Below are 57,671 nucleotides of genomic sequence, written 5' to 3' on the forward strand. Positions count from 1 at the left end.
GAGGAAAATTCAATAAATCCTAAAAATTTACCTAAAGTAATGCTTATAATTGGTGTTAATGGAGTTGGGAAAACTACTTCTATTGGAAAAATAGCGGCAGCACTAAAAGCTGAAAAATACAAAGTTCTAATTGCTGCAGCAGATACATTTAGAGCAGCTGCAATTGATCAGTTAGAGGTCTGGAGTAGTAGAGCCTCCGTGGAACTTATAAAACATCAAGAGGGCTCGGATCCTGCTGCTGTAGTTTTTGATGCTGTTCAAGCAGCAAAAGCAAGAAAAGTTGATGTGCTGATTTGTGATACTGCAGGTAGACTTCATAATAAAAAAAATCTTATGGATGAACTGGCTAAAATAAATAGGGTGATTCAAAGGGAATATAGCGAGGCTAATATGGAAACTTTACTAGTGCTTGATGCCACAACCGGTCAAAATGGTGTAGAACAAGCTAAACAATTTATGGAAATATGTCCTATAGATGGAATAATACTAACTAAATTGGACGGCACTGCTAAAGGTGGTGTTGTAATATCAATAAAAAAACAACTTAATATACCTGTAAAATATATAGGCGTTGGTGAAGGCATAGATGATTTACAAGAGTTTAATTCAAGAGATTTTGTAGAGGCGCTGTTTTAAAATAAATACTTTTTAGGTTAATTTATAAAAAAAATAAACTGTTAAGTAAAACTACTTGACAGGGTATTTAAATTCTGATATTATATGACTTGTGAGCAGGGTGATTAAATGGAAAAAAGATTTGAAATTTCCCTATTATTTGATTTTTATGGTGAATTGCTTACTGAAAAGCAAAGAGATATAATGGATTTGTATTTTAATAATGATTTATCTCTATCAGAAATAGCAGAGATAAACAATACTAGCAGGCAGGCTACTCATGATACAATTAAAACATGTGAAAAGGTGCTTTTAGTATATGAAGAAAAATTAAAATTATTAAATAAAGACCATAAACTAAAAGAAACTTTAAAAAACATTATATCAGAATTAGATAATTTACAAACTGATCTAAAAGATGAAAAAATGAAACAGCTTATATATGATATAAAAACTCAGATTAGTGAAAACATTTAGGAGGTTTATTATGGCTTTTGAAGGGTTATCTTCTAAGTTACAAGATACCATAAAAAAATTAAAAGGTAAGGGTAAGCTTTCCGAAAAAGATATTAAAGAAGCTATGAGAGAAGTAAAATTAGCATTGCTTGAGGCAGATGTTAATTATAAAGTAGTTAAAGATTTTGTGAAAAATGTTAGCGAAAAGTGTTTAGGCAATGGAGTGTTAGAAAGCTTAACACCTGGGCAACAGGTTATCAAAATTGTTAATGATGAGTTAACTAATTTAATGGGTAATTCAGAAAGCAAATTAGAGTTTTCTGTAAATGGACTAACAGTAATAATGCTTGTAGGTCTTCAAGGTGCTGGTAAAACTACAATGGGTGGGAAACTTGCTCTTTCATTGAAAAAGAAAAACAAAAAACCACTATTAGTTGCCTGCGATGTATATAGACCAGCTGCAATTAAACAATTGCAGGTAGTAGGAAAACAAATTGATATTCCGGTATTTACTATGGGAGACAAGGTTAGTCCTGTAGATATAGCAAAAGCATCCTTAGCCTTTGCCAAGGATAACGGTAATAATGTAGTTATAATAGATACAGCAGGAAGACTTCATATAGATGAAAATTTAATGGAAGAACTTCAAAATATAAAATCCAGTGTTGGGCCAAGTGAAATAATGCTTGTAGTAGATTCTATGACAGGACAAGATGCAGTTAATGTAGCAGAGAGTTTTAACTCGCAGTTAGATATAACTGGAGTGATTTTAACTAAATTAGATGGAGATACAAGAGGCGGAGCAGCATTATCTATTAAAGCAATGACCGGCAAATCTATAAAATTTGTTGGTGTTGGTGAAAAAATGAATGATCTGGAAGTTTTCTATCCAGATAGAATGGCTTCAAGAATACTTGGTATGGGTGATGTACTTTCATTAATTGAAAAAGCACAACAGTCCTTTAATGAAGATGAAGCAAAAGAACTTGGAAGTAGAATGCTTTCTCAAGAATTTAATTTAGATGACTATTTAGCAATGATACAGCAGATGAAAAAACTTGGACCACTTAATAAAATACTTGAAATGATGCCAGGTGCTAACAAAAAAGAATTGCAGGGATTAGATTTATCTAAAAGTGAGAAAGACATGGGAAAAGTTGAAGCTATTATAAAATCAATGACTTCATCAGAAAGAAAACATCCTAGTATGATTAGTAGCTCTTCTTCTAGAAAAAAGAGAATTGCTAATGGCTCAGGCACTTTGGTACAGCAGGTAAATAAGTTGTTGAAAGATTTTGAAATGGCGAAGAAAATGATGAAGCAAGCAAAAGGATTCCAAAAACCTGGCAAAAAGGGTTTATTTGGTAAAATGCCTTTTTAATAAAAAAACTTTGGTATTGAATAAATTTAAGGAGGTGATATACATGGCAGTTAAAATAAGATTAAAAAGAATGGGTGCTAAACACGCTCCATTTTATAGAGTAGTAGTTGCAGATTCAAGAGCACCTAGAGATGGAAGATTTATCGAAGAAATAGGATACTACAACCCAACAACAGAGCCAACAACTATTAAAATCGATGTTGAAAAAGCAGCTAGTTGGATTAAGAATGGTGCACAACCTTCTGATACAGTTAAGAGATTACTTAATAAAATAGCAGTCAACTAGAAAAGTTTGTAAGTAATGAATGGAGGAGTTTTCCATGAAACAGTTACTTGAAGTATTGGCAAAGTCTTTAGTTGATAAACCAGAAATGGTAGTAGTAAGCGAAGTAGCACATGAGCATACAGTAGTTCTTGAATTATCTGTTGCTCATGAGGATATGGGAAAAGTTATAGGAAAACAAGGTAGAATAGCTAAAGCTATTAGAACTGTTGTAAAGGCAGCTGCTGTTAAAGAAAACAAAAAAGTGGTTGTTGAAATAAAGTAAGAGTTGGGTTCTGCCTAACTCTTATTTTAATTAAATATTGGGGTTTATCTACAAGAGACATTTAAATAAATAGTTTTTATTATTAAAATTATAGTTATTCACATAAGCGATATTGAAAGGAGGGTTTTAAATGAAAGATTTTATGAGCGTAGGTCAGATTGGTAAAACACATGGATTAAAAGGTGAAGTTAAAGTTTTCTCATTAACAGATTCACTTGAAAGATTTAAAGAATTAAAAAGTGTGTATATTGATGGGGAAATTAGAAAAGTTGAAGGTTGTAAACTTCAAGCAGATAAAGCAATACTAAAAATTGAAGGTATAGACAGCATAGAACAGGCAGAATTATATAGAAACAAGTATTTGATGGTTAGTCGGGAAGATGCACTTGAATTACCAGAGGGTAGCTATTATGTAGCTGATCTTATAGATTGCAGTGTTTTCGACACTGCTGGAGAAGAACTGGGAAAAGTATTTGATGTTCTTAGTACTCCAGGTAATGATGTATATTGGGTTAAGGGAAAAAAAGAAGTGCTTATTCCAGTACTTAAGGATATTGTGGTTAGTATAGATATTGATAAACGCGAGATAATAATTAAACCAGTGAATGATTGGCTAGAATGAAAATAGATATATTAACTCTATTTCCTGAAATGTTTGAAATTTTTAATCAAAGTATCATTGGAAGAGCCATAGAAAAAAAAATTCTGGATATTTCACCTCATAACATTCGGGATTATTCCTTAAATAAGCACAAAAAAGTAGATGATTATCCTTATGGTGGTGGAGCAGGGATGGTAATGCAAGCTCAACCACTAGTGGATAGTATTAAAGATGTTAAATTGCATAATGGCGGAAAAGTAATATTTTTAGGACCAAGAGGGAATACTTTTACCCAAGAAATTGCAAAAAAGCTATGCGAAGAAAGTGAATTGATATTTATATGTGGTCATTACGAAGGTATTGATGAGAGAGTCTATGATTATATAGATATGGAGCTATCTCTGGGTGATTTTGTTTTGACTGGAGGAGAAATGGCATGTATTCCTATAGTGGACAGCATTTGTAGGTTAATTCCAGGGGTATTATCTAGTAGTGAGAGCTACACAGAAGAATCTTTTTATGATGGAGTATTAGAATATCCTCAATATACAAGACCGGAATCTTTTGAGGATAGAATGGTTCCTGAGGTATTGACCTCGGGACATCATGAAAACGTACGAAAGTGGAGAAGAGTGCAGTCGCTTTTAATAACTAAAGAAAAAAGACCGGATATGTTCCAAAAACTTAAACTTACCAAGGAAGATAAAAAACTATTAAGTGTGGAAGCAGAAAAAGAGTAGTATAAGCAACAAAGATTTATTTGAAATTAAATAAATAATATCATATATATAAGCATAAAAAATATTTTTATGTTGATATATATATATATATATGATAAAATGTAGCTTGTGCTAGTACGGGCGGTCCTCTGTCTTATTATAATGAGTATGAACGTCACAATAAAATTTTAGGAGGGAATGCACATGTTAGAAATTATAAGAGCAATAGAAGCAGAACAAATTAGAACAGACTTACCAAACTTTAGTGCGGGTGATACTGTTAAGGTTCACATCAAAATTAGTGAAGGTAACAAAGAAAGAATTCAAGTATTTGAAGGAACTGTTCTTAAAAGACAAAACGGCGGTTTAAGAGAAACTTTCACAGTAAGAAGAGTTGCATCTGGTGTTGGTGTTGAAAAAACATTCCCAGTAAACGCTCCAGTTATTGAGAAAATTGAAATCGTAAGATTAGGTAAAGTTAGAAGAGCTAAACTATTCTACTTAAGAGATAGAGTTGGTAAGGCTGCAAAAGTTAAAGAAAGAATGAGATAAAATTGGGGGCTGCAGAGTCCCTTTTTATTTTTAAGCAACTTTAAGGAGGAAAAGCCTTTATAAGGCTTTATCCTTTAATAGTATGGAAAGGATTTGATAAGCATGAGTATGACCATAAATTGGTTTCCAGGTCATATGGCGAAGACAAGAAGACAAATTCAAGAGAGTTTAAAACTTGTTGATGCTGTAATAGAAATTAGAGATGCAAGAATAGTTAAATCAAGTGCCAATCCACAAATTGATGAGATTTGTAAAGATAAGCCTAGAGTCATTTTATTAAACAAAAGTGATTTAGCTGAAGATAAAGTAACTAAAGAATGGATTAAAAATCTTACAACTGATACTGTAAAACCATTGGCTGTAAATAGTATTACAGGTGAAGGGCTGAAAAGTATAAAGCCTATTCTTGATGAATTATTAAAAGAAAAACAAGATAGACAGAGAAAAAAAGGATTAGTTAATATAGTTACTAGAGTTATGGTGGTTGGTATACCTAATGTTGGTAAATCTTCTTTTATAAATAAGCTGGCCAAAAACAATATTGCTAAAACTGGGGATAGACCAGGGGTTACTAAAAGTAAGCAATGGATAAAAACTAGCTTAGGCATAGAATTAATGGATACTCCAGGAGTATTATGGCCTAGGTTTGAAGATGAAGAAGTTGGACTTAATTTGGCATTTACAGGGGCTATAAAAGATGAAATTATGGATATTGAGGAATTAGCCCTTAGATTAGTAGAAAGGCTTCAGACTAATAATGCACAAAGATTAATGGAAAGATATAAACTTTCAGAAATCATGGAGAATCCACTAGATAATATGGATAATATAGGTAAAAAAAGAGGGGCTGTAATTTCTGGGGGCAACATTGACTATAATAGAGTAGCGGTTATGCTTTTAGATGAATTTAGAGGCGGGAAATTAGGTGCTATATCTCTAGAAAGAGTAAAATAAGTTTAAAATATTTATATAAGGATAATCATTTTAAATTTATTAGATACACAACTTTCTGTTTAAAAGTAGATTGCAAGTATTAATTGTTTTCTACTTGTGAAAATAACGGAAGGTTGTCTTTTTTTAAATGATTAAATGTAACAATTTAGTAAAGTCTAAGGAGAAAATATAATGGAGTTTAATACTGATTTTTCAAACATGAGCTATAAGGAAATATGTAATTATGTGCTAAAAATTGAAAACGATATCAAAGATGTCAATAGAGCAAGTATAATAAAAATGCTTCTGCAAGACGGTAGGAAAACTGTTCAAAAACTAGGTGATAAAATGTATAAAAGTATTGAGTTAAAAGAAAAGGAAATTCAGAGAATAAAAAAAATGTACGAATTTGATAAAAGCTTTGGAAATTATAAATACATTGCTGGCGTTGATGAAGTAGGACGAGGTCCTTTAGCTGGCCCCATAGTAGCAGCGGCTGTAATATTAGATTTATCAGCAAGTGAGGAGAGAAATCTAATCCTAAGAGCCAACGATTCTAAAAAATTATCAATAGCTTGCAGAAAAGAACTATCTTATATTATTAAAGAAAAAGCTCTAGCCTATAAAATCATTGCTATTGACAATAACTTAATTGATGAAAAGGGTATTGGCGTTTGTAATAATCAAGTATTTTTAGAATGCTGTGAGAAAATTTCTATTGTGCCGGATTTAGTTTTATCTGACGGATATAAAATAAAAAGCTTTTCGAAACTAAATGAGGGTGTAATAAAAGGTGATACTAAAAGTATAAGTATAGCTTGTGCTTCTATAATTGCAAAAGTATATAGAGACGAACTGATGTTAAAGTACCATGAGGAGTACCCAAATTATGGGTTTGAAAGAAATGTTGGATACGGTACGCAGGAGCATGTACTTGCAATAAAAAAACATGGAATTACGCCAATACACAGAAAAAGTTTTTTAAGAAACATACTAGAAAATAACAATAATAATTAACAAAAAATTTACAAATGTACTTTGAAATTGCAAAAGTGCGTTTGTTTTTTTTTGGTTGTTTTGTCTAAAATCCTACTTGAAAAGCATCCTGGATATGATTAACTGAAAAATTATTATTTTCATGGTTTAGTAGGACTTCCATAACATCAAATCTGAAATTATAGTTAATAATATTTTTTCTTAAAATATATACCTGGGCTGTTTTATGAATTTTACATTGCTTTGAAAAAGTGACTGATTCAGCGGGCAAACCAAAATTAGCTGCATACCTAGTTTTGACTTCTATAAAGCAAATGTAGCCATTATTTGTGGCTATCAGGTCTATTTCGCCACATTTGCATCTGAAATTTTTTTCTAAAATCCTATATCCTAAGTTTTTTAAGTGAATTTCTGATATATTTTCACCAAGTGATCCAATATCTTTATTGAAAGCCTTCATGAATAAAACACCCTTCCATAAGTTCATTAATTTATATGCATTTAATATTAAATTTAAAAAAATAAAATCTTAATTAATAAGTTTAATGTACATTTTTTTAATTTACATATTACTAATTATGTACATAAAATCAAAAGTTAATGTAAATTTAATTTAATATTAAGTTTACTGAATTTTATTTTGTCAATAATTATGTAATGACAAATAATAAAGGTAAGGGTGATAATATGGAAATACAAATTATGTCTGCTGCATTTACAGGAATTAAAGGGGTTATAGTTACAGTTGAAATTGACATTACTCGCGGACTCCCTGCTCTAAATATTGTGGGTCTCGCAGATACTTCAGTTAAAGAATCAAAAGAACGAGTACGCTCTGCAATACTAAACTCGGGCTTTGATTTCCCGGTAAGCAGAATAACTATAAATTTAGCACCAGCGGACCTCAAAAAAGAAGGTTCTCTATTTGATTTACCAATAGCTATAGGTATACTGCTAGCAACTAAACAAATAATAGTTAATGATATTAATGAGTATCTTTTTATAGGGGAATTATCACTATCTGGTGAACTTAAAAAAGTAAGAGGTTCATTACCGGTGGTTATGGAGGGGATAGAAAACAAAATTGAAAAATTTATAGTTCCGACGAATAATGCAATGGAATGTAGTCTTGTGAAAACTGCAAAGATATTTCCACTAGATAATTTAAAGCAAGTAGTGGATTTTTTAAATTATAAGGATTTAATGCCTTATAAGCAGTGTGCGGATGTAGAAATATTAATCAATGAAGAGTTAGATTATGAGGATGTTATGGGGCAAGAAAGTTCAAAACGTGCAATTGAAGTAGCGGCGGCTGGGGGGCATAATTTGCTTATGTATGGCCCGCCAGGTTCTGGAAAATCAATGATGGCTAAGAGAATTCCCACTATATTACCACCCTTAAGTCAGGAGGAATCATTAGAGGTTACTAAAATTTATAGTGTTTCTGGAAAACTTGAGGGTAATGGGGGAATCATTCTGCAAAGACCTTTTAGAAACCCACATCATACCATATCGCAAATTGCTTTTGTTGGTGGTGGAAATAAAATAATACCTGGAGAAATCTCTTTAGCCCATAAAGGGGTATTGTTTTTAGATGAAATATTAGAGTTTAAAAAAAATGTAATAGAGATATTAAGGCAGCCACTGGAGGAGAGAAAAATAAATATTTCCCGGCATAACGGAACTGTTGAATATCCATCAAATTTTATGCTTGTAAGTGCTTTAAATCCATGCCCCTGTGGATACTATGGCTCTTATGAAAAGCAATGTAGCTGTAGTGATTATGAAAGACGAAGGTATTTGAGTAAACTCAGTGGACCCTTACTAGACCGCATTGATATTTTTACAGCAGTGAATCTTCTGCCTTACAATAAAATAGCGAGTGTAGAAAGTAGCGAAAAATCTGTGGATATTAAAAAAAGAGTAGAAGCGGCAAGAAAAATCCAGGAAAAAAGATTCAGGGAAGATATAATTCATTGTAATGCAGAAATGAGTCAAAAGCTAATTAAAAAGTACTGCCATTTAGATAATAGTGTTAGTAAAATCATGGAACTCATGTATGATAAATTCAATCTAAGTTCAAGGGCTTATTCTAGGATTCTTAAGGTGGCTAGGACTATTGCAGATTTAGATAGCAGTAATAATATTTTAGATATACATATCATTGAAGCTATGCAATACAGAAAATTTATAGATGAAAGAATAATTTAACGTACTGGAGGTATAGTGATATAATGAATGATTATGATATATGGTTTTCGCTAGTTAAATTATCCCCTAAAATTAAGCTGAGATTGATAAATGATTTCCATGACACAGAAAAAATATGGTATTATGGTGTACATAACAAAAAAACAGAATATTTTAAAAATAATTTAATTGATGTACTAAATAATGCTTGGAATGAAAGTGAAATTGCTAATGTAAAAAGAAGTTTAGAAATTAATGAAATAAAATCAATCACTTATCTAGAAGATGAATATCCTATGAAATTAAAAAATTATGATGATGCACCATTTGCATTATTTTATAAAGGGAACATAACGCCGCTAAATGAGGGGTATAATATTTCTATAGTGGGATCAAGGAAGTATTCAAATTACGGAAAGGATGTTACTAAAATTATATGCAGAGATTTATGTGCTAATAATATTAATATTATTAGTGGAATGGCTAAGGGAATTGATACTTTTGCTCATGAGAGCTGTTTGGATAATGAAGGCTATACTTGTGCAGTTTTGGGATCAGGCCTGGATATAGTGTACCCCAAAGAAAATATTAAAATTTTTAATAAAATAGTGCAAAAGGGAGCCGTTATATCAGAATTTTTACCGGGCACACCGCCATATGCCTATAATTTCCCGCTGAGGAATAGAATCATAAGCGCTCTAAGTGATATTATTATAGTAATAGAGGCTGGTGAGAAAAGCGGATCCCTAATTACAGCAAATTTAGCTCTTGAACAAGGTAAGGATGTTATGGCTGTTCCAGGGTCTATATTTTCAGAGGAAAGCAAAGGAACAAATAAATTAATAAAAGATGGCGCCTTCCCTCTAACCTGTGTAAATGATATATTTAATTTAATTGGAATAGAAATAAAAAATCAAAATGATACCACTGGAAGGTCTGCTAATAATGAAATTCATAGTGGGATATATAGCATTATAAATGATAGTCCACTACATATTAATGATATTGTTCGAATAACTAACATTGACATAAAACGATTATATGAGGTATTATTTGAAATGCAGATTAAAAATGAAATATTATGTTTATCAGGAAACTATTATGTAAAAGTAAACAACAAAATATAAGTAAAAAGATATAATACATTGATGGAGGGGATAAGATGGGACAAAAACTTGTTATAGTTGAGTCACCAGCAAAAGCTAAAACTATAAAAAAATATTTAGGTAGTAATTATGTAGTTGAAGCGTCCATGGGACATGTTAGAGATTTGCCAAAGAGTCAATTGGGGGTTGATATAGAAAATAATTATCAGCCTAAATATATAACTATTCGTGGTAAAGGTGAACTACTTGATAAATTAAGAAAAGAAGCAAAAAAAAGCGACAAAATTTACTTGGCCACTGACCCTGATAGAGAAGGTGAAGCTATAGCTTGGCATCTAGCAAAAGCTTTGAAAATAGATGACAAAGAAAAATGCAGGATAGAATTTAATGAGATAACAAAGACGGCTGTTAAAAATGCCATAAAAACTCCAAGAGTAATAAATGCAACGCTTGTAGATGCTCAACAAGCAAGACGTATACTTGATAGATTAGTTGGATATGAAATTAGTCCTATACTTTGGAGAAAAGTTAAATGGGGACTTAGCGCGGGGCGTGTTCAATCAGTTACACTTAAAATAATCTGTGATAGACAAAAAGAAATAGAAAAATTCATCACTAAAGAGTATTGGAGTATAGAATGTCAGCTCTGTAAAGATGGAGATAAACAGAAATTAAATGTTAAATTAACTTCTAAGGGTGGAGAAAAAATCGAAATAAATTCTAAAGAAGAAAGTGAAATCATTATTAATTCACTTAATGAAAAAGAGTTTATTGTAAGCAAGATAAAAAGAATGTCTAAAAGTAAAAATCCACTACCACCATTCACAACAAGTACCCTTCAGCAGGATGCATACAGAAAACTTAATTTTGCAACTAAAAGAACTATGTCTATTGCGCAAGAATTATATGAAGGCATGGAGATAGAAGGACATGGGACAGTAGGACTAATTACATATATGAGAACTGATTCCACTAGAATATCTGAAGAAGCCCAAATAAATGCAAAAGACTTTATTTGTAGTAAGTATGGGGAGCAATACTATCCGGGTACTCCTAGAATATTTAAGAGTAAAAAGAATATACAAGATGCTCATGAAGCTATTAGACCTTCTTATGTTGAAATAACGCCAGAAATAGCGAAGAAAACTCTAAAAGCTCCACAATATAAGCTGTATACAATGATTTGGAATAGATATGTATCAAGTCAAATGGCATCATGTTTACTTGACACTATTTCTATAGATATTATCAATGGAGAATATATGCTTAAGGCATCAGGATCTAAAGTAGCATTTGATGGATTTAGAAAAATATATGATGAAGAGTTGGATGAAGAAGAAAATAATTTGAAAATTTCAGAATTGAATGAAGAAGATATTCTACAAAGTGAAAAAACTGAAGGTAAACAGCATTTTACGCAACCTCCTGCAAAATATTCGGAAGCATCTCTAGTGAAAGCATTAGAAGAAAATGGTATAGGCAGACCGAGTACTTATGCACCAATTATTACAACACTCCTAAACAGGAGATATGTAGAAAAAGATAAAAAAATATTGGAAGTAACAGAACTGGGTCATATAGTAAATAACATTGTAAGTGAATATTTCAAACAAATAGTGGATATCGAGTTTACAGCACAAATGGAAAATAATTTAGATATTATAGAAGAAGGACAAGAAAAATGGGAAAATGTAGTTAATGAATTTTTCACACCATTAAAAAAGGATATTGAAATTGCAGAAAAAGAGATAGCTAAAATTACCATTGAAGATGAGGTTACAGAAGTAGAATGCGATAAATGCGGTAAGTTCATGGTAATAAAACATGGGAGATTTGGTGATTTCTTGGCATGTCCTGGATATCCAGAGTGTAAAAATACAAAAGCAATTACTAAAGAATTAGAAGTTCCTTGTCCTAAATGTGGAGGGAAAATTTTAGAAAGAAGAAGTAAGAAGGGCACTAAGTTTTACGGATGTAGCAATTACCCAGAATGTGATTTCGTAAGTTGGTTTGAGCCTACTGACATAAAATGCCCAGAGTGTAATGAATATATGCTAAAAAGATATAGTAAAACTAAAGGCGAATATATGGAATGTTCTAATAAAGAATGTAAACATAAGGAGTACAAAGTAGAGGAAATTACTGAAGAAAAGTAAAATAAAGACACAATTCCTGTAATTATTTAACCAATTCACTGAAATTCATAAATATTATGTCGAAAATCATGAAAACACTGTTGATATAGCATGAATATTGTGATATTATTAAATAGAGAAGGAACGATTCTAAAAATTTTAAATATTTTGAATTTTATCTATTCTGAAGTGGTTTATGAATAAAGTTGCTTTATGAGTTGGGTTAAATAATATAGGTTGTGTTTTATAACATAAACGAGGAGGAATATTGTGTCGCTATTAGCTAAAACAAGAATGTTAAATAAAATATTGCAAAAATCAGGAACAGAGCCTGTAGTTTTTGATGATATTTGTAATTTGTTAAGTGATGTATTGCAGTGTAGTGTATATATTATTAGCAGAAAAGGAAAAATACTAGGTTATGATTTATCAAGCGGGTTTGAATGTGATATTATGAAAGATGATATTATAAAAAATATGAGATTCCCAGAACATTATAATAATAGTTTGCTTAATATTAATGAAACAAAGGCTAATCTTACTAACAAAGATACTTGCGTATTTGAAGATAGTAAATGTACAATAAAAAATAAAATAACTACTATTGTACCAATAAATGGGAATAGAGAAAGACTAGGAACTCTTTTACTTGCAAGATTTGATAAAGATTTTACAGATGATGATCTAGTTTTAGTTGAGTATAGTGCTACTATAGTTGGACTTGAAATTTTGAGAGCTAAAAATGATTTGATAGAAGAAGAAGCAAGAAAGAAAGCTGTAGTACAGCTTGCTATTGGAACCTTATCTTATTCAGAACTTGAAGCTGTGCAACATATTTTCAATGAATTAGATGGTATGGAAGGGTTACTCGTAGCATCTAGAATAGCGGACAAAGTTGGAATAACAAGATCTGTTATAGTCAATGCACTTAGAAAATTTGAAAGTGCGGGAGTGATAGAATCAAGATCACTTGGAATGAAGGGGACTCATATTAAAATTTTAAATGAGAAACTAATGGATGAACTAAAAAAAATAAAATAAATTGAGTCAGGGCAATTATGCTCTGACTCAATTTATTTTCGTTTTTAAGTATAAATATGTATTAAATGAACATTAGGATAAATGTATTATTTTTAATGCTATTAAAAGTTTTTAGTTTTATTGAAAATTTTTATTGAATACATATTTAGCATGTGATACAATAAGTTCGTGAGAAAATACACACATTGCTTGATTATGGAAGGGTGCCAATATTTGGTCTTCAATAAGATGATTGTAATGGAGGTAAAAACCAAGGAGGTTACTATTAATGGCAGTTATTTCAATGAAACAATTATTAGAGGCAGGTGTTCATTTCGGACATCAAACTAGAAGATGGAACCCTAAGATGGCTCCTTACATATTTACAGAAAGAAACGGAATATACATTATCGATTTACAAAAGACAGTTAGAAAAATCGATGAGGCATATGATTTTATCAAATCTGTATCTGAAGAAGGCAAGGATATTTTATTCGTAGGAACAAAAAAACAAGCTCAAGAAGCTATTAAATTTGAAGCTATAAGATCAGGAATGCATTTTGTAAACAATAGATGGTTAGGCGGAATGTTAACAAACTTCAAAACAATTAAAACAAGAATACAAAGATTAGAAGAATTATATAAAATTGAAGAAGATGGAGTTTTTGAAGTTCTTCCTAAAAAAGAAGTTAGTAAACTTTTAAATGAAAGAGAAAAACTAGAAAAGAATTTAGGCGGAATCAGAAGTATGGATGCTAACAAAATTGGAGCTCTATTTATTGTAGATCCAAGAAAAGAAAAAAATGCAATATCTGAAGCTAAAATTCTTGGAATTCCTGTAGTTGCTATAGTTGACACTAACTGTGATCCAGATGAAGTTGATTATGTAATTCCAGGTAATGATGATGCTATAAGAGCAGTTAAATTAATAACTGAAAGATTAGCTGATGCTATTATAGAAGGAAGACAAGGCGAACAATTAGCTGAATAATAGTAACTATATTTATCTAATAAGAATAGTAACTATATTTATCTAAAACATAATTATGAAATAACATTTGAGGGGTAGGTGGAAGTTAATTCTTTCATTTACCTTTTAAGTTAGATAGGAATAGGAGGAAATAAATAATGATTACTGCAAGCATGGTTAAAGAGTTGAGAGAAAGAACTGGGGCTGGAATGATGGATTGTAAAAGAGCTCTAAGTGAAACAGAGGGTGATATGGATAAAGCCATTGAACTTTTAAGAGAAAAAGGATTAGCTGCAGCTGCTAAAAAAGCTGGAAGAATAGCTGCAGAGGGATTAGTATGCACATCTATTTCAGAAGATATGAAGGCTGGATCTATTGTAGAAGTTAACTGTGAAACAGATTTCGTTGCTGATAATGAAGATTTTATTACTGTAGCAAAAAACGTAGCAATTCAAGCAGCGCAAACTTCTTCAACTACTATTGATGAATTTGTTTCAGAAAAATACATAGCTGATGGAGCAATTACTATTAATGATGCTGTTACAGCACTAATAGCAAAATTGGGTGAGAATATGTCTGTGAGAAGATTTCAAAAGTTTTCTATTGAAAAGGGCATAGTTCAAAGCTATATACATGGTGGCGGAAGAATAGGAGTTTTAGTAGAACTAGCTTGCGACAAACAAGATGACGTGTTAATTCAGATTGCTAAAGATGTTGCAATGCAAATTGCAGCTGCTAGTCCACTATTCTTAGATAATACATGCGTTGATCATGAAACTTTAGAAAAAGAAAAAGAAATATACAGGGTTCAAGCTTTAAACGAAGGAAAACCAGAAAAAATCGTTGAAAAAATGGTTATGGGTAGAGTCAATAAATATTATAAAGAAGTTTGTTTGCTTGAGCAAGTTTGGGTTAAAAACGCTGATTATACTATTACAAAATATCTTCAAGAAGAATCTGCAAAACTTGGTGCTGAAATAAAAATAACAAGATTTGTAAGATTTGAAAGAGGCGAAGGTATAGAAAAGAAAGAAGAAGACTTTGCAGAAGAAGTTCGAAGACAAGTTGAGGGCAAATAATAATTAAAGGGGACACTACGTGTTCTCTTTTTTAAAATAAGTAATACTTTAAATTTGGAGGTGTAATGTTTATGGAGGTTGCTAAATATAAAAGAATTATGCTAAAGATTTCCGGAGAAGCACTAGCCGGCACGCAAGGATTTGGAATAGACTTTGATACTACAAATGATATAGCACTTCAAATAAAAGAATTGGTAAAGCTCGGTGTTGAAATAGGAATAGTTGTTGGTGGTGGAAATATATGGCGTGGTAGAAGTGGTGAAGGCATGGACAGAACTACTGCGGATTATATGGGAATGATGGCAACTTGCATCAATGCATTAGCACTTCAAGATTCACTAGAAAATCTAGGCGTTAATACTAGAGTACAAACTGCCATTGAAATGAAAGAAGTGGCAGAACCATTTATAAGAAGAAGAGCAATGAGACATTTGGAAAAAGGTAGAGTTGTTATATTCGCAGCTGGCACAGGTAATCCATATTTTTCAACTGATACAACAGCAGCACTCAGAGCAGCAGAAATAGAAGCTGAAGTAATTCTGCTTGCTAAAAAAGTTGATGGTGTTTACGATAAGGATCCACATATTTATAATGATGCAGTTAAGTTTGAAGAACTAAGTTATCTTAATGTGCTTGAAAAAGGACTTCAAGTTATGGATTCTACTGCTACCTCATTATGTATGGACAACAATATACCTATATTAGTCTTTGGACTTGATAAACCAGAAAATATAAAAAAAGCAGTTTTAGGAGAGAAAATTGGTACTTTAGTAACTGCTTCTATTAAAGAATAACAATAATATGGAGGGAATTCTATGATTAAGGAAATTATTAGTATTGCTGATGAAAAAATGAATAAAACTATTGCTGTTTTAAAGCATGAGTTTGAAGGTATGAAAGCAGGAAGAGCAAATCCTAAAATGCTGGATAGGGTTCAGGTTGAATGTTATGGGAGTTTTGTGCCACTGAGTCAACTAGCAAACATTTCTGCACCAGAACCTAGAGTATTGCTTATTCAGCCTTGGGATAAATCATCTATGAAAGATATAGAAAAAGCTATATTGAAATCTGATTTAGGGTTAAACCCATCCAATGATGGTTCAGCCATTAGATTGATTATTGCTGAACTTACTGAGGAAACAAGAAAAATATTGCTTAAAACTGTTAAGAAAACAGGAGAAGATGCTAAAATAGCCATAAGGTCTATTAGGCGAGATGCTAATGATAAAATTAAGGCTTTGAAAAAAAGTAGCGAAATTAGTGAAGATGAAGTGAAAAAATCAGAAGATATCATCCAAAAGGAAACAGACAAATTTATTAAAGAAGTAGATAAAATGATAGATACTAAGGAAAAACAAATAATGGTGGTTTAGTATATAATTTTAAATAGAACCTGCAGTTATGCAGGTTCTATTTAAAATTATACTATAACTAATAAAAAGGAGAGAATTTTATTGAAAAAATTATTCGCTTTTTTTAAAAAAGATAAAAATATAAGTACTAATGTTGACTTGGATATGACAAGAATACCTGTGCATATTGCTATTATAATGGATGGAAATGGGAGATGGGCTAAACAACGTAATCTGCCTAGAGCACTTGGACACAAGGCTGGTGTAGAAACAATAAGAAAAATTGTTAAAGAATGTAATAAATTGGGGGTTAAATACTTAACGCTATACGCATTTTCCACTGAAAATTGGAATCGGCCAATGCAAGAAGTAGATTCATTAATGAAATTATTGGTAGAATATTTAAAAAATGAGTTCGAGGAATTAAATGCTAATGATGTTGTTATTAATTCTATTGGTAACATATCAAAATTACCAAGAACGTGTAGAGTGGAACTGGACAATGCTTATGAAAAAACAAAGAATAATAAAGGCTTAATTTTAAATTTAGCTTTAAATTACGGTGGAAGAAGCGAAATAGTGGATGCTGTAAAAGAAATTTCACTAGATTTAATTAGCAAAAAAATATCAAAAGATGAAATAACTGAAGAGTTATTTTCAAAATATATGTATACGGGGGAAATGCCAGATCCAGATCTTATAATAAGGCCTAGCGGGGAGCTTCGGTTAAGCAACTTTTTGCTTTGGCAAAGCGCATACTCAGAATTTTGGTTTTCAGATATTAATTGGCCAGATTTTAATGAGAAGCAGCTATCACTTGCAATAGTGGATTATCAAAAAAGAGATAGAAGATTTGGAAAGGTTAAATAGGGGAGAAAATTATGAATAATAGATATATAGGAGCACTTATTCTAGCACCATTAGTAATATTTTTATTTTTAGGGGGAAATTATTTAAAATATCTTGTAATGGTACTTTCGCTTTTGGGTATGCACGAGTTCTACAAAGTTTCTAGGAAAAAACATTATAAGCCCATGGGACTTATAGGATATATTTTATGTATAGTATATTACTTAAATATGGGTAATGATTTTTCTAGTAGTTTTAATATATACATTTTGATAGGGACAATTTTCTTAATGTTATGCATTCCTGTGATTTATACAACCTATAATTTTGTAGATGTTGCTCTTACTATATTTGGGTTTTTGTATGTGGCAGTATTTTTTAGCTTTATAGTATTTACAAATAGTAAACCCTACGGTGGATATTTAGTATGGATTATATTTATTTGTTCTTGGGTTTGTGATACTTCAGCTTACTATTCAGGAAGGTATTTTGGTAAAGGAGGTATTCATAAGCTATGCCCTAAAGTTAGCCCGAATAAAACAATTGAGGGGTCAATCGGAGGGTTACTTGGAAGTACTATAGGATGCGTAATTTATGGTTTTGTTATTTCCAAATATGGTGTTCCTATTCCATTATATCATTTCGCTGTAATTGGTGTTATTTGTGGTATTGTTGGACAATTTGGAGATTTAATTGCTTCATCTATAAAAAGATTTGTAGGTGCTAAAGATTATAGTAGTCTTATACCGGGACATGGCGGAATTTTGGATCGGTTTGATAGTATTCTATTTGTGTCCGTGGGGGCATTTTATTATATTACATTTGTATTAAGATTATAAATTCATATAATACTTAAAAATCATATATTTAGCAGAATGCAAAAATCAATTAGTAGATATTGTTAACTCAATTGAATAATTGGCATTGGCGATAATATATGATTTTATATTTCAGGGTAATATTTGCACTGAGTGTGGAATTATAATACATATGTGATAATATCCTATATAATAGCAAATATTTCTACTGGCTTTATTTTAGCAGGTAAATATGTTATATTAAATGCTGTAGAAGAACTAATAACTAATAAAAATATGGGTTTTTAAATAGATTTATGCTAAATAGAAAGGATAACAAGATAAAACTAATATTCTAGTACTGCAAGTGATGGTTTAATTATAGCAATATACGAATGGAGAGATTTGCATGAAGAAGGTTACTATTTTAGGAGTTACGGGTTCCATAGGAACCCAAACTTTAGATGTTATTCGAAATGATATTCAAAATTTTGAAATTATAGGAATATCCGCCAATACAAATTGGGGAAAAATTATACCCATCATAGAGGAATTTAAACCTAAATATGTTGCCATGATGGACAGAGAAGCTTCAGTTAATCTGAAAAAATATTGCATGGAAAAAAAATATTCAACAGAAATTTTGCAAGGACTTGAAGGCTTAAATTATATAAGTACACTAGCAGAAGTTGATATTGTAGTAACCGCAGTTGTAGGTATGATAGGCCTGGTTCCTACTATAAAAGCTATACATTCTGGAAAAGATATCGCTTTAGCTAATAAAGAAACACTAGTGGCGGCAGGAGGCCTTGTAATGGAGGCGGCTAGAAAAAATCATGTAAATATTTTACCGGTTGATTCAGAACATGGTGCTATTTTTCAATGTCTTCAAGGCAATAGGTTAGAGAATGTTAATAAAATAATACTAACTGCATCAGGCGGACCATTTAGAGGTAAAAACAAACAGCAATTAATGGAGATAAAACCGGAAGAGGCGCTTAAACATCCTAAATGGAATATGGGGAAAAAAGTGTCTATTGATTCTTCAACACTTATGAATAAGGGGCTTGAGGTTATAGAGGCACACTGGCTATTTGGTGTAGAGTACGAAAATATACAAGTAGTAGTTCATCCTCAAAGTATAGTACATTCTATGGTAGAATATGTAGATGGGAGTGTAATAGCACAACTAAGTGTTGCTGATATGAAATTACCTATTCAATATGCTATTAACCACCCACAAAGAAAAGACGCTGTTATTGATAAATTAGATTTTTATAATATGGGTAATTTGACTTTTGAAAAGCCGGATATGGATACTTTCAAATGTCTTAAATTAGCTTATAGTGCAGGGAAAATGGGTGGTAATATGCCGGCTATTATGAATGCTGCAAATGAAGTAGCTGTGGAATTATTTTTGGAAAATAAAATAAAGTATCTCCAAATTGAATATATTATAGAAAAATGTATGAATAAATTTGAACACCATACTAATGCTAATCTAGAAGAAATTTTAGAAATTGATTTAAAGGTAAGAGAATACGTAAGAAATAATTATGATAGAGAATAGGGAGGGGAATTATTATGAGTAGTGTTATAGCAAACATACCATATTTTATTATGGCTATATTAGCATTTAGTCTTTTAATTATAATACATGAATTAGGTCATTTTACTATGTGCAAATTAAATGGAGTAAAAGTGTATGAATTTTCACTGGGAATGGGTCCGAAAATTTTTGGAATAAAAGGAAAAGAAACAGAGTATTTGATCAAAGCATTTCCTATTGGTGGCTATGTTAAAATGGAAGGGGAAGAATCGGCAAGTGATGATCCAAGATCTTTTAATAATAAAACTGCAGCTCAAAAACTAAGCATAGTTTCTGCTGGCGCTATTATGAATATAATCTTAGCAGTGGTTTTATTTGCTATTGTAGGTGCTGCGAAAGGATATATATTACCAATAATAGGCGAAGTAGTCCCTAATAGCCCAGCCATGCAGGCTGGAATAAAAGTTGGAGACGAAATTACTAAGGTTAATAAAGTTAAAGTAGATAGATGGGATCAGGCTTTAAATGAAATTTTTACTTCTAAAGGTGAAAGTATGAATATTGAAATAGTAAGAAATTCAAAAGCTGAAAAAGTTACCCTGGTGCCTGTTGAAAATGTCAAAGAAAAAAGATTCATGATAGGAGTTGCACCTTCTAATGTGGAGAAAAAATTGAACTTTGGTGAATCTGTGAGTTATGGATTTAGCCAAACTACTGGTACAGCAAAACAAATTTTTGGTTTTTTCGGGAGCGTATTTAAGGGCCAAGAATCTATTAAAGATGTAGGAGGACCAATAAGCATAATAAAAATTTCAGGAAAGGCTGCACAAGCTGGACTTCCAACGTTAATGTTCCTTACTGCACTACTCAGTGTTCAACTAGGAATATTAAACATAATACCCTTCCCGGCTTTAGATGGAGGATGGATTTTTATACTGTTATTTGAAATAATAACAGGTAAAAAATTAGATGAAAATAAAGTAGGAGCTGTAAATAATATTGGGTTTATGATTTTAATGGCATTTATGGTGTTGATAGTCATTAAGGATATAGTGAGCCCAATGAAATTCTAGGAGATGAATACTATGAAAGCACGAGAAACTAGGAAGATTAAAGTTGGAAAAATATATATAGGTGGAGATTCAAATGTATCGGTGCAGTCAATGACAAACACTGATACAAGAGATGTAGAGGCTACTGTAGCACAAATTCTTCAGCTCGAAGAGGCAGGCTGTGACATTGTACGATGCGCAGTGCCTGACATGATAGCAGCTGAGGCTATTAAAGATATTGTAAAAAGAATTCATATACCTTTAGTTGCAGATATTCATTTTGACTATAAGCTAGCATTAAAATCTATTGAAAATGGAATATCTAAATTAAGGATTAATCCAGGTAATATTGGTAGTATTGATAAAATAAAATTAGTTGCAAAAGCAGCAAGTGACAAGGGCATTCCTATTAGAATTGGTGTAAATTCAGGATCGTTAGAAAGTGATATTCTTGAAAAGTATGGGCATGTATGCGCAAAGGCACTAGTAGAAAGTGCCTTAAGGCATGTTAAAATATTAGAGAGTTTAAATTTTTATGATATAGTTATTTCTATAAAATCTTCTGATGTAGTCATGATGATTGAAAGTTATAAATTAATATCGGGTAAGGTAGATTATCCACTCCACCTAGGTGTTACTGAGGCTGGAACTACATGGAGAGGAACAATAAAGTCAAGTGTGGGTATTGGAGCACTTCTAGCGCAGGGTATTGGAGATACTATAAGAGTATCTCTAACTGGGGATGTAGTAGACGAGGTTAAAGTTGGCATTGAAATTCTGAAATCTTTAGGATATATTGATGAGGGAATTAAGTTTATATCATGTCCTACTTGTGGCAGAACTCAAATTAATCTTATAAAAATTGCAAATGAAGTGGAACAGAGACTGGCAAATTGCCATAAGAACATAAAAATTGCAATAATGGGATGCGCCGTTAATGGGCCTGGTGAAGCAAAAGAAGCTGATATCGGCATCGCTGGCGGCAAAGGAATTGGCTTAATATTTAAAAAAGGTGAAATAATTAAGACTGTTAAGGAAGAAGATTTAGTGGAAGAACTTCTTCGTGAGATAGATAAATTGTAAAATGTAACATTAGGAGGAATACTAATGAATGTAAGTCTAGCTGAAATGTTAAAAAATGATTTTGATTCAAACGAACAAACATTAGTAGATGATATTAAGGTACTCCGAGTTCAATACCTTAAAAAAAGCAATAAATTAAGGGTAATAATAAAATCTTTTAAAAATATAGATGATTATAAAACACTACTAATCAAAAATATTATCTCAAAGCGGTTAAATAGTTTTGAAGATATACAGTTAATTTGTTACCAAGATGTATCAAATGCTACAATAGAAGATGTGGCAGATAAGTTTTGGTTAGATGTTGTCAATGTAATAGCTACATCGCAACCATCAAGTAAGGATAGTTTGTTAAAATCTTCTAGGACTATTGAGAATGGTACACTAAAAATTCAGTGCGGTAATGATTTTATGTGCAAAATTCTAAGAGATAAGAACATAGAAATTCTTTTAAAAAATACAATAAATGATATGTTCGGAGTTAATTCACTTGTTAAATTAGAACATAATAGTGAACTCTCTAAAGAAGAGGATTTTGGAAAAAAAGAAAAAGAAAGTCAAATTATAATAAATGAAATTATTAAAAACATAAATGTAGAAAAGAAAGATAAACCTCAGAGTAATAGTCAAGGCAATAGTCAAAATAAAGATTTTAACAATGGCAATAAATGGAATAAAGGAAATGGGCAAGGTTATAAAAAAAATGAGGTTGCCGATGAAAACACAATAATGGGAAGAAATATAAATGGTGAAAATATAGAAATACAAGATATAAATGAAACTTCAGGAATAGTCTGTACAAGTGGTGATATTTTTAAAGTGAATATAATAGAAACAAAAACTGGAAGAATAATTATAACGTTTTTTATTACGGATTACACAAGTTCCATTACAGTGAAATGTTTTCCAAAGCCTAAAGATGTTGAGAAGATTATGGAAGAAATTAAAGTAGGGCTTTATTGTAAGGTGCGAGGGGAAGCAAGTTACGATACTTATGCAAAAGAAGTAGTTGTAATGGTTAGAGATATAATAAAACTAAAGAAAGTAGAAAGAATGGATACTGCACAGGAAAAAAGAGTGGAACTTCATTTGCACACTCAAATGAGTGCTATGGATGGTATTAGTGCTACATCCACACTTGTTGCAAGAGCTGCTAAATGGGGACACAGTGCTATAGCAATAACTGACCATGGTGTTGTACAAGCTTTTCCAGAAGCTATGGATGCGGCCAAAAAGAATAAAATTAAAGTTTTATATGGCGTAGAAGGATACCTAGTAGATGATGGTGAGCCTATCACTATTAATAATCATAATGAAAATATAGACGACTGTTTTGTTGTTTTTGATTTGGAGACAACAGGGCTTTCCAGTGAAAATGATAGAATCACTGAAATTGGTGCAGTTAAAATTGAAAATGGGAAAATAGTAGATCAGTTTAATGAATTTGTTAATCCAGGAATGGATATACCTTATAAAATTACAGAGCTTACTGGAATTACAAATGACATGGTTGCAGGTGCAGACTCTATTGAAGAAATACTGCCTAAATTCTTAGAGTTTGCACGCGGTAGTGTGGTAGTAGCGCATAATGCTGCTTTTGATTCTTCTTTTATTAAAAAAAATTCGCAAAGGCTTAATTTAAAGTTTGAAAATGCAATTATGGATACAATTCCTTTAGCTAAATATTTACTTACGGAACTTAAAACATTTAAGCTAAATGTAGTCGCTAAGCATTTAGGTATATCTCTTGAAAACCATCATAGAGCTGTAGATGATGCGAGAGCTACTGCCGAAATATTATTACATTGTTTTGGACTACTTAGAGAGAAAAACATTCTAGACTTAGATACTTTAAATAAAGAATTTTTAGGAGACTTTAATGTAAAAAAAGCAAATACCTATCATGTGATTATTTTGGTGAAAAACCTTATAGGCCTTAAAAATTTGTATAAGCTTATTTCATTTTCAAATTTAGATTATTTTCATAGAAGACCTAGGCTTCCTAAAAGTTTGATTGAAAAGTATAGAGAGGGAATTATAGTTGGCTCAGCCTGCGAGGCTGGGCAAGTATATAAAGAAGTGCTTCAAGGGAAATCCGAGCAAGAACTTAAGAAGATTATAGAATTTTATGATTATCTAGAAATACAACCTCTTCTAAACAATAAATTTATGATTAAAAATGGTGCTGTGAAAGATGAAAGTGAATTAATGGATATTAATAGAAAGATATGTGATTTGGGCGAGAAAAACAATTTGCCTGTAGTTGCTACAGGAGATGTACATTTTCTAGACCCATCTGATGAGGTTTTCAGGAAAATTTTAATGGCTGGTAAGGGCTTCTCAGATGCAGATGATCAACCACCGCTATACTTTAAAACTACTAATGAAATGTTAAAAGAGTTTTCGTATTTAGGTGAAAAAAAATGTAGAGAAGTTGTAATTTATAACCCGAATAAGATTGCAGATATGATAGAAGTTATAAAACCTATACCTGACGGGACGTATACTCCCACAATACCAGGTGCAGAAGATGATATTCGAAAGATGACCTCAGATAAAGTCCATTCTATATATGGGGAAAAATTACCGGAAATAGTTCAAAAAAGATTGGATAAGGAATTAAACTCAATTATAGGTAATGGGTATGCAGTACTTTACTTAATAGCTGAAAAATTAGTAGCAAAATCTCTGGCAGATGGTTATTTAGTGGGTTCCAGGGGATCTGTTGGATCTTCTTTTGCAGCTAATATGTCTAATATAACAGAGGTAAATGGATTGCCGCCTCATTATGTGTGTCCTAATTGTAAAAATAGCGAATTCATTTTAGATGGATCTGTTGGTTCAGGTGCTGATTTACCTGATAAAGAGTGCCCAAGTTGTGGTACGAATTATGTAAAAGATGGTCATGATATCCCATTTGAAACTTTTTTAGGATTTGAAGGGGATAAAGAGCCGGATATAGATTTAAACTTTTCAGGTGAAAACCAAGCAGATATTCATAGGTATACAGAAGTATTGTTTGGTAAAGGCCATACTTTCAAGGCTGGAACGATTGGAACAATTGCGGACAAGACTGCTTACGGATATGTAAAAAAATATTTAAGTGAAAAAAATCTGATGGTGCCACAGGCTGAAATAGAACGACTGGTATCAGGATGTACTGGCGTTAAAAGGACATCTGGACAACATCCGGGTGGTATAATGGTTGTGCCCAGTGACAATGAAATATATAATTTTTGCCCTGTGCAACACCCTGCTGATGACCCAAATTCAGATATTATTACTACTCATTTTGATTATCATTCCATAAGTGGTAGGCTCTTAAAGCTTGATATTCTTGGACATGATGATCCTACGATGCTTAAAATGCTTCAAGATTTAACGGGACTTAACCCACTAACCATTCCACTGTCGGACGATAAGGTCATAAGTTTATTTACCTCCCCACAAGCATTAGGGTTAACCGTTAAAGAACTGGGCTGTGAGGTAGGAAGCTACGGTGTGCCAGAATTTGGAACAAAGTTTGTTAAACAAATGCTTTTAGATACGAAGCCGAAATCTTTTTCGGACTTGGTAAGAATTTCAGGACTATCTCATGGTACTGACGTATGGATTAATAATGCACAATATTATATTAAAGAAGGATTTACAACTCTTAAAGATTGTATTTCTACAAGAGATGATATAATGGTTTATCTAATGCAGAAAAATCTTGAACCTAAGACTGCGTTTACTATCATGGAGAAAGTTCGGAAAGGTAAGGGACTTACAGAAGATGATGAGATGGTGATGAGAGAACATGACGTTCCAGATTGGTATATCGGGTCGTGTAAAAAGATAAAGTATATGTTTCCTAAAGGGCATGCAGTAGCATATGTAATGATGGCGGTAAGAATAGCATATTATAAGGTTTACTACCCAAAGGAATATTATGCTACTTTCTTTACTATAAGGGCAGATGATTTTGATGCTGATTTGATTGCAAAAGGTGAGAGTGCTATAAAATCAAAAATGGATGAGCTAACAGATATGGGTAAGGATATGGGCATGAAAGAAAAAGGACTTCTAACAGCACTAGAGCTATCTTATGAAATGTTTAAAAGAGGTATAAAGTTATTAAATGTTGACCTTTATAAGTCTGAGGCAGTTAAATTTACAATTGAAGATGATTCATTAAGACCTCCCCTAAGTGGACTTGAAGGTGTAGGAGAAAATGCTGCTAAAAGCATAGTTGCTATAAGAGATCAAGGTGAGTTCATCTCAAAGGAAGATTTGAGAACTCGTTGCAAAATTTCGAAAACAGTTGTTGAAGCATTGGCCAATCATGGATGCTTAAAAGGGCTGCCTGAGACAAATCAGCTGTCGTTTTTTTAGCGAAATGTAATTAACCCTTGAAATAGAATATTTTATATGATAGAATAATATATATTGGTTATGGCTGATAATTTTATTGTAAGAGAGAATTTTATTGTAAGAGAGTAGGCCCGCCTACTCTCTATTTATTGAAACGCAACTCATGGTTGCGTTTTAATTATAATATTATGATTAATTATGTTAATAATTGTAGAAAATATTAATAAAAGGAGGGTGTTAAAATGAAAAACAATACCTTGATACAAAAACTTAGAAAAATAACTGAGCCAATAGCAGAAAAAAATAATGTTGAATTATATCATATAGAGTATGTAAAAGAATCAGGAGAAAATTTTCTAAGAATTTATATAGATAGTGCTAATGGAATATCTTTAGAAGATTGTGAAAAAGTCAGCAGAGCCACAAGTGAAATATTAGATGTAGAAGACCCAATAACTGATAGTTACTGTTTAGAAGTCTCCTCTCCAGGAATTGAGAGAACTTTATATAATGATAATCATCTGGAAAAATACATTGGCCAGAATGTATTAGTTAATTTAAATAGTCTATATGAGGGCAAGAAAAAATTTGAGGGCAATTTATTAGGATTTTCTGATATGCAAATAGAAATTCAATATGAGGGGAATAATATATCTATTCCCAAAGAAAAGATTTCCATTGTGAATTTGAAACCAGTGCTGTAAGGAGGATGTTAAAATGAATCAAGAATTTATTGAAGCATTGAGAGAAATTGTAGATCAAAAGGGAATCAGTGAAGATTTACTTTTTCAAACTATTGAAGATGCATTAGTTGCAGCATATAAGAAAAATTATGCTACGCTGTCCAGCAATAGCCAAAATGTAAAAGTATCAATGAATAGAGAAACAGGCGAAATACATGTTTATGGTCAAAAAGTAGTTGTAGAAGAAGTGGTTGAAGAAGTTAATGAAATATCACTGGAAGAAGCTAAAGAATATAGCCCTAGATATCAAATTGATGATATTGTTGATATTGAAGTTACTCCAAGAAAATTCGGAAGAATAGCTGCACAATCTGCAAAACAAGTGGTTATTCAGAGAATTAAAGAAGCTGAAAGAAATATAATTTACAATGAATTTATTACAAAAGAATTTGATATTATTACAGGAAGTGTTATAAGAAAAGATAGAGGAAATGTATTTATAGATTTGGGTAAAATAGAAGCTGTGCTTGGGGCCAATGAGCAAATGCCCGGTGAGGAATATAATTTCAATGAAAAACTAAAACTATATATTGTTGAGGTTAAAAATACTACTAAAGGTGCTCAAATAGGAGTATCAAGAACTCATCCAGGTCTTGTAAAACGGTTATTTGAACTGGAGGTGCCAGAAGTTTTTGGTGGAATTGTTGAAATAAAAAGTATTTCAAGAGAAGCAGGTTCAAGAACTAAAATCGCAGTATATTCAAATGATGAAAACGTTGATGCTATGGGAGCTTGTGTTGGACCAAAGGGTATTAGAGTTCAAAATATAGTTAATGAATTAAGAAATGAAAAAATTGATATTATTAAATGGAGCAAAAAATCTGAAGAATATATTTCAAACGCCTTAAGTCCAGCAAAGGTATTGAATGTAGTAGTTGAAGAAGTTTCTAAATCTGCAAAGGTTATAGTGGAAGATAATCAATTATCACTGGCTATAGGAAAAGAAGGCCAAAATGTTAGGTTGGCAGCAAGACTTACAGGTTGGAAAATTGACATTAAAAGTAGAACTCAAGCACAATATCAGATGGAAACAAGCGAAACTATTGAAAATGAAGTAATCCAAACAATTACTGAAGAGTAGGTGATAGCTTTATGAAAGTTAAAAAAATACCTCAGCGCATGTGTACAGGTTGTATGGAAATGAAATGTAAAAAAGAGTTATTACGTATAGTTCGTAGTAAAGAAGGCGAAATTTCTATAGATTTAACTGGGAAAAAGCCAGGTAGAGGTGCATATATTTGTAAGAATATAGAATGCTTTGAAAAATCTTTTAAGACAAAAAGATTAGAGCGAAATTTAGGTGGAAAAATAAGTGAAGAAATTTATGGAACACTGAAGGAACAAATAAATCCTGAAGGTGAGGTATAGCATGAACAATAAATTTTTTCAGTTTTTGGGTTTGACCAAGAAAGCAGGTAAGCTTATTGAAGGTTACAATCAATGTGAAGAAGCACTATCACATAGGAGAGGAACTCTTATAATTTTGTCTGAAGAAAGCGCCACAAATACTAAAGATAAATTTAAAAGATTTAGTGTTAAAAATAATATACCCCTTATAGAAGGAGTATCCAATGAGGTTTTAGGAAATTGTCTAGGAAGAGCAGAAATTAATGTTTTGTGCGTAAGTGATAAAAGAATGAGCGATAAGCTACTTAGCTTATGGAATGAAAGTAATGAATAAATTAAATTTCGGGGGTGAATGATTTGGCAAAAGTCAGAATATATGAATTAGCAAAAGAGTTAGAGGTGTCAAGTAAAGAATTAATTAATGTACTATTCGAAGAGTTTAGTATAAAGGCCAAGAATCATATGAGTGTAATTGAGGAAGAAGATGCTGAGTTAATAAAAGAGCTTTATAATGACGAGAATTCAGGACTTAAAGATGAAAAAAATGAAACAGTAGAGCATTATGAAAATATAGCTAATGAAGATGCTAACAAAGTTATTATTAGAAAAAGAGGTAGAAAAGGTAGAGATGAACTTGGAAATGGTAACAATGGTGTTGAGGCAATAGATGACGAAGTTGTAGTAATTGAAGCTTCTATTACAGTTAAAGACTTAGCTGACACGCTAAAGAGACCTTATGTTGAAGTAATAAAACAACTTATTTTCATAGGCGTTATGGCTGGAATGAATCAAGAAATTGATTTTGCTACAGCAGAAAAAGTAATAGAAAAATATGGTGCACTTGCAGTACTCAAAGATGTAGAAGAAGGTAAAATCGCTGATGATGAAGAAGTAGAAGAAGTTGAAGCTGATTTAGCAACAGCTAAAAAACCAGCTGTTGTAACAGTTATGGGTCACGTTGATCACGGCAAGACATCATTGCTTGATTGTATTAGAAAAGCTAAGGTAACTGAAACAGAAGCAGGCGGAATTACACAACATATCGGTGCCTATACTGTTAATATTAATGGAGAAAAAATTACATTTTTAGATACACCTGGTCATGAAGCTTTTACAGCAATGAGAGCTAGAGGTGCACAAATAACAGACATCGTTATACTTGTTGTAGCTGCAGATGATGGTATTATGCCACAAACTAAAGAAGCTATAAATCACTGTAAGGCTGCTAAGGTACCAATGATAGTAGCTATAAACAAAATAGATAGACCGGGAGCTAATATTGATAAGGTTAAACAAGAATTAGCAGATAATGGCCTTGTATCAGAGGATTGGGGCGGAGACACAATTTGTGTTCCAGTATCAGCTCATACTAAAGAGGGTATAGATACACTACTTGAAATGGTATTAATTACAGCAGAAATGCTAGAACTTAAAGCAAATCCTAGTAGACGTGCAAAAGGAACTGTAATAGAAGCAAAACTTGACAAAGGTAGAGGCCCTCTTGCTACATTACTTGTACAAAATGGTACACTAAATACTGGAGATTCTATAATAGTTGGTTCAACTTACGGAAGAATAAGAGCAATGTTTGATGACAAAGGTAATAAAATAAAAACTGCAGGACCTTCCATACCAGTAGAGATACTTGGATTATCTGAAGTGCCAGCAGCTGGAGATAGATTTAATGTAGTTAAAGATGAAAAAACTGCAAGAAACATGGCTGAAACTAGAAAATCAAATTCAAGAGAAGAACATTTTCAATCAAGTAATAGAGTTTCTATGGAAAATCTATATAGTCAAATACAAGAAGGATCTGTTAAGGAACTTGGCGTTATTGTAAAAGCTGACGTTCAAGGATCTGTAGAGGCTGTACGACAATCCCTTGAAAAATTATCTACTGATAATGTTAAAGTAAGAGTTATACATTTTGGAGTTGGAGCTATAACAGAAACAGATGTTACACTTGCAGCTGCATCAAATGCTATAATTATAGGGTTTAATGTAAGACCGGATAATAATGCTATAATCATTGGAGAAAAAGAGGGAGTAGAGATTAAAACTTATAGAATAATCTATGATGCTCTTGATGATATAAAAGCTGCAATGGTTGGACTTCTTGATCCTGTATATAAAGAGGTTGTTTTAGGCAGAGTAGAAATAAGACAAATATATAAAGTTTCAAATGTAGGAACAATAGCTGGTTCTTATGTATTAACCGGTAAGATTACAAGAAGTAGTAGTGTACGTGTGCTTAGAAATGGAATAGTAATAACGGAATCAACCTTAGCTTCTTTAAAGAGATTTAAAGATGATGCAAAAGAGGTTGCTGCTGGATATGAGTGTGGATTAAGTGTAGAAAAATTCAATGACCTTAAAGAAGGCGACATTATTGAAGCATTCATAATGGAAGAAGTAAAACCAAAATTATAAGTATAAGGAGTAGTGGGTTGTATGGTTAATTATAGGAATGGTAGAATAAACGAAGAAATTAAAAAAGAAGTAAGCAATACAATTCAAAACAAAATAAAGGATCCAAGAAAAAGTGCTATGGTAAGTGTAACAAAAGTAGATACAACAAAAGACCTAACATATACAAAGGTTTATGTTAGTATATTTGGTAGCGAAGCTTCTAAAAAAGAAACAATTCAAGCACTTAAAAGTTCAACTGGACTTATGAGAAAAGAAATAGGGGCTCATGTTAAGCTAAGACATGTTCCTCAAGTTATCATAGAGGTAGATGAAACTATAGAACGTGCAATACATTTAGAGAGTATTTTTCATCAAATAAAGGCAAAAGAAAAAATTGATGAAGAAAACATAAGTGATGAAGATAGGAATGAAGAAGATATAAGTAACGAAGATAGCGATGAAAATTAATGATATTGCTCTTAGAATAAAGCTATTCAAAAAAATTGCTATAACTTTTCATACTTCACCAGATGGTGATTCCTTAGGTAGTGCGCTAGCTTTACTAATTGGACTTAGAAAACTGAAAAAGGAAGTCTATATAATTTCAAAAGAAATTATACCACAAACTTTTCAGTTTTTACCATGCTCAATTGAAATTAATGGTGAAACAATTGAGCCATTAGTGGATACAGAGTGTGTTATAGTGTTAGATTGTGGTGATTTCAAAAGAATTAATGCAAATTTATGTATGCAAAATAAGAATTTTGAATTAATTAATATGGATCACCATTTATCTAATGATTTATATGGAGATTTAAATTTTGTTGATACAAGTGCTTCTGCAGTTGGAGAAATTGTGTATGAAGTGCTTAGACTTCTTCATGTAGAAATAGACAAAGAAATAAGTACTTGCTTGTATACATCACTACTTACAGATACTGGCTCATTTAGACATTCCAGTACCACAGCAGTAACTCATAATATTGCAGGTGAACTTATTAATACCGGCATAGAATTTAGTAACATCCATAGAATGATTTTTGAAAACAAGAAATTTGAAAAAATAAAATTCTATGGAGAAGTTATTAATAGTATGACTTCAGAACTCAATGCTAAAGTGTGTATTATGTATATATCTAAAAACATGCTCCAAAAATATGAGACGGTTTGCGAAGATACATCAGATGTTATTACTTTTGGTGCTTCCATAGATACCGTTGAAGTTACTATTCTTATAAAAGATGCTGAAAATGGTGTTAAAGTGAGTTTAAGATCTAAATCACTAGTAGATGTTAGTAAAGTTGCCGAAAGTTTTAACGGTGGCGGACATATTAGAGCTTCAGGTTTTTTCACAGAAGGGGATTTTCATGATACTAAAGTGAAATTGCTGGAAATTATAGAAAAAGAGTTGATAAAATGAATGGTATATTAAATGTATTTAAACCTACAGGAATGACCTCTTTTGATGTAGTTCGCATAATAAAAAAAATCAGTCATATAAAAAAAGTAGGCCACGCTGGCACTCTAGACCCTGAGGCTAGCGGGGTTTTACCTGTTTGTATAGGAAAAGCAACAAAAGCTATTGACTATATAATGGGGGACTTTAAAATTTATGAAACTGAACTTAAGTTGGGCGTTATTACAGATACTTATGATAGAGAAGGTAAAATTCTACAAGAGTGTGAGGTTATTTGCAGTGAAGATGAAATTACAGGTGCAATTAATTCATTTATAGGAGAAATAAAACAAGTTCCGCCTATGTACTCAGCTTTAAAGGTTAATGGAAAAAAACTTTATGAGCTGGCAAGGGCTGGGATAGAAATAGAGAGAGAAGCAAGATCTATAACGATTTATGACATAGAAATTAGCTCTATTGAAATACCTTACGTAAAGTTTAGGGTTAAATGCTCTAAGGGTACATATATTAGAAGTCTATGTTATGATATTGGAGAACTATTAAAATGTGGTGGAATGATGTGGAATTTGCAAAGAACAGCTACAGGGCAATTTCACATTGAAGATGCTATAAATATTCAGGACTTAAATGAAGAAAATATAAATGGACATATTATGCCTATAGAAAGTATTTTTCAAAACAATACTAAAATCACCATAGAAGATAGGTTTGTTAAGTTCTTATTAAATGGTGTTGTAGTAAAAGATAAAGCTTTAGCGTCTAAGTTTGAAAGCGAAAAAATGTATAGTATCTATAATAATAACAATGACTTTATTGGCATTGCAGATAAAGGTAATGATGGTGTTAGGCTAATAAAATCATTTATATAGGAGTATATTTAAAATGGTAATTATAAAAGATAATTTTAAAACTAAACTTAAATATCCAACATACATTGCCCTGGGAAGTTTCGATGGACTACATTTAGGACATATGTATCTTGTAAATAAAGCGGTGGAATTATCAAAAGAGAATAATGCTAAAAGTATGATTTGTACCTTTAAAACTCATCCATTGTCTGTTATTAACAAAGAACTTTGTCCAAAGCTCATAATGGATAATGACACCAAAATAAAATTATTAGAGGAAACAGGTATTGATATTGTTAATTTAGTTAATTTTGATAAAGAATTTATGAAGATAACTCCAGAAGAGTTCATAAAAAACATGGTGAATTATTATAATGCAAAGGGAATAGTTGTTGGTTTTAATTATAGATTTGGGTATAAAAATTTAGGTGATGTAGAAATGCTCCGAAAATACAGTAGTATACTAGGCTATAAGCTATATGTTTGTGAAGCTATTAGTTATGACAATGAGGTTGTAAGTAGTTCAAATATACGCCATCTTATAGCTGAGGGGAATATCATTAAAGCAAATGAACTTTTAGGAAGACCCCATTCTATCACTGGTGAAGTAATTAAAGGGAAACAATTTGGCAGAACTATTGGATTTCCAACTGTAAATTTAAATTACAATATGCAATGTATCATTCCTAAGGGAGGGGTATACTATACAATAGCCCAGTATGATAATAATCTTTATAAGGCTATAACAAATATAGGGTATAATCCTACTGTAAAAGGTGGGAAACTATCCGTAGAAACCTGCATTTTGGACTTTGATAAACAAATCTATGGTGAAAAGGTTGAAATTCACTTTATAAATAGAATAAGAGATGAAGTTAAATTTGATACTATCGAGGAATTAAGGCAACAGCTTATAAAAGATAAAGAATATGCTATTAAGCAAAAAAAAGTAGAAAAATAGCATTAAGATGTAAAAATTAATTTACAATTTAATTTTAGTTTGTTATAATTGATTTGAACCTTATGCTAAGTTCACCGAATTGCTAACGGTGTACTTGGAATATGGGGATTATATTCGGAGGTGTTGTAAAATGCAAAAAGCTACAAAACAAGAAATAATGACTAAACATGCGAGACATGAAGGAGACACAGGTTCTCCAGAGGTGCAAATCGCACTACTTACTGAAAGAATTTTAGAGTTAACTGAACACTTAAAAATTCATAAAAAAGATCACCATTCAAGAAGAGGTCTATTAATGATGGTTGGACAAAGAAAAGGTATGTTAGGTTACTTAAAGAACCAGGATATTGAAAGATACCGTGCAATTCTTGTAGAACTTGGACTAAGAAAGTAATTAAGAGCGGCTTAGCCGCTCTATTATTTTAAGTATTAGTAAATAAATATAAATTTGATTAATAAAACATTTATATTAGCAAATAATATTAGTGTAAATTGAAGGGAGGCAAATATATGATTCATGTTATAGAAACTACTGTTGCAGGTAGGACTCTTAAAGTTGAATATGGTAAGGTTGGAATGCTTTCAAACTGTTCAATATTCATGAGCTATGGTGAAACAGTAGTTATGGTTAATGCAAATGCATCAGAAAAACCAAAGGAAGGTATTGATTTCTTTCCTCTAAGTGTAGAATATGAAGAAAGACTTTATGCCGTTGGTAAAATTCCTGGTGGTTTCATAAAAAGAGAAGCAAGACCATCAGAAAGAGCGATTTTAACAGCAAGAGGTATAGATAGACCACTTAGACCACTATTCCCTAAAGGCTATAAAAATGATGTGCAAATTGTATGTACTGTATTGTCAGTTGAACAAGATAATTCACCTGAGATACTTGCTATGAACGCAGCATCAATGGCATTATGCATATCTAGCATACCTTTTACAGATGCTGTTGCAACTGTATCAGTTGGCCTTGTTGAGGATAAGTTTGTATTGAGCCCTACTGTAGAAGAGAGAAGCGCTAGTTCTATGAATCTTACAGTTTGCGCAACAAAAGACAATGTAACAATGATAGAAGCAAGTGGAAATGAAATACCAGAAGATGTAATGATAAATGCAATTGATTTTGCTTTTGAAGCATGTAAAAAAATTGTAGCTTTCCAAGAAGAAGCTGTGGCTAAGTTTGGAAAAGAAAAAATCATTCCTCAAATAAGTAAAATAGATGAAACTCTCCAAAGTGAAGTTAGAGATTTCTCATTTGATATGTTTAAGACAGCAATGTATATAATGGATAAAGATGAGAGAAATACAATGGTAGATGAAATAAAACAAAAAATAAGCCTTGAATTTAGTGAAAAGTACCCAGATAAAAAATCAGATATAGGTGAAGTTGCATATGGTATCCAAAAAGAAATAGTTAGAAATATGATGCTAAATGAAGATAGAAGACCAGATGGAAGAGCCTTTGATCAAGTTAGACCAATAAGTTGCGAGGTAGGGGTACTTCCAAGAACTCATGGGACTGGTTTGTTTACAAGAGGACTCACTCAAGTAATGGGTGTTGCAACACTTGGAGCATTAAAAGAAGCTCAGATGTTAGACGGAATAGGTGACGAAGATACTAAAAGATATATGCATCATTATAATTTTCCAGCTTATAGCGTAGGAGAAGTTAAGCCAATGCGTGGACCTGGAAGGCGTGAAATTGGTCACGGAGCGTTAGCCGAAAAAGCAGTAGAACCACTTTTACCATCTATAGAAGAATTTCCATATGCTATTCGTGTAGTATCGGAAGTATTGAGTTCTAATGGTTCAACATCTCAAGCTAGTGTAAGTGCAAGTATTTTAGCACTACTTGATGCAGGGGTTCCAATTAAGAGACCGGCAGCTGGTATTGCAATGGGACTCATTACAAATGCTGACTTAACTAAAGAAAAAGTATTGACAGATATTCAAGGTATAGAAGATTTCTTTGGTGATATGGACTTTAAAGTTGCAGGAACCGTTAATGGTATTACTGCTATACAAGTTGATACAAAGCTTCATGGCTTATCTAAATATTGCATTAAAACTGCAATTATAGATGCAAAAAAAGCTAGGCTTCATATATTAGGAAAAATGAATGAATGTATAGACGCACCAAGGAGTGAATTGTCAAAATATGCTCCTAGAATGTATATATTAAATGTAGAACCTGACAAGATTAGAGACGTAATAGGAAAAGGCGGAGTAACTATAAAGAAAATTATAGCCGAAACCGGAGTTAAAATAGACACTAATGACGATGGTAAAATTGTAATTATGTCTAACGATGGAGATAGTGCAAATAGAGCAGTGAAAATTATTGAAGAGCTAACTAAATCTGTTAAAGTAGGAGAAATATATTTAGGAAAAGTAACAAAGATTGCTGCTTTTGGAGCATTTGTTGAAATACTTCCTAATAAAGAAGGATTAGTGCATATTTCTAAACTTGATTTTGCTAGAGTAAATAAAGTAGAAGATATTGTTTCCGTTGGTGATGAAATATTAGTAAAAGTAATGGAAATAGATAATCAAGGAAGAGTAAATCTTTCAAGAAGAGATGCTATTAAAGATAGTGAAACTGAAAAAAAAGATGCTGAATAATAGAAGGGCTTAGATGCCTTTTTATTTTTTTTAATAATATTACACTAATTTGCACATATTAAATATAAATTCTCATTAAGGAGAGGCGCATATGTACAATTTATTTAAGTTAAGTAATGGGTTAAGAGTTGTAGTTGAATCTATAGAATATGTAAATTCTGTAAGCGTAGGCCTATGGATAGAAAATGGTTCAAGAAATGAAAATGAAGTGAGCAGTGGAATATCACATTTTATTGAGCATATGCTTTTTAAAGGAACTCCTGGTAGGACTGCAAAACAAATTGCCGAAGCTATTGAAGACGTGGGCGGTCAAATAAATGCTTTTACAGGAAAAGAAGCCACATGTTATTACATAAAAGCCTTAGATACACATTTAGAATTATCACTGGATATTTTGTCAGATATGCTTTTTAATAGTAATTTCTCACAAGATGAAATGGAAAAAGAAAAAGGCGTAATTATCGAAGAAATAAATATGAGTGAAGATTCACCAGAGGATGTATTAATAGATCTGCATACAAAAGCAATTTGGAATAAGGATTCTATTTCCTTACCTATTTTGGGAACCATGGAAACTGTAAAATCTTTTAATAGAAAAACCATCTTAGATTACATTGATTCCTATTATATACCGGAAAATTCAGTTATATCAATTTCTGGTAAATTTGATATGAAAAATATAGAAAAGCTTCTAGAAAAATATTTTGGAAAATGGCATACTAAAAATAAAAAAATTACTAAATATAGTAGTCCTGAGCTTTTAAACCACCATTATTTTAGAAAAAAAGATATTGAACAACTTCACATAAGCCTCGGAATACCTGGAGTGGAAATTGGAAATGAGGACACATATACTCTAATACTACTAAGCAATATATTAGGAGGAGGAGCCTCCTCAATATTATTTCAAAAAATTCGTGAGGAACTAGGACTATGTTACTCAATTTATTCTTACATATCAGCCTTTAAAAACACTGGGATTGTAAGTATTTATGCGGGGCTAAATCCATTACAAGCGGAAGTTGCTATTGATGCAATAAAAGAAGAAGTTAGAAAATTTGCAAAATTAGGAATTGACAATGAAAGGTTACTAAAGGCCAAAGAGCAGTTAAAGGGTAGTTATATTCTAGGGCTTGAAAGTACCAGTAGTAGAATGTTTAGCAATGGGAAGTCTGTTATGTTTTTGAATAAAATCAATACACCTAAAGATGTACTTAGAAAAATAAATGAGATAGATATGGCAAGGGTAAATTCTGTTATGGAAAAGACTTTTAAAAAGGGTATAATAAATTCTGCATATGTAGGTAAAGAAAAAGAAATGCTTAATAAACTCTTTAAAGGAAATATTATTTCTATGGATAAGTAAATTTATTTACAATGATATAGAAATTATGCATAACTCCACAAGATATTCCATAGTATTTTAGGGGTATGAAAATAAATCAAAGGTATTTGTTATTTATTTTTATGTCCCTTCAGAGAATTGGTAAGGAGGGTGTATATATGGAAGATAATATAAAGATGTACAGTGAAATGGAAAGATATGAAATTATCAATATTAATGATGGTGATAAATATAGCAATTTAGGCAGCAATGATGTAGTTATTGATGAGAATGGTCTTTTGAAATTTTTAATTATTAACGAGGGCAGTTCTAAATTTAGTTTTTTTAAAACTAGCGATATAATTGAGGTACCTTGGGAATATGTAAAAAAAATAGGCTCGAGAACTATAATAATTGATGTTGATAATGAATTTTTAAAAAAATCTCATATTTAACGACATTTCTGTTTCGAGGAAGATGATTTAATTTGGGAGGACATAAATGAAAATATTAGTGCAAAAGTTTGGAGGCACATCTGTTTCGACGGAGGAAAAAAGAAAGCTTGTAGTGTGTAAAGTTTTAAACGCAAAGGCAGAAGGCTATTTTCCAGTGGTAGTAGTATCTGCCATGGGACGAAAAGGAGAGCCTTATGCTACAGATACTCTGTTATCACTTATAGATGATAAATTTAAAGTAGCAAATCCATTAGCAGTAGATTTGCTAATGAGTTGTGGGGAAACTATAAGCACTGTAATAATGTGTAATGAATTAAATAATAAAGGTATTGATGCTGTGCCCTTAACTGGAGGACAAGCAGGTATAATTACAGATTGTAATTATAACAATGCAGCAATACTTAATGTGGATACAAAACAAATATTAGGCATACTGCAAAAGGGAAAAATTCCTGTAGTAGCAGGATTTCAAGGTAAGGATGAAAATAACTATATTACAACTATAGGTAGAGGTGGAAGTGACGTTACTGCTGCAATACTCGGAGCGGCGCTTAATGCAGTAGAGACTCAAATATACACTGATGTAGATGGTATTATGACAGCAGATCCACGGATAGTTTCTGAAGCGACTTTAATAAAGAAAATAAGTTATGATGAAATTTTTCAATTTGCAGATCAAGGAGCCAAGGTGATACACCCACGAGCAGTGGAAATATCTAGAAAATATAATATACCACTCGTAATAAAGAACACTATGAACGATTGTGATGGAACAGTAATTAGTAATTTAGGAAATGAAGGCTATGAAAGTATAATTACAGGTATTACACATATGAATAATAGGGTTCAAATAAAGATATGCAAAAATTCAGACGCTAGCTATGATGATCTTTTTGATATCTTAGCTGAAAATCTTATAAGCATAGATCTTATAAATGTTTTTCCTAAAGAAAAAATATTCACTATTGATGAAAAAGACTTTATTAAATTTCAAAATTTAATAAAAGAGCTTAATATGATTTGTACTTTTGTGAAGAATTGTAGTAAAATTTCAATTATAGGTTCAAAAATGAGAGGTATACCAGGAGTTATGGCTAGAATACTTAAAGCGTTAACCAGGGAAAAGATTGAAGTGTTGCAAACAGCGGATTCGCATATGACTATATGGTGTCTTGTAGAAACAGAATATGTTGAAGGAGCAATTATAGCCTTGCACAGGGAATTTAAATTAGGATAATAAATGTATATAGTTTCTCTTAATGCACAAAATAAAGATGGATTAGGAGGAATGCAAATGCCAAAAGCTGAAAAAAATAAAGAAGATAAGAAAAGTGAAATTATTGTGGAAAATTTAAATCAACAGGTTGAAAATATCAAAGAACTTGGAGTAACGAATGTTCCGACTCAAAATGATAAAATTCAAATTTTGTCTATTATTGGTCAAATAGAAGGACATATGATGTTATCTCCTCAAACTAAAACTACTAAGTATGAACATGTTATTCCAGAGTTAATTGCTATGGAAAGGGATGAAAAAGTAAAAGGTATTCTTATAGTTCTAAATACTGTAGGAGGAGATGTGGAAGCTGGTCTTGCAATAGCTGAGATGATTAGAAGCGTTAGTAAACCAACTGTATCACTAGTAGTCGGTGGAGGCCATTCAATAGGTATCCCACTGGCAACAGCTGCTGCTTATTCATTTATTTCCCCCTCTGCAACTATGATAATTCATCCTATTAGAATGAATGGTTTAATAATAGGAGTATCTCAAACTTTTGAATATTTTAATAAAATGCAAGAACGAATAACTGAGTTTATTATTAGAACTTCCAAAATCGATAAGGAAACCGTAAATAGATTAATGCATCAAACCGATGAACTTTTAAATGATATGGGTACTATACTTATCGGAAAACAAGCAGTTGATAATGGATTAATAGATGAAGTTGGCGGAATTAGTGAAGCCTTATCAAAATTAAATGAAATGATAGATAAAGCTTAAAAATAGATATAAATAGGTTCTATGGGCCTATTTATATCTATTTTATTAATTTTTTACCATAATTAATAGGAATAATTGAGTTTTTTATGTATATAGTTTAAAATTCCTCTATAAATCTATATAAAGTTAAAGGAGATTTCTAAAATTTGTAGAAATATTAAGAATGGAGGTGATACTTTGGCTAGAAAAAAAACTAAAACTAAATCTAAAGTCGCGAGTAGTTCAGGTTCTGATAGTGAAATTTTTGGAATTATTTTAATAACAATAGGCATATTAATTTTATTTAGTATCTTCTCTACCATGTTTTCAAGTTCTGATTCTATATCAGGTACTATAGGAGATTTTATTAACCATTTACTTTTTGCAATACTCGGGGTGGGTGCATACTTTTCGCCGTTTTTGATAATATTTATTGGAATATGCTCCATTCTTAAGAAAGGTAAGATAAACTTCAGTAAGAAGTTTTATGGAATAATATTTTTTATAATAAATACATTGCTATTTATACAAATGCTATCTTTTAATAAGTATTATGCTGAAGGAGAGTTTTTGCAGGGAATAAATAAAATATACAATTCAGAGCAGGTGCTGCATGGTGGGATTATTAGTTATTCAATTGATGTACCGTTGCATACATTATTTGGTGCTGTGGGAAGTTTTATAATTTTTATTGGTATTTATGTTATATGTTTAACTTTAATATTAGAAATATCCTGGCATGACATCTATTTTAATCTAAAGGAGAAATTTATCACTGAAAAGACTAAAAAGATTAAGAAGAATAATGATAATAAGGAGTTATATATAGAGAATATTGATAAGCAAGAAGAAGTAATAGTACCAAATGAAGATAAAAATGACTTTATTAAAGGCGTTAACAATAAAATTAAAATATTTGATTTTTTAAAGTCAAATGAAATTGCGTCAGAAGTGGAAATTGTAAATAAAGAAGAACCTGTTAGTTTTATTAAACAGGGCGATGCAGGCGAATCTAAAGAGAAGCATGTAGATAATTCTATTAAACAAGAAGTAGAACAAGAAATTCAATTAAATAGTGCACATTCAAAATCAAATTATAAATATGATTTTCCAACTGTAGATTTATTAAATGAAAATACTACTTCTAAAATGAATAAAAATGATAAAAAAGAATTGCTTAGTAGTGCGAATAAACTACAAGAGACCTTAAGTAGCTTTGGAGTTGAAGCAAAAGTTATTCAAGTTACAAAGGGACCTTCAGTGACAAGATTTGAGCTTCAACCAAATGCTGGGGTTAAGGTTAGCAAAATTGTAAATTTAGCAGATGATATTGCATTGAATTTAGCTTCCTCTGGTGTAAGAATTGAAGCCCCTATACCTGGTAAGGCAGCGGTAGGAATTGAAGTGCCAAATAAAGAGTTAAGTGCAGTTTACCTAAGGGAGGTAATAGAGTCTAATGAATTTACAGCTACAAATAAAAATTTATCCTTTAGTCTAGGAAAAGATATAGGAGGTAATTGTGTTGTTTCAGATTTAACGAAAATGCCTCATTTGTTGGTAGCAGGAGCTACAGGATCTGGAAAGAGTGTTTGTATAAATTCATTAATAATAAGTTTACTTTATAAATATTCTCCAGAGGAGGTTAAGCTTTTATTAATTGACCCTAAAGTAGTTGAACTAAATATTTATAATGGAATACCCCATCTATTGATACCGGTTGTAACAGATCCTAAAAAATCTGCAGGCGCTTTAAATTGGGCTGTAAATGAAATGACAAGAAGGTACAAGCTTTTCGCTGAAAACAATGTGCGCAGTATTGAAGGATATAATGAATTAGTTAATAAAGGTATTGCAGAAAATAAATTACCTTGGATAGTAATTATAATTGATGAGCTTGCAGACCTTATGACGGTTTGTGCCAATGATGTAGAAGAATACATTGGAAGACTGGCACAAATGGCAAGAGCAGCTGGAATGCATTTAGTAATTGCAACGCAAAGACCATCAGTTGATGTTATTACAGGGGTTATAAAGGCAAATATACCTTCAAGAATATCCTTTGCAGTTTCAAGTCAAATAGATTCTAGAACAATTTTAGATTCCGCTGGTGCAGAGAAATTGCTAGGTAAAGGCGATATGCTTTTTTATCCCGTAGGAGAGGCTAAACCATTTAGAATTCAAGGAGCTTTTGTATCAGAAGAAGAAGTTGAGCGAGTGGTTAATTTTATAAAAAGTCAGAACGCAGAATTAAATTATGAAAAAGAAATAATAGATGAAATAGAAGGTAATTCAAATAATAAAGATGAGGCTGAGGATATTGATGAATTATTAAATGAAGCAATTAAAATAGTAGTTGAAAATGATCAAGCTTCCACTTCCTTATTGCAACGCAAGCTAAAAATAGGGTATAATAGAGCAGCAAGAATTATAGAGCAAATGGAGGAACGTGGAATTATTTCAGGTAGAAATGGAAGTAAACCTAGAGAGATATTATTAAGCCAGAGTGAATTAAAAGATTAATAATATAAATTTCTGTAAGAAAAATTGCAAATACCCTTGTTTAATTTGTAAATCACATTTACAATAATTTATGTATACAAATGTAGGAGAATAATAATTAATAACTATTATTTACTTATAAAACCAAACAAGGAAGATAACAGTTAATAAATGTTATCTAAACAGGTAGATAAACAAGGAGGATGACCCGTGGAAAAATTAAAAGTTGGAGTTATAAATTTAGGTTGCGATAAAAATAGAATTGATAGTGAGATTATAATAGGTAGTTTAAGTGAAAAATATGAAATTACCACTGATCCTAAACTTGCAAATATAATTTTAGTGAATACTTGTGGATTTATAGAATCTTCGAAACAAGAATCAATAGACACTATTTTAGAAATGTCAAAATACAAAGACAAATACAAGTGTACGGTTTTAATTGCAACGGGGTGCCTTACTCAGCGTTATGGAGCTGAACTGCTTGAACTTATGCCAGAGCTTGATATAATGCTTGGTGTCAACGATTATAATAAGTTACTCTGTAGTATAGAAGAGGTGCTTTCTAAAAATATTAAAGTACAACATACTAGTTATAGTGATGAAAATATTAATGAAGGTCAAAGAGTATTAACCACAGGAACTTATACAGCTTTTGTTAGAATATCAGAGGGCTGTGATAATGCTTGTGCATATTGTGCAATACCAAACATTAGAGGTAAATATAGAAGCAGAAAGATGGAAAACATAGTACAAGAGGTTAAGGACTTAAGCCAACATGGCTGCAAAGAAATTATTTTAGTAGCTCAAGATACTACTAGATATGGTATTGATTTGTACGGTGAAAAAACCTTGCACAAGTTGATAAGGGAAATTTCTGAAATAAGTGAAATTGAATGGATTAGAGTACTTTACTGTTATGCAGAAGAAATGACGGATGAAATTATAAATGAAATATCAATAAACCATAAAGTATGTAAATATGTAGATATACCAATTCAACATATAAGTGATGATATTCTTAAATCCATGAGAAGAAAAGGAAGAAAGAGTATTATAACAGAAAACATAAACAAGATGAGAAAAAATATTGCTGGAGTAAATCTTAGAACTACACTTATTGTTGGATTTCCAGGTGAAACAGAATCAGATTTTCAGCAGCTAAAACAATTTATTAAAGAAACTAAATTTGATAAATTAGGGGTATTTAAGTACTCAATGGAAGAGGGTACTGCCGCTGCAGAAATGGAAAATCAAATTTCAGAAGATATAAAAGTAAAACGTGAAGAAGAACTGATGTTAATACAACAAAGTATATCCAAAGAACTAAATAGTAAAAAGATAGGGAAAATATACAAGGTTTTAATAGAAGGAGTTAATGATAAATCACATTTTGGAAGAAATTATGAAATGGCACCAGAAGTTGATGGAACTATTTTCTTTGAATCTGATGTGATTTATAAAAAGGGAGAATTTGTTAATGTTAAGGTGACCAAAGCTTTAGAATACGATTTAATAGGAGTTGTGTGCTATGAATCTTGCGAATAAACTTACAATGATCCGAATTTTTCTAGTTCCTATATTTTTAATATTTATGGCATCTAAAGACATACCTTATGGGAGAGAAGTGGCTACCATTATTTTCATAATAGCTTCTCTTACAGACAAATTAGATGGCTATATAGCTAGGAGCAGAAACCAAATAACTAATTTTGGTAAATTTATGGATCCCCTAGCTGATAAACTCTTAGTAACTGCGGCACTTGTTTGCTTGGTAGAACTTCAAATTGTGCATAGTTGGGTAGCTATGATTATAATTGCTAGAGAATTTGCAGTTTCAGGACTTAGAACAATAGCGGCCTCAGAAGGAAAAGTAATTGCAGCTAGCTGGTGGGGTAAAATAAAAACTGTTATTCAAATAGTAGCTATAATTACAGCATTATTAAATTTGTCTTATGTAAATCCAATTTTAAATGTGTTAACTAATATATTTATGGCTGCTGCAGTGATTATTACAATAATATCAGGTGTTGATTATTTTGTTAAAAATAAAGGAGCAATTAGAATTGATAAGTGATTAATTTAGTATAGTTTGTTAATAATACAAATAATGAGGTTCTTATTATAATATTCCAATTGGAGGAAAAAGTGGTAACTTTTATTTTGTATGTTGACCATGCAAAACAAATAGTGTATACTTAGTATAGAACAAATGTTCGCAATGAAAAGGATGGTGAACCCTAAGGGGAAATATATGAATAATGAAAAATTAAAAGCACTAGAAGCAGCTATGGGTCAAATAGAGAAACAATTCGGTAAAGGTTCAATAATGAAACTGGGAGATAATAGTACTTTAAATGTAGATGCTATTTCTACTGGTTGTTTAGGACTAGATATAGGGCTAGGTATAGGTGGTGTGCCTAGAGGAAGAATGATTGAAATTTTTGGACCAGAATCTTCAGGTAAAACTACAGTTGCACTACATATAGTTGCAGAAGCACAGAAAGAAGGCGGCACAGCTGCATTTATTGATGTAGAGCATGCACTAGATCCTATTTATGCTAAATCACTAGGAATTAATATAGATGATTTAATAGTTTCACAACCAGACACCGGTGAGCAGGCTTTAGAGATTACAGAAGCCTTAGTTCGTTCAGGGGCTATAGATGTTATTGTTGTGGATTCAGTAGCGGCATTGGTGCCTAAAGCTGAAATTGAAGGGGAAATGGGAGACTCTCATATAGGACTGCAAGCAAGACTTATGTCACAAGCACTAAGAAAACTTGCTGGATCTATAAATAAATCAAAATGTGTTCTTGTGTTTATAAACCAATTACGAGAAAAAGTTGGAGTAATGTTTGGAAACCCAGAAGTAACTCCTGGCGGTAGAGCATTAAAATTTTATGCTTCTGTTAGAATAGATATCAGAAGAATAGATACAATTAAACAAGGTGATCAATTTATGGGTAATAGAACAAGAATAAAAATAGTTAAAAATAAAGTTGCCCCTCCATTTAAACAAGCTGAATTTGATATTATGTACGGTGAAGGTATGTCTCGCGAGGGTGATGTTTTAGATATAGGAGTTAAAGAAGAAATTGTACAAAAAAGTGGAGCATGGTTTGCCTATGGAGATATACGTCTTGGTCAAGGAAGAGAAAATGCAAAACAATACTTTAAAGATAATGCTATGGTAATGTTCGAAATAGAAAATAAAATCAGGGAAAAATATAATTTGCCATTAGCAAAAGCTCCAGTAATTGATAAAAAAGAAGCAAAACAAGCAAAAGAAATAAAGGAAGTAAAAGAAATATAAAAGCAAGTGGCTACTTGCTTTTTTCTTTAATTAATTGTTCAATGATTAAATTTTATATGCTATTGTAATTTAAATGGTATATTTTAAGTGTAACTGTGGAATATTATTACTATAATAATGTGTAGTATATGCTTTTTAAGGTGTAACATATTATGGGTTAGCATAATTATTGTATAATAGTAAAAGCAAAATAACTTATTTAAATGTTAAAATCTTGACATTAATTGAAAAGTAATATAAAATAAATACAAATACTGGTTTAGCATATTCAAATTGCTACCAATTGAATAAATATTACACCTTCTCTAGCTTTCATGTTTACTCTTAAATAGACTCGAAAATAAGCAAAGGAGGTGTTGATAATCGATGGATACTAATAGTCGAATGATCTTAATAGTTTGTGCTATTTTGGTTGTTGTTTTAGTAGGTATTTTTGTTGTAATTTATACTAGAAAAAATATATCTCAAGCAAATATTTCTATGGCAGAAAAAGAAGCTAAAAAAATTCTTGATGAAAGTTCAAAAGAAGCTGAAACAAAAAAGAAAGAAGCTATCTTAGAAGCCAAAGAAGAAGTTCACAGACTTAGAACCGATTTAGAAAAAGAATCAAGAGAAAGACGTAATGAAGTTCAAAGGTTAGAAAGAAGAAATATCCAAAGAGAAGAATCTTTAGATAAAAAAAGTGATGTGCTGGAGAGAAAAGAAGAAAATCTTAATAAAAAACAACAAGAAATTGAGATGTTAGAAGCAAGTGTTCAAGATTTATACACAAAACAAAGGGAAGAATTAGAAAGATTATCAGGTTTAACAGCCGATGAAGCAAAACAAGTTTTATTAGATGAAATTAAAAAAGAAATTAAACATGATGCTGCAATTATGATTAAAGAAATTGAAACTAAGGCAAAAGAAGAAGCCGATAAAAAAGCACGAGAAATCATTACTTATGCTATACAAAGATGCGCAGCTGATCATGTTGCAGAAACAACAGTTCATGTAGTTTCGCTTCCTAATGATGAGATGAAGGGAAGAATAATAGGTAGAGAGGGTAGAAATATTCGAACTCTAGAAACACTTACAGGCGTTGATCTAATAATAGATGATACACCTGAAGCAGTAATTCTTTCAGCATTTGATCCTATAAGGCGTGAAGTTGCTAGAATAGCACTTGAGAAGCTAATAGTGGATGGAAGAATTCATCCTGCTAGAATTGAAGAAATGGTAGAAAAAGCTAAAAAAGAGGTTGATAGTGATATAAGAGAAGAAGGAGAACAAGCAACTTTTGAAACAGGAGTGCATGGTCTTCATTCAGAAATTATTAGACTACTTGGAAGGCTTAAATACAGAACTAGTTATGGTCAAAATGTATTAAAGCATTCTATTGAAGTTTCATATTTAGCTGGGCTTATGGCCTCTGAACTGGGAATTGATCCAACGCTTGCTAAAAGGTGTGGACTACTTCATGATATAGGTAAAGCTGTAGACCATGAAGTTGAAGGACCACATGCACTTATAGGCGCAGAGATAGCAAAGAAACACCACGAATCAGCTATTGTAGTAAATGCTATTGCAGCGCATCACGGTGATGTTGAACTGCAGTCTCTTGAAGCAATATTAGTTCAAGCAGCGGATGCTATATCAGCTGCAAGACCAGGTGCAAGAAGAGAAACTTTGGAAGCTTATATTAAAAGGCTAGAAAAATTAGAAGAAATCGCAAATTCTTATGATGGCGTAGAAAAATCATATGCTATTCAAGCTGGAAGAGAAGTTCGAATTATGATTAAACCAGAAATAATTGATGATGCAGGAGCTGTTGAATTGGCAAGAAATCTAGTTAAAAGAATTGAAAATGAACTAGAATATCCAGGTCAAATTAAAGTAAATGTAATAAGAGAAACAAGGGCTATTGATTATGCTAAATAAACCAATATAATATTAAATCCTCTTAAAATTTAGAGAAATTCCAAAATTTAAGAGGATTTTTTTTATGTTTGTAGAATAATACAAATATAGCAATTAAATGTACTAATAGGAGGTTTATTATGGAAGTATTAAAAGTTTCAGCAAAATCTAGCCCAAATTCAGTAGCAGGAGCCTTAGCGGGAGTACTAAGAGAAAAAGGAGCAGCAGAACTTCAAGCAATAGGTGCTGGTGCAATTAATCAAGCAGTTAAGGCTATTGCTATAGCAAGAGGCTTTGTTGCACCTAGTGGTGTTGATTTGGTTTGTATACCTGCATTTACAGATGTAATAATAGAAGGCGAAGAAAGAACTGCAATTAAATTAATAGTTCAACCTAGATAATAGATATACAAAGGGCTTGTGGTACAGGCTCTTTATTTTTTTAGAAATTTGCACACTATTTAGAGTGAATTTGAACTATTTACATTACAAAAGAAAAATGCTATATTAGTAGTATATGAATTATATCCTTCATTTTGCTTGTAAATGAAGGTAATAATTCAATTATCTAATTTAAATCAAATTCATGCAAAAATATACAAAAATATATGCGTTGGGGGTAAAAAATGATATTATCTAAAAAAGCTAAACAAATATCACCATCTTTGACATTGGATATAACTGCAAAGGCAAAAAAAATGAAGGCTGAAGGAATAGATGTCATAGGTTTTGGTGCTGGTGAACCTGATTTTAATACACCAAGAAATATTCAAGACGCTGCTATAAAAGCAATTGGAGAAGGCAAGACTAAATATACAGCTACATCAGGTATTGTTGAGTTAAAACAGGCAATAATTCAAAAATTAAAGAATGATAATAAATTAACTTATATACCATCTCAAATTATAGTTTCAACTGGCGCAAAACAATGTTTAGCTAATGTTTTTCAAACTATATTAAATCCAGGAGATGAAGTGTTAATTGGGGTTCCATATTGGGTAAGTTATCCCGAACTTGTTAAATTAGCAGATGGAGAACCTGTTTATGTACAAACAGAAGAAATACACAAATTTAAATTAACAATTGAAAACCTAAATAGAGCAGTAACTTCTAAAACTAAAGCAATAGTATTAAATAGTCCGAATAATCCTACAGGCACAGTATATTCAAAGGAAGAACTAATGCAAATTGCTGATTTTGCAAAAATGAAGGACTTATTTATAATATCAGATGAAATTTATGAAAAATTACTATATGGAGATAATGCTCATATTAGTATAGCAAGTCTTTCAGAGGATGCTTATAATAGAACTATTGTAATCAATGGTGTTTCTAAGTCTTACGCCATGACAGGTTGGAGGATAGGGTATGCTGCTGCTAGCACAGAAATAATAGCATTAATGTCTAACATTCAGAGCCATACTACTTCTAATCCTAATTCAATTGCTCAGTATGCATCAGTTGAAGCAATAAATGGTAAGCAAGATGATGTTAGTATTATGGTTGAACAATTTAAGCTAAGGCGAGATTATATGGTAGAAAGAATTAATAGTATCAATAATTTGTCTTGCATCAAACCTGAAGGTGCTTTCTACGTTATGGTAAATTTATGCGAATTATTAAATAAATCAATAGATGGAAAAATTATAAAAGACTCACTCCAATTTTCAGACCTTTTGCTTCAAAATGAAAAAGTTGCGGTTATACCAGGTGTTGCATTTGGAGCAGATAATTTTATTAGATTGTCCTATGCTACTTCAATGGAAAATATAAAAAATGGACTTGATAGAATAGAAAGGTTTGTTGAGAATATTTAAAATTGATTTACATACTTTTTAATGATATTATAATAGTATGAGTTAATAGTAAACTGTTATATCTTAGCTCATGCTATTATTAAAGTATTGAGGTGAAGTAAATTGGTAACAAAAGAAGTTATGGTTAGTAATTCAAAAGGATTGCATGCAAGACCAGCTACATTATTAGTAAGAAAAGCCGCTTCTTTCAAATCAGATATAGGTTTAGAATATATGGGTAAAAAAGCTAATATTAAAAGTTTGATAGGTATTTTATCTCTAGGAGTTGGTCCTAACAGCATTGTAAACGTTATAGCCAATGGTGATGATGAAAAATTAGCCTTAGAAGAAATAATAAACCTAATTAAATCATTAGAAGAGTAATTTACTAAAAAAATAACAAGCAAAGATGCCTTGTAGTCTATATACTTTAAAAAGCTGCTAACTTATTGTTTGCAGCTTTTTAAAATCTATAGAAATAAGGGGAATATTAAGGGAGAATATATATGATAAATAAGCTTACAGAATTCAATTACAATTCAGAAGTAAATTTAGATAGTAAACACTTTATATGGTATTTTCTAGAGATTAAATCCAGGAAAAGTACTTATACTTCTAAAAGCTATGAACGAGATATAAAAGATTTTTTTTGTGTTAATTCTATTTCTGATATTACTATAGAAGACATTAAAAAGGTATCTATATTACATACACAAAATTATATAATGAAATTAATGGATAAAAATATGTCTTCTGCTACTATAAATAGAAAAATATCATCATTAAGTGCTCTGTATAAATGGTTATTAAAATACCAGGATAATTCTACAGATATTCATATAATTAAATATAATCCTTTTGGAAATCTAAAAGAAGAAAAACCAGTTATAAATAACAAGGAAACTGAGTTTTTAACAAAAGACGAGTGTAGTGTTTTATTAAATAGTATAGATACAACTACTATATTAGGGCATAGAAATAAAACTATATTAGTACTTGCATTAACCACTGCACTAAGAAAATCTGAGATTATAAATATTAAAATAAAACATATTGTAACTTATACTGGTTATGATGTAGTTAAGGTAAGGAGAAAGGGTGGTAAGGAGGATATAGTAAAACTTCAAAAAAACGTTCTTGCTATGATTAATGAGTATATTCTGCTTACTAAAAGAAATAAATTATCTAGTGGTGAGGAGTATTTATTTATTGGTCACTCAACTAATGGAAAAAATAAAGAAAAATTAGATGCAAGCACATTAAATTACATGATAAAAAAAGTATGCAAAAATGCAGGAATAGAAAAAAACCTGCAAGTTCACTCTACAAGGCACACAGCTATTACGCTGGCAATTTTAGCCGGTGCTACCGTAGAAAAAGTTCGGGATTTTGCGGCACATAAAAATTTAGCTACTACTAATAGGTATATTCACTCTGTAGATAAGTTGAAAAACAATGCTGGAGATCTAATTGATGTATTTTAAACATAGTAGTAGATTTTAAAATTTAAATAAATCTTTAGCATCTTAATTCTCTAAAAAATAAAACCTAAGAAGGTTATTTTTTTAGGGAATTTTATTTTTTTTATTATTATAAAAAAAATAAATCAAAAGAGTTTCAACTTGCAAGAATATATTTACAAATTTTGTAAAATGTATTTACATAAACATGTAATGATGCTATTATATGTAATATATTACCAATTAGTTAGAGGTTGTTTTAATTATTTTAATTATAAGGAGATGTAATAGGTGAAAAAAGATAAAATAATACGACTAACAGCAATTACTATTTTAGTAACAGTCCTAATTATATTTTTTCCTTCAATAAGTAGAAAAGGTAAGGCAATGGTAAATGGAGATAATTATAATACTGGTGAGAAAAATAATATGGTAGCTGCTAATTATAAAGGGAAGTGGGGGTTTATTGATAAGGTTGGTCAGTGGGTTATTAAGCCAAAGTTTAGTGCAGTAGGAAAATTTTCAGAAGGATTAGCTTCTGCTGAATATGAAAACAAGTATGGGTATATAGACATAAAGGGGGAATGGTCTATAAAACCAAAGTTTGATAGTGCATATAATTTTTCAGAAGGATTAGCATTAGCAAGTCAAAATGGTAAATATGGTTATATAGATAAAAAAGGGGATATGGTTATAGAGCCTAAATTTAGTGAAACTTCACTTGGAAATTTTAAAGAAGGGGCTGCAGTAGTCTGTATTGATGGAAAATGGGGATGCATAGATAAAAGTGGTACATTTATAATTGAACCTGTATTTGATGATATCGGGAATTATTCTAGAAACTTCCAAATTGTGGAATTTTCCGAAGGGCTAATACCTGCTTGTTATAACTATAAATGGGGGTATTTAGATAAAAAAGGGAAGTTTATTATCGAACCACAGTTTGATGATGCGGAGGACTTTGTTGATGGGCTCGCTTTTGTAAAAGTAAAGAATAAATGGGGTCTTCTTGATAAAAATGGTATTTTTTTAGTACAACCTAAGTTTGAGGATGTATCAGATTTTTCAGATGGCTTAGCTGCAGTGAAAATTGAAAATAAGTGGGGAGTAATAAATAAAAAGGGTGAGTTTATAGTAGAATCTAAATTTGATGATAACCCTTATTCTACATTAAAGTACTCTGAAGGTTTAGTAGCAATAGAAAAAAATGATAAATGGGGTTATATGGACAGTAAGTTGCATTGGACCATTAATCCTACCTTTGAATCAGCTTCAGACTTTTCAGAAGGTGTAGCAGCGGTTAAAATGGATGATAAGTGGGGGTTCATAGATAAACAAGGCAAATTTGTCATAAAGCCTAAGTTTGAAAATGTATTTGATTTTTAATAATCAATTAAATAATAAGTGAATTATATATATTTGAAGTTTAATTTATATTGGTGTATAGTGATAAAAGGATTAAGAAAGTTATTTATGCTTTCTTAATCTTTTATTGCTTTTTAACGTCAATTATGTGATTAATATAGAAGAATAGCGTGGTAGAAGTAGTAGTAATGTACGTATAGTTTTTTATAATTATAAATAGGAACAGGAGGAAAACATGAAAATCGGATATGCATGTATACCGCTTACAATAGATGCAAGAACAAACAGAAGATTAACTATAAAAGATTTTTCGGAAAAGAAGCTTTTAGAGGTGTTAGAGCAAAATCTAATAGATTTGAGAGGAATATTAGAGAATAATGAGAAGTATAACATAAAGTTATTTAGAATAAGCTCGGATATAGTTCCACTAGGAAGCCATAGTATTAATGAAATTCCTTGGCATAAATATTTTCAAAATGAGTTAAATGAAATAGGGGAATATATAAAAAAATGTGGCATGAGGGTTTCTATGCATCCAGGTCAGTATACAGTTCTTAATGCAGAAAAAGAAGACATTGTAGAAAAAGCAATTAAAGATTTGGAATATCATGCTAGATTTCTTGATGCCTTAGGGGTAGACGGAGAGAATAAGATAATACTTCATATTGGCGGTGGTTATGGAGATAAGGCTTCCGCTATGAATAGGTTTATAGAAAATTTTAAAAGGTTATCACCATCAGTAAAGAATAGACTTGTAATTGAAAATGATGATAGAACATTCAATATTGTTGATTTACTTTTCGTAAGTGGTGAAATTAATATACCAGTGATATTTGATAACCTTCACCATGAGTGTAACCATGAAATAGATATGCCTATAAAAGAAATAATGAATAAGGTAGCTAAAACATGGAAAGAAGAAGATGGAAATCCCAAAGTCCATTATAGTCAACAAGATTTACATAAACATGTAGGGGCTCATTCAAATACTATAGTAGTTAAAAACTTTTTAGAATACTATGAACAAGTTAAAGAGTTTAATATTGATATTATGCTAGAAGTAAAAGATAAGGATGTTTCAGCTATAAAATGCAATCTTATAGTTAGTAATATGAATAAGAAATTAAAGCATGGAATTACAGAAAATCAATGGGCAAAATATAAATATCTGCTAATGGAAAGAAATTATAAATATTATAAAGAGTGCAGCCGCCTTGTAAAAGAAAATTGCAGTATTCAGGAATTCTATGAGTACACAGATGATGTAATGAATTTCGAGGTAGAGGATGGAAGTTTTATAAACACTTGCGAACATGTTTGGGGATATGTAAAAAATAGTGCTTCTGATAAAGAACAAATGCATTTTAAAAAAATTCTAATGGATTTGGAACATAAAGAAAAGGTTAAGATTTATTTGAAAAAATTATGTGATAAGTATAATGCTGAATATATGCTGAATTCATATTATTTTTACTATTAATCTTTCTAGAGATTTAAAAATGGTTGTTTTCAATTGATTAAAAATCATTTGAAGACAACCATTTTTGCTGTTGAATTTCTAAATAAAGTATAGGTAGATTATAGTTGTAAAATTATATAGAAATACATATTATATGTAAATTGATTTTAAAATGTAAAGTAATTAAAATTTATTTTTTTGAAATAAAAGGGAATTACATGTATTTATAGAATATAAATATGTAAAGTTACTTTTTAGGGGGCATTAAAATGGTTCATGCGGATAATCTAACCCTTCTTTTTATATAGTATAAGAAGAGGGGAGATATTAAAAAAATGAATAAAACAATTAGTAAAATAGATAGGAAACTATTAAGAAATATAAATCAAATGGCGTTACCCTTAGTTTTAAATTCAGTTACTGGTATGCTTATAGGATTAATTGATCAAGCAATGGTGGGCAGAATATCATCAATTGCTTTCGGAGCAGTTGGTTTAATTGGTTCTACATTTAATAGCATTGCAGGAATGCTAGGTATGATTGCAGTAGCATTTAATATATTAGGCGCTAAGAATAAAGGAGAAGGCAGTGAAGAAAATTTTAGATGTAAATTTATTATTGGAATATGTTTAAGCTTATTTATTGGCATCATATTTTCTTTAATGGTTTTATTTTTTAGCTTACCGGTACTTAAATTTGTATTTGGACTTAAAGGAGAAATTTTAAAGGAGGCAATGAACTATGGTAAATTATTTAGCCTTACAGTAGGACTAAATATGCTTTTATTTATGTTCTCATCTTACTTTAAGATTATAAATAAAACTAAATATTTATTTTACGGTAGTACAACTGCAACAATAAGCAATGTAGTTTTAAATTATATTTTAATATTTGGCAAGCTTGGGTTTAAACCTATGGGTGTAAAGGGAGCCGGTATTGCCTCGGTTTTAGCTTTAACAATAAATCTTTGTATTTATATAATTGTAATAAGAAAAAACTTAACGCTGAAATTCACTAGTGAAATTTGTAAAAAAAGAATAATACAGAACATAAAAACTTTGATTAAAGTATCCCTTCCACTTATGGGACAAGAAGTTTTCGAATCTACTTTAATAGTAGTATGTATTAATGCTATATTAACCCGTATTGGAGTTTTAGAGCTTTCAGTTTATACTTTACTATTTAGTTTAGTAAGCATTATACTAATGCCTATGTATTCTTACGCACAAACATCACTAACTATGGTGAGTGAATATCTAGGTAAAAGAGATTTAGAGAAAACAAAATCAATACCAAAACTTTGTTTGGGTCTTTCTTTGATGTTTTGTATAGCTATTGCTGTTATTTTTTTGTTTTCTAAAAACCATATGATTAGGATTATAACTGTTGATGTTAGATTAGTAGAGGCCTGTGGCATATATTTTGTTTATGCGATTTTATCAAATATTTTTGATGTACCTAATAACATTTATAAGTATAGTCTTCAAGGAATGGGAGATGGCGCATGGGTGTTTTTAAACTCCTCCACAATCAATATAATTGGTATAGTTTTAATATTTGTATTTAGCATAGTATTAAAACTTGAATTATATGGTGTTTATTTAGGGGTATTTATAAATTTATTTATCTTATCATTGTTCAATTATGTTAGATATAATACCATATTAAAAAAATCAAGAAAAAATTAATTTAATGAATATAGGAAATAGGATAAAGAAAGCTTGGAAAATCTTTATTCTATTTCTATTTAAAATAATTTGCCATATTAAAAGTTACTATTTATCTATTTGTAACATTATACAAGGAGGAGTTATAAATGTCATGCAATATTGAAGTAATTAAAAAAAATCAACATAAAACAAGTGAATGGTCTGGTGGTACAACAACTCAGCTTTATATTTATCCAGAAAATTCACAATATGATCAACGTAATTTTAAATGGAGGCTGAGTTCTGCAAAGGTCCAAGTAGAATCCTCTACATTTACTTCTTTACAAGGTATATCTAGGCTCATTATGGTTCTTGAGGGAGAACTACATCTTAAGCATAAAGATCATCACAATGCTACGTTAAAAGCATTACAGCAGGATAGCTTTAGTGGGGATTGGATAACAACAAGTTTTGGCAGAGTTACAGATTTTAATTTAATGTTGGCACAAGGTTACAAGGGGAAACTAGAAGCAATTTCTTTTAAAAGTGGAGATTTTAAAGATATGTTGTTATGCAATAATGTTAATGATGCGCAAAAGTGTTCTAAAATCACAGAAGCGTTCTATATAGTGAAAGGTGATGTAGAAATAAATATAGGAGCAAATGAAAAAATAGGTCTCAATAAAGGTGACTTAGCACTTGTAACTAGAACAGCGAAAGAAATTCCTTCAGAGTTTAAAATTCATAATAAAAGTCCAGAACAAGCTAATATTATAAAAGCTTCCATATTTTATTGTGAATAATTTGAAAAATAATAATTATAGAAATTGTAGGTGCTAAATTGAAAAAAAATAATTATCCATTTTTAGAATTAATTAAATATATAGTATATTTGCTAGTGGCAATTTCGGTTGTTATGACTGGAGAATATTCTATGAATATTATTACTAAATTCATTATTTGTATTATGTTATATATATTGAATACTCAGATAAGAATGTATTTTTTATATGCAAAAAAATATGCAGTAATAATTTCTCTTTTTATAGATTTAGTATTGATTTCTGTAATCTATTATAGTTTTGGTGGTTTTGTTTTTATATATTATTTCATTTCAGTTTTAGATGCTGCGTTGATGTTGCCTAAAGCATATGCATATGTAGTTATTTCAGTTTTGTATGCAGCAGTAATATTTCAAAGCGGTAAACCAATTTATGGTAAGATGCAGAATTATACCTTAATTAATGTGATTTTTAACACGGTGATTGTAGTTATATTTGGAGCCTTGGGAAGATATATTGAAGAAGAAAGAGAGAGAAAAAGTGAAGCGCAGGATTTATATGATAAGCTAAGAATATCGGAGGAAAATCTAAAAGATACCTTTGAGAAATTACAGCAGTATTCAAATACTGTAGAAGAGTTAACTATTTTAAGGGAGAGAAATAGAATATCTAGAGAAATCCATGATTCTGTTGGACATACTTTATCTACACTACTTATTCAGCTTCAAGCAATTCCTTATGTAATGAAAAATGACCAAAATGAAGGTGGAAAAATGGTAGATAATTTAGTACATTTCACTAAAAATGGCATAGAAAATGTTAGAAGGGCGGTAAAGGAGCTTAAACCAACGGATTTTGATAGTTATCAAGGTATTTTTGCCCTTCAGGAACTTACTTCAAATTTTGAAAAACTTAGTGGAGTTGTGGTAAGGTTCATTGTTTCTAGTGAAAAATGGGCATTGAGTGGAGATCAGAGCTTCACCTTATATAGAATAATTCAGGAG

53 protein-coding genes and 1 pseudogene (2 of these 54 cut by a window edge) are annotated in these 57,671 nt (G+C 31.1%); 53 read left to right on the forward strand and 1 reads right to left on the reverse strand.

The window, feature by feature from the left end; all coding sequences use genetic code 11:
- From ftsY to rnhB, 10 genes are all read left to right on the forward strand, one after another.
- Nucleotides 1-636: the 3' portion of a signal recognition particle-docking protein FtsY gene (gene ftsY, locus ACREV6_RS05310; protein WP_431576970.1), read on the forward strand. 276 nt of this gene lie to the left of the window's left edge; 636 of the gene's 912 nt are visible here — the last part of the coding sequence; its start codon lies beyond the left edge, outside the window; its stop codon occupies nucleotides 634-636.
- Between the two features lie 108 nt (nucleotides 637-744).
- Nucleotides 745-1,092: a putative DNA-binding protein gene (locus ACREV6_RS05315; protein ID WP_431576971.1), complete on the forward strand. Its 348-nt coding sequence runs from the start codon at nucleotides 745-747 to the stop codon at nucleotides 1,090-1,092.
- A gap of 10 nt (nucleotides 1,093-1,102) precedes the next feature.
- Entirely contained in the window at nucleotides 1,103-2,452 is a 1,350-nt protein-coding gene (gene ffh, locus ACREV6_RS05320) for a signal recognition particle protein (RefSeq protein WP_431576972.1), read from the forward strand.
- 43 nt (nucleotides 2,453-2,495) lie between these two features.
- A complete protein-coding gene (rpsP, locus tag ACREV6_RS05325; protein ID WP_164955722.1) occupies nucleotides 2,496-2,738 on the forward strand; it encodes a 30S ribosomal protein S16 in 243 nt (80 codons plus the stop codon).
- 34 nt (nucleotides 2,739-2,772) lie between these two features.
- Nucleotides 2,773-3,000: a KH domain-containing protein gene (locus tag ACREV6_RS05330; RefSeq protein WP_431576973.1), complete on the forward strand. Its 228-nt coding sequence runs from the start codon at nucleotides 2,773-2,775 to the stop codon at nucleotides 2,998-3,000.
- Nucleotides 3,001-3,130: 130 nt separating this feature from the next.
- Complete coding sequence (gene rimM / locus ACREV6_RS05335; protein WP_431576974.1) at nucleotides 3,131-3,622, forward strand: ribosome maturation factor RimM; 492 nt, start codon at nucleotides 3,131-3,133, stop codon at nucleotides 3,620-3,622.
- Complete coding sequence (gene trmD / locus ACREV6_RS05340) at nucleotides 3,619-4,341, forward strand: tRNA (guanosine(37)-N1)-methyltransferase TrmD (RefSeq protein WP_431576975.1); 723 nt, start codon at nucleotides 3,619-3,621, stop codon at nucleotides 4,339-4,341. Before rimM ends, trmD begins: the two co-directional genes overlap by 4 nt.
- 183 nt (nucleotides 4,342-4,524) lie before the next feature.
- Complete coding sequence (gene rplS, locus ACREV6_RS05345) at nucleotides 4,525-4,872, forward strand: 50S ribosomal protein L19 (RefSeq protein ID WP_431576976.1); 348 nt, start codon at nucleotides 4,525-4,527, stop codon at nucleotides 4,870-4,872.
- Nucleotides 4,873-4,980: 108 nt separating this feature from the next.
- A complete protein-coding gene (gene ylqF, locus ACREV6_RS05350) occupies nucleotides 4,981-5,826 on the forward strand; it encodes a ribosome biogenesis GTPase YlqF (protein WP_431577082.1) in 846 nt (281 codons plus the stop codon).
- A 198-nt stretch (nucleotides 5,827-6,024) separates the two neighbouring features.
- Entirely contained in the window at nucleotides 6,025-6,822 is a 798-nt protein-coding gene (gene rnhB, locus ACREV6_RS05355; protein ID WP_431577083.1) for a ribonuclease HII, read from the forward strand.
- Between the two features lie 64 nt (nucleotides 6,823-6,886).
- Here rnhB and ACREV6_RS05360 read toward each other — a convergent pair whose 3' ends face one another.
- Complete coding sequence (locus ACREV6_RS05360; protein WP_431576977.1) at nucleotides 6,887-7,261, reverse strand: YraN family protein; 375 nt, start codon at nucleotides 7,259-7,261, stop codon at nucleotides 6,887-6,889.
- A gap of 227 nt (nucleotides 7,262-7,488) precedes the next feature.
- Here ACREV6_RS05360 and ACREV6_RS05365 point away from each other — a divergent pair, with 227 nt between their 5' ends.
- The 43 genes and pseudogenes from ACREV6_RS05365 to ACREV6_RS05575 form a co-directional block, all read left to right on the forward strand.
- Nucleotides 7,489-9,012 carry a YifB family Mg chelatase-like AAA ATPase gene (locus ACREV6_RS05365; protein WP_431576978.1) on the forward strand — a complete coding sequence of 508 codons (1,524 nt, stop codon included), beginning with the start codon at nucleotides 7,489-7,491 and terminating at the stop codon, nucleotides 9,010-9,012.
- A 23-nt stretch (nucleotides 9,013-9,035) separates the two neighbouring features.
- Nucleotides 9,036-10,118: a DNA-processing protein DprA gene (dprA, locus tag ACREV6_RS05370; protein ID WP_431576979.1), complete on the forward strand. Its 1,083-nt coding sequence runs from the start codon at nucleotides 9,036-9,038 to the stop codon at nucleotides 10,116-10,118.
- A 35-nt stretch (nucleotides 10,119-10,153) separates the two neighbouring features.
- Entirely contained in the window at nucleotides 10,154-12,253 is a 2,100-nt protein-coding gene (gene topA / locus ACREV6_RS05375; protein WP_431576980.1) for a type I DNA topoisomerase, read from the forward strand.
- Nucleotides 12,254-12,499: 246 nt separating this feature from the next.
- A complete protein-coding gene (codY, locus tag ACREV6_RS05380) occupies nucleotides 12,500-13,273 on the forward strand; it encodes a GTP-sensing pleiotropic transcriptional regulator CodY (RefSeq protein WP_431577084.1) in 774 nt (257 codons plus the stop codon).
- 268 nt (nucleotides 13,274-13,541) lie between these two features.
- Nucleotides 13,542-14,243: a 30S ribosomal protein S2 gene (rpsB, locus tag ACREV6_RS05385; protein WP_124999055.1), complete on the forward strand. Its 702-nt coding sequence runs from the start codon at nucleotides 13,542-13,544 to the stop codon at nucleotides 14,241-14,243.
- A gap of 137 nt (nucleotides 14,244-14,380) precedes the next feature.
- Nucleotides 14,381-15,301 carry a translation elongation factor Ts gene (gene tsf, locus ACREV6_RS05390; RefSeq protein WP_431576981.1) on the forward strand — a complete coding sequence of 307 codons (921 nt, stop codon included), beginning with the start codon at nucleotides 14,381-14,383 and terminating at the stop codon, nucleotides 15,299-15,301.
- Nucleotides 15,302-15,372: 71 nt separating this feature from the next.
- Nucleotides 15,373-16,095 (forward strand): UMP kinase, encoded by a 723-nt coding sequence (pyrH, locus tag ACREV6_RS05395; RefSeq protein ID WP_431576982.1) that lies wholly within the window; start codon nucleotides 15,373-15,375, stop codon nucleotides 16,093-16,095.
- 21 nt (nucleotides 16,096-16,116) lie between these two features.
- Nucleotides 16,117-16,674, forward strand: coding sequence for a ribosome recycling factor (frr, locus tag ACREV6_RS05400; RefSeq protein ID WP_431576983.1), 558 nt, complete (start codon nucleotides 16,117-16,119; stop codon nucleotides 16,672-16,674).
- A 144-nt stretch (nucleotides 16,675-16,818) separates the two neighbouring features.
- Nucleotides 16,819-17,523 (forward strand): undecaprenyl pyrophosphate synthase, encoded by a 705-nt coding sequence (gene uppS, locus ACREV6_RS05405; protein WP_431577085.1) that lies wholly within the window; start codon nucleotides 16,819-16,821, stop codon nucleotides 17,521-17,523.
- An 11-nt stretch (nucleotides 17,524-17,534) separates the two neighbouring features.
- Entirely contained in the window at nucleotides 17,535-18,341 is an 807-nt protein-coding gene (locus ACREV6_RS05410; RefSeq protein ID WP_431576984.1) for a phosphatidate cytidylyltransferase, read from the forward strand.
- A 367-nt stretch (nucleotides 18,342-18,708) separates the two neighbouring features.
- Nucleotides 18,709-19,869, forward strand: a complete 1,161-nt coding sequence (gene dxr / locus ACREV6_RS05415) for a 1-deoxy-D-xylulose-5-phosphate reductoisomerase (RefSeq protein WP_431576985.1) — start codon at nucleotides 18,709-18,711, stop codon at nucleotides 19,867-19,869.
- 14 nt (nucleotides 19,870-19,883) lie between these two features.
- Nucleotides 19,884-20,921: an RIP metalloprotease RseP gene (gene rseP, locus ACREV6_RS05420; RefSeq protein WP_431576986.1), complete on the forward strand. Its 1,038-nt coding sequence runs from the start codon at nucleotides 19,884-19,886 to the stop codon at nucleotides 20,919-20,921.
- A 12-nt stretch (nucleotides 20,922-20,933) separates the two neighbouring features.
- Entirely contained in the window at nucleotides 20,934-21,983 is a 1,050-nt protein-coding gene (gene ispG / locus ACREV6_RS05425; protein ID WP_431576987.1) for a flavodoxin-dependent (E)-4-hydroxy-3-methylbut-2-enyl-diphosphate synthase, read from the forward strand.
- 24 nt (nucleotides 21,984-22,007) lie between these two features.
- Nucleotides 22,008-26,357, forward strand: a complete 4,350-nt coding sequence (locus ACREV6_RS05430; RefSeq protein ID WP_431576988.1) for a PolC-type DNA polymerase III — start codon at nucleotides 22,008-22,010, stop codon at nucleotides 26,355-26,357.
- Between the two features lie 221 nt (nucleotides 26,358-26,578).
- Nucleotides 26,579-27,040 carry a ribosome maturation factor RimP gene (gene rimP / locus ACREV6_RS05435; RefSeq protein WP_431576989.1) on the forward strand — a complete coding sequence of 154 codons (462 nt, stop codon included), beginning with the start codon at nucleotides 26,579-26,581 and terminating at the stop codon, nucleotides 27,038-27,040.
- A gap of 13 nt (nucleotides 27,041-27,053) precedes the next feature.
- Nucleotides 27,054-28,160 carry a transcription termination factor NusA gene (gene nusA / locus ACREV6_RS05440; protein ID WP_431576990.1) on the forward strand — a complete coding sequence of 369 codons (1,107 nt, stop codon included), beginning with the start codon at nucleotides 27,054-27,056 and terminating at the stop codon, nucleotides 28,158-28,160.
- 11 nt (nucleotides 28,161-28,171) lie between these two features.
- Nucleotides 28,172-28,447, forward strand: coding sequence for an RNase P modulator RnpM (gene rnpM, locus ACREV6_RS05445; protein WP_431576991.1), 276 nt, complete (start codon nucleotides 28,172-28,174; stop codon nucleotides 28,445-28,447).
- A gap of 1 nt (nucleotide 28,448) precedes the next feature.
- Complete coding sequence (locus ACREV6_RS05450) at nucleotides 28,449-28,760, forward strand: ribosomal L7Ae/L30e/S12e/Gadd45 family protein (protein WP_164944186.1); 312 nt, start codon at nucleotides 28,449-28,451, stop codon at nucleotides 28,758-28,760.
- Between the two features lie 23 nt (nucleotides 28,761-28,783).
- Nucleotides 28,784-30,856 (forward strand): translation initiation factor IF-2, encoded by a 2,073-nt coding sequence (gene infB, locus ACREV6_RS05455; protein ID WP_431576992.1) that lies wholly within the window; start codon nucleotides 28,784-28,786, stop codon nucleotides 30,854-30,856.
- 21 nt (nucleotides 30,857-30,877) lie between these two features.
- Nucleotides 30,878-31,234 (forward strand): annotated as a pseudogene (rbfA, locus tag ACREV6_RS05460) (30S ribosome-binding factor RbfA); the annotation flags it as partial.
- Nucleotides 31,235-31,292: 58 nt separating this feature from the next.
- Nucleotides 31,293-32,255: a DHH family phosphoesterase gene (locus ACREV6_RS05465; RefSeq protein WP_431576993.1), complete on the forward strand. Its 963-nt coding sequence runs from the start codon at nucleotides 31,293-31,295 to the stop codon at nucleotides 32,253-32,255.
- Nucleotides 32,252-33,121, forward strand: coding sequence for a tRNA pseudouridine(55) synthase TruB (gene truB / locus ACREV6_RS05470; protein WP_431576994.1), 870 nt, complete (start codon nucleotides 32,252-32,254; stop codon nucleotides 33,119-33,121). Before ACREV6_RS05465 ends, truB begins: the two co-directional genes overlap by 4 nt.
- A gap of 13 nt (nucleotides 33,122-33,134) precedes the next feature.
- Nucleotides 33,135-34,061, forward strand: coding sequence for a bifunctional riboflavin kinase/FAD synthetase (locus tag ACREV6_RS05475; RefSeq protein WP_431576995.1), 927 nt, complete (start codon nucleotides 33,135-33,137; stop codon nucleotides 34,059-34,061).
- Nucleotides 34,062-34,191: 130 nt separating this feature from the next.
- Nucleotides 34,192-34,455 (forward strand): 30S ribosomal protein S15, encoded by a 264-nt coding sequence (gene rpsO / locus ACREV6_RS05480; RefSeq protein WP_431576996.1) that lies wholly within the window; start codon nucleotides 34,192-34,194, stop codon nucleotides 34,453-34,455.
- 116 nt (nucleotides 34,456-34,571) lie between these two features.
- On the forward strand, nucleotides 34,572-36,683 hold the full coding sequence (locus ACREV6_RS05485) for a polyribonucleotide nucleotidyltransferase (RefSeq protein WP_431576997.1): 2,112 nt from the start codon (nucleotides 34,572-34,574) through the stop codon (nucleotides 36,681-36,683).
- Nucleotides 36,684-36,774: 91 nt separating this feature from the next.
- Nucleotides 36,775-38,049 carry a M16 family metallopeptidase gene (locus tag ACREV6_RS05490; protein WP_431576998.1) on the forward strand — a complete coding sequence of 425 codons (1,275 nt, stop codon included), beginning with the start codon at nucleotides 36,775-36,777 and terminating at the stop codon, nucleotides 38,047-38,049.
- Between the two features lie 137 nt (nucleotides 38,050-38,186).
- The gene (locus ACREV6_RS05495) at nucleotides 38,187-38,462 is read left to right on the forward strand and encodes a YlmC/YmxH family sporulation protein (protein ID WP_431576999.1); all 276 of its coding nucleotides are present in this window, start codon (nucleotides 38,187-38,189) and stop codon (nucleotides 38,460-38,462) included.
- 46 nt (nucleotides 38,463-38,508) lie between these two features.
- Nucleotides 38,509-39,699, forward strand: a complete 1,191-nt coding sequence (dapG, locus tag ACREV6_RS05500) for an aspartate kinase (RefSeq protein WP_431577000.1) — start codon at nucleotides 38,509-38,511, stop codon at nucleotides 39,697-39,699.
- 57 nt (nucleotides 39,700-39,756) lie between these two features.
- Nucleotides 39,757-40,464 carry a ClpP family protease gene (locus ACREV6_RS05505; protein ID WP_431577086.1) on the forward strand — a complete coding sequence of 236 codons (708 nt, stop codon included), beginning with the start codon at nucleotides 39,757-39,759 and terminating at the stop codon, nucleotides 40,462-40,464.
- Between the two features lie 177 nt (nucleotides 40,465-40,641).
- Nucleotides 40,642-42,963, forward strand: coding sequence for an FtsK/SpoIIIE family DNA translocase (locus tag ACREV6_RS05510; protein WP_431577001.1), 2,322 nt, complete (start codon nucleotides 40,642-40,644; stop codon nucleotides 42,961-42,963).
- Nucleotides 42,964-43,152: 189 nt separating this feature from the next.
- Entirely contained in the window at nucleotides 43,153-44,490 is a 1,338-nt protein-coding gene (rimO, locus tag ACREV6_RS05515; protein ID WP_431577002.1) for a 30S ribosomal protein S12 methylthiotransferase RimO, read from the forward strand.
- Entirely contained in the window at nucleotides 44,474-45,019 is a 546-nt protein-coding gene (gene pgsA / locus ACREV6_RS05520) for a CDP-diacylglycerol--glycerol-3-phosphate 3-phosphatidyltransferase (protein WP_431577003.1), read from the forward strand. Before rimO ends, pgsA begins: the two co-directional genes overlap by 17 nt.
- Before the next feature lie 177 nt (nucleotides 45,020-45,196).
- Nucleotides 45,197-46,258, forward strand: a complete 1,062-nt coding sequence (gene recA, locus ACREV6_RS05525) for a recombinase RecA (RefSeq protein ID WP_431577004.1) — start codon at nucleotides 45,197-45,199, stop codon at nucleotides 46,256-46,258.
- Between the two features lie 366 nt (nucleotides 46,259-46,624).
- On the forward strand, nucleotides 46,625-48,178 hold the full coding sequence (gene rny, locus ACREV6_RS05530; RefSeq protein ID WP_431577005.1) for a ribonuclease Y: 1,554 nt from the start codon (nucleotides 46,625-46,627) through the stop codon (nucleotides 48,176-48,178).
- Nucleotides 48,179-48,297: 119 nt separating this feature from the next.
- Entirely contained in the window at nucleotides 48,298-48,558 is a 261-nt protein-coding gene (locus tag ACREV6_RS05535; protein WP_431577006.1) for a stage V sporulation protein S, read from the forward strand.
- A 224-nt stretch (nucleotides 48,559-48,782) separates the two neighbouring features.
- Nucleotides 48,783-49,973 (forward strand): pyridoxal phosphate-dependent aminotransferase, encoded by a 1,191-nt coding sequence (locus ACREV6_RS05540; protein WP_431577007.1) that lies wholly within the window; start codon nucleotides 48,783-48,785, stop codon nucleotides 49,971-49,973.
- 102 nt (nucleotides 49,974-50,075) lie between these two features.
- Nucleotides 50,076-50,336, forward strand: coding sequence for an HPr family phosphocarrier protein (locus ACREV6_RS05545; RefSeq protein WP_431577008.1), 261 nt, complete (start codon nucleotides 50,076-50,078; stop codon nucleotides 50,334-50,336).
- 122 nt (nucleotides 50,337-50,458) lie between these two features.
- The gene (locus ACREV6_RS05550) at nucleotides 50,459-51,436 is read left to right on the forward strand and encodes a tyrosine-type recombinase/integrase (protein WP_431577009.1); all 978 of its coding nucleotides are present in this window, start codon (nucleotides 50,459-50,461) and stop codon (nucleotides 51,434-51,436) included.
- A 267-nt stretch (nucleotides 51,437-51,703) separates the two neighbouring features.
- Nucleotides 51,704-52,798 (forward strand): WG repeat-containing protein, encoded by a 1,095-nt coding sequence (locus tag ACREV6_RS05555; RefSeq protein ID WP_431577010.1) that lies wholly within the window; start codon nucleotides 51,704-51,706, stop codon nucleotides 52,796-52,798.
- Between the two features lie 214 nt (nucleotides 52,799-53,012).
- Complete coding sequence (gene uvsE / locus ACREV6_RS05560; RefSeq protein WP_431577011.1) at nucleotides 53,013-54,257, forward strand: UV DNA damage repair endonuclease UvsE; 1,245 nt, start codon at nucleotides 53,013-53,015, stop codon at nucleotides 54,255-54,257.
- A 314-nt stretch (nucleotides 54,258-54,571) separates the two neighbouring features.
- Complete coding sequence (locus ACREV6_RS05565; protein ID WP_431577012.1) at nucleotides 54,572-55,924, forward strand: MATE family efflux transporter; 1,353 nt, start codon at nucleotides 54,572-54,574, stop codon at nucleotides 55,922-55,924.
- Nucleotides 55,925-56,052: 128 nt separating this feature from the next.
- Complete coding sequence (locus ACREV6_RS05570) at nucleotides 56,053-56,688, forward strand: HutD/Ves family protein (protein WP_431577013.1); 636 nt, start codon at nucleotides 56,053-56,055, stop codon at nucleotides 56,686-56,688.
- Between the two features lie 38 nt (nucleotides 56,689-56,726).
- On the forward strand, nucleotides 56,727-57,671 hold the 5' portion of the coding sequence (locus tag ACREV6_RS05575) for a sensor histidine kinase (protein WP_431577014.1). Its footprint extends 246 nt past the window's final position; the window shows 945 of its 1,191 coding nt (coding positions 1-945); it begins with the start codon at nucleotides 56,727-56,729; its stop codon lies off the right edge, out of view.

The organism is Clostridium sp., assembly GCF_050717515.1.
Taxonomy (GTDB): Bacteria; Bacillota; Clostridia; order Clostridiales; family Clostridiaceae; genus Clostridium_AD.

Excerpts from the sequence above, each read along its gene's own strand:
- ACREV6_RS05315 (WP_431576971.1), top strand. The coding sequence starts at position 745 with ATGGAAAAAAGATTTGAAATTTCCCTATTATTTGATTTTTATGGTGAA.
- ffh (WP_431576972.1), top strand. The coding sequence starts at position 1,103 with ATGGCTTTTGAAGGGTTATCTTCTAAGTTACAAGATACCATAAAAAAA.
- rpsP (WP_164955722.1), top strand. The coding sequence starts at position 2,496 with ATGGCAGTTAAAATAAGATTAAAAAGAATGGGTGCTAAACACGCTCCA.
- ACREV6_RS05330 (WP_431576973.1), top strand. The coding sequence starts at position 2,773 with ATGAAACAGTTACTTGAAGTATTGGCAAAGTCTTTAGTTGATAAACCA.
- rimM (WP_431576974.1), top strand. The coding sequence starts at position 3,131 with ATGAAAGATTTTATGAGCGTAGGTCAGATTGGTAAAACACATGGATTA.
- trmD (WP_431576975.1), top strand. The coding sequence starts at position 3,619 with ATGAAAATAGATATATTAACTCTATTTCCTGAAATGTTTGAAATTTTT.
- rplS (WP_431576976.1), top strand. The coding sequence starts at position 4,525 with ATGTTAGAAATTATAAGAGCAATAGAAGCAGAACAAATTAGAACAGAC.
- ylqF (WP_431577082.1), top strand. The coding sequence starts at position 4,981 with ATGACCATAAATTGGTTTCCAGGTCATATGGCGAAGACAAGAAGACAA.
- rnhB (WP_431577083.1), top strand. The coding sequence starts at position 6,025 with ATGAGCTATAAGGAAATATGTAATTATGTGCTAAAAATTGAAAACGAT.
- ACREV6_RS05360 (WP_431576977.1), bottom strand. The coding sequence starts at position 7,261 with ATGAAGGCTTTCAATAAAGATATTGGATCACTTGGTGAAAATATATCA.
- ACREV6_RS05365 (WP_431576978.1), top strand. The coding sequence starts at position 7,489 with ATGGAAATACAAATTATGTCTGCTGCATTTACAGGAATTAAAGGGGTT.
- dprA (WP_431576979.1), top strand. The coding sequence starts at position 9,036 with ATGAATGATTATGATATATGGTTTTCGCTAGTTAAATTATCCCCTAAA.
- topA (WP_431576980.1), top strand. The coding sequence starts at position 10,154 with ATGGGACAAAAACTTGTTATAGTTGAGTCACCAGCAAAAGCTAAAACT.
- rpsB (WP_124999055.1), top strand. The coding sequence starts at position 13,542 with ATGGCAGTTATTTCAATGAAACAATTATTAGAGGCAGGTGTTCATTTC.
- tsf (WP_431576981.1), top strand. The coding sequence starts at position 14,381 with ATGATTACTGCAAGCATGGTTAAAGAGTTGAGAGAAAGAACTGGGGCT.
- pyrH (WP_431576982.1), top strand. The coding sequence starts at position 15,373 with ATGGAGGTTGCTAAATATAAAAGAATTATGCTAAAGATTTCCGGAGAA.
- frr (WP_431576983.1), top strand. The coding sequence starts at position 16,117 with ATGATTAAGGAAATTATTAGTATTGCTGATGAAAAAATGAATAAAACT.
- uppS (WP_431577085.1), top strand. The coding sequence starts at position 16,819 with ATGACAAGAATACCTGTGCATATTGCTATTATAATGGATGGAAATGGG.
- ACREV6_RS05410 (WP_431576984.1), top strand. The coding sequence starts at position 17,535 with ATGAATAATAGATATATAGGAGCACTTATTCTAGCACCATTAGTAATA.
- dxr (WP_431576985.1), top strand. The coding sequence starts at position 18,709 with ATGAAGAAGGTTACTATTTTAGGAGTTACGGGTTCCATAGGAACCCAA.
- rseP (WP_431576986.1), top strand. The coding sequence starts at position 19,884 with ATGAGTAGTGTTATAGCAAACATACCATATTTTATTATGGCTATATTA.
- ispG (WP_431576987.1), top strand. The coding sequence starts at position 20,934 with ATGAAAGCACGAGAAACTAGGAAGATTAAAGTTGGAAAAATATATATA.
- ACREV6_RS05430 (WP_431576988.1), top strand. The coding sequence starts at position 22,008 with ATGAATGTAAGTCTAGCTGAAATGTTAAAAAATGATTTTGATTCAAAC.
- rimP (WP_431576989.1), top strand. The coding sequence starts at position 26,579 with ATGAAAAACAATACCTTGATACAAAAACTTAGAAAAATAACTGAGCCA.
- nusA (WP_431576990.1), top strand. The coding sequence starts at position 27,054 with ATGAATCAAGAATTTATTGAAGCATTGAGAGAAATTGTAGATCAAAAG.
- rnpM (WP_431576991.1), top strand. The coding sequence starts at position 28,172 with ATGAAAGTTAAAAAAATACCTCAGCGCATGTGTACAGGTTGTATGGAA.
- ACREV6_RS05450 (WP_164944186.1), top strand. The coding sequence starts at position 28,449 with ATGAACAATAAATTTTTTCAGTTTTTGGGTTTGACCAAGAAAGCAGGT.
- ACREV6_RS05465 (WP_431576993.1), top strand. The coding sequence starts at position 31,293 with ATGAAAATTAATGATATTGCTCTTAGAATAAAGCTATTCAAAAAAATT.
- truB (WP_431576994.1), top strand. The coding sequence starts at position 32,252 with ATGAATGGTATATTAAATGTATTTAAACCTACAGGAATGACCTCTTTT.
- ACREV6_RS05475 (WP_431576995.1), top strand. The coding sequence starts at position 33,135 with ATGGTAATTATAAAAGATAATTTTAAAACTAAACTTAAATATCCAACA.
- rpsO (WP_431576996.1), top strand. The coding sequence starts at position 34,192 with ATGCAAAAAGCTACAAAACAAGAAATAATGACTAAACATGCGAGACAT.
- ACREV6_RS05485 (WP_431576997.1), top strand. The coding sequence starts at position 34,572 with ATGATTCATGTTATAGAAACTACTGTTGCAGGTAGGACTCTTAAAGTT.
- ACREV6_RS05490 (WP_431576998.1), top strand. The coding sequence starts at position 36,775 with ATGTACAATTTATTTAAGTTAAGTAATGGGTTAAGAGTTGTAGTTGAA.
- ACREV6_RS05495 (WP_431576999.1), top strand. The coding sequence starts at position 38,187 with ATGGAAGATAATATAAAGATGTACAGTGAAATGGAAAGATATGAAATT.
- dapG (WP_431577000.1), top strand. The coding sequence starts at position 38,509 with ATGAAAATATTAGTGCAAAAGTTTGGAGGCACATCTGTTTCGACGGAG.
- ACREV6_RS05505 (WP_431577086.1), top strand. The coding sequence starts at position 39,757 with ATGCCAAAAGCTGAAAAAAATAAAGAAGATAAGAAAAGTGAAATTATT.
- pgsA (WP_431577003.1), top strand. The coding sequence starts at position 44,474 with ATGAATCTTGCGAATAAACTTACAATGATCCGAATTTTTCTAGTTCCT.
- recA (WP_431577004.1), top strand. The coding sequence starts at position 45,197 with ATGAATAATGAAAAATTAAAAGCACTAGAAGCAGCTATGGGTCAAATA.
- rny (WP_431577005.1), top strand. The coding sequence starts at position 46,625 with ATGGATACTAATAGTCGAATGATCTTAATAGTTTGTGCTATTTTGGTT.
- ACREV6_RS05535 (WP_431577006.1), top strand. The coding sequence starts at position 48,298 with ATGGAAGTATTAAAAGTTTCAGCAAAATCTAGCCCAAATTCAGTAGCA.
- ACREV6_RS05540 (WP_431577007.1), top strand. The coding sequence starts at position 48,783 with ATGATATTATCTAAAAAAGCTAAACAAATATCACCATCTTTGACATTG.
- ACREV6_RS05550 (WP_431577009.1), top strand. The coding sequence starts at position 50,459 with ATGATAAATAAGCTTACAGAATTCAATTACAATTCAGAAGTAAATTTA.
- uvsE (WP_431577011.1), top strand. The coding sequence starts at position 53,013 with ATGAAAATCGGATATGCATGTATACCGCTTACAATAGATGCAAGAACA.
- ACREV6_RS05565 (WP_431577012.1), top strand. The coding sequence starts at position 54,572 with ATGAATAAAACAATTAGTAAAATAGATAGGAAACTATTAAGAAATATA.
- ACREV6_RS05570 (WP_431577013.1), top strand. The coding sequence starts at position 56,053 with ATGTCATGCAATATTGAAGTAATTAAAAAAAATCAACATAAAACAAGT.